Source organism: Priestia megaterium, assembly GCF_041941685.1.
Taxonomy (GTDB): domain Bacteria; phylum Bacillota; class Bacilli; order Bacillales; family Bacillaceae_H; genus Priestia; species Priestia megaterium_C.
Genome location: NZ_CP130961.1, coordinates 57,672 through 107,346 on the forward strand (window position 1 = coordinate 57,672; position 49,675 = coordinate 107,346).

Genomic DNA, 49,675 nt, shown 5'->3' on the forward strand with positions numbered 1-49,675 from the left:
GTTCTAGGAAGCCATAAATTATTTTGTTTATCTTGAAGGTTTTAATTATCATTAATACAGATTATGACGTGAACTAACAATGCAATCCGTATACATCTGAAAAATAGAAAAAACTACTGGTGTCGTCTGATCGATCAGTAGTTTTTCTCTTATACAAAATCATCTAATAGGAGCAAACTCTTATGGTGTCTAAAGTAACTTACTCAAACTATTGGATAATATACATGATGAAGAATCAATATAAAGACGAGCTGGTAAATCCACTATCTCTTGCTTGTCTTGTTCTCTTACAATATTAGAAGCTATCCTATTAATAGCTTCTGTCATTTCTTTTCAAAGCGTAGTAGAAGATAAAAAGCCACTACAATAGGAAAGCCTAAATTTCCAATAAGGTTAAGCCATTGGTATATTTTGATTATCTCCTTTTTGGTACCGTTATCTTATATAATATACATTCCAATCAAAAAAGTTTGGGTATGTCCAGATACCAAAAATTCGCTAAAACCAAAGATTTCTAAGGCTTTTATTTCTGATAACAACGAATATATTAACTGATGACGTACTAACATAATATTTTACAAAGTGAATATTATAGCATTCTGGGATCTTGTAAATGATTTTAATATTCCCATTGGCTTTAATACCGTTATCTAATGGGATTTTCAAATGAATAATAATCTATTCACCATGTTATTGTTGCATTTTGAAATATTCTACTCATTCTAGCTTTTTGCAGTTGTACGGGATCAATAGTTGGGATAATGTTAGGAAGTACAGGGGCCATGAGATTACCTACAAGATTACTGTGAGCTATATCACTCTTCCCCGTTACAGGGTTAATAAAAGGACCCGTAGGGTCTATAGCATTAAATTTAAATATATTATTAAAAGGTTGTTTATCAAGCTCAGTCAATAGAACATGTCCTGCTTCATGTGCAAATGTAAAAGGTGCATTTAAAGCTCTGTTGCTCAATGCAATAGAGCCAAAGAGCGTAAATTTAGGTATACCATCTTTAATTCTAAAATCCTCAATTATGACTCCTCCTGCACCTATAGGGCTAGTACTACCCGAAGAAAATGCAAAATCATTCCCACTCGTATAAACAACGTATATCCCAATTGGATTGCCAATCTTATGTTTAACTTTCTTAATTAAACCTTTAACAGGACCCTCCATTGCTGCTTGAAAACCTAAATTGGTCACGTCTATTATTGTTTTCACTTCAAATACAGGTTGTGGAATAAAATTTATATTACACATTCCTCCGCCATTCCATATCTGATTTGCCAAATTGATGTCTCGATTAAATCTTTTTTGCCTTCCATTGAAATCACTAGGCTTAGAGCCTGCGGTAAAGATACCATAAACATTAACTTGAAGGTTATTTTGGTATTCTTGATCGGGTCTAATTTTTAATATTTGATTAGACCAGGAAACTATATTTGTTTTTTTTTAGACTTTCTATTATTCAATTGATGCACTTCCTTTTATATCGTTAATATAAGCTATGAAACTATGGCTAATTTGCTTGTATGCTTATCCACTAACAGTGATAAAATAAAAATTTCCAAAGCTAAAATCCCGTGATATGACTTATATAATAAAAAAACTACTGAACTCTAATCAGTAATTTTTTCAATCATGATGGATAGAAGTTTAATTTACTATGTTTTTTGAAACCTCATATATACATTCAACAAAGGGCCCCATTACAAGATGATCTTAAATACGTTTACAATAGGGATATCTATATTAACTAAAAGGGGAGTAGTTAAAAACGCAATAGCCAAAATCGCTGTCACATATCCTAAATAAATGCAGTCATTCTAATCACAGTTTTCCAATGTTTAGGTGAATGATAAAAAATAAATTAGTAAGTGTGTTTATAGCTTTACCTTATGATGAATAGTAAAATTGTTAAACACTTAAAAATCAATAATTTAGTTCACTAGTACAGATAGGCTTTTATGCCCCACCTTACCGTTAATTAAGATTAATGATTATAAAATATGATGTTCTCTGGGTTAAAGGGGAGATAAAAAAATGGTAGACAAAACAAAAGATGTATTTTCCATTGAAATTAAAATAATAGACGGGAGAAATTACACAATTAAAGATAAACAATCTATATATGACATAGAGGAGCAATTAATCGGTAACAAGGAGTTACATTTAGGTAGATTCCTTTCGGTTGTACCTGACAAACCATCCTTAGATAAACAGAGAAAATTTGACCATATGTATTTTAATATTAACCATATTCTAAGTATTAAATATCTAAAAAAGTTTGATTGAAAGAGGTTAAGACTTTTTTGTAATTATACCTTTCATACCATTTTTCATAGGTCATAACACATGTATAAAAGGTACGTGTTTTATTGATCAATTCCAATTTCACCTACTGAAGGAACATTGAATTTTCATCGATAATGATATATCAAAACGTACATACTCTGGAAAAAGAATCCTTGGTAGACGTCTACTTCCCGAAGAGTTCTTTTGAATGGGATTCTAAAACTAAGTTTATATATCGTATACACTCTAAATTGAAAAAACTCCCTTAGACGGTAGGGAGTTTTTCTTTTAACTAACGAGACTCTAGATGTATTTCACTTTATTGATTGGACAATTCACCTGAAGTGAGTTAATGAATAGAGTTTATTTACTAGTTAATACAATCTTACCTTAATTCCTTTAGAAATACATTTCCCTCACATCAAAAGCCTCTTCAGTTAATCATCGAATAAGCCTTCCATGTCTGTAAAATTCATTATGGTAACTAAAACTTTATGTTCTACACATTTTAAATACAGAAAAACCTACTGTTTGAAAGTAGTTTCTTTCTGTCATATCATTTGTTTTTAATTTTAATCCTGGCTTTATAAAGACTACAAGTGATATATTTGTTCGAAAGAACTTGCAAGATAATCAAATCCCCGAGGACGTAATGTTTCAAATTGTTGATGAATTTTTAGTCTTTCCTCTGATCCGTCAGGAAGTTTGTAAAGTTCTGTAACAGGCTGTTCGTTATTTAAACATTCAATAATTCTAAAAAGCATTATTCGAAAAGCTTTTTTTAGTTCATTATATTCATTTGGAAAACGTTCATCTAGTGCATTATATTCAACTAATGTCTGATGCATATGCATAAATGATAGTTCTTTCCATTCAAGAGATAAGATAAGAACGTCTATATTTGGATGTTTTTTAACGAAACGATAATGATTACCCCATTGTTCTTTAAGTTTTTTCTTAGATATTGGATGCTCTTGATGATAAGCAACTGTAGAGGGATCTAAAACAAATTGCGCTCCGTTTTTATATAAACGATATCCAATTTCCCAATCTTCTGCCCCATAACCAACAAAGGTTTCATCGAAATATCCAGATTTGTTTAATTCTTCTTTCCTTACTGATACATTTCCACTTAAAAATGCGATATAAGGAAGTGTAAACCCCTTAAGCCTCTCCCCAAAATGTTTTAACCCACTATTAAGGAAATATCGGTTAGAAAATGATAAACTTTGAAAGCGTTCTGTATCAATATCTTCTATTGTTACAAGCGGATAAGGTTTCTTTGATTTATGTCTAGTGCGTTCGTAACTTTCGTATATTTCCATATACTTAGAATCTTTTCTCACTAGATCTTTTAGGTGTGCCAATTGATCTTCATTATAATCCGGCATAATAAAAGTATAGACTCCTTCATAATGCATGGCTCCCGTGACTACAAGGTTTGTTTCTTGTAAGTGATGTTTATAGTGGTTTTGAATAAAATGAGGAGTCACTAACATTTCTCCATCCAAAAAGATTAAAACATCTCCTTCAGAATGCTTAATTCCTATATTGCGTACAAAGGAACGTCCTTTATTTTTTTTCATACGTATATATTTAAATTTGAATGGGATGTCAATTTCTTTTAAAATATCACGAGTTTTATCAGAAGAAGCATCATCTACTAAGATAACCTCATAATCAGAGTCGGGAAACGTTTGTTTTGAGAGGCCGTAAAGGGAAAGGGAGATTTGATTGTATTTATTATAGGTAGGCATAATTATACTAACCTTAATTGGATGGTTATGATTATTTTTTATACTCATCTTATATAAGCTGTTGTCCAAATTATGGACTTGATTAATTTCACTTTTGGTTTCTCTTAATTTGTTTTGATTATTTTCTCCCTTTTTTCTATAATGTTTTCCCTTTTTATAATATTTTCCATTGTGAGGGTTGTAATAATGACCATAAAAATCTATTTTAATCATCCTTTCCTTTTTTTTTATAATATTCAATAGGTGGCAAAATGCCTGTACAATATGAAAAAAAGAGTTATGAATGCTTCAGAACTGAGTAAACAATAAAGTATTATTAATGAAATAATAATACTTTCATTAATCTTCTCTAAAAAATTATTGTTCCAGATCAAAATGTTGTAAAGTTTAAATCTATCTTTTATGTTTAGCAATTTCTATGTAGCTGGGGGAAAAGGCACTCAGTTATATAGAAATAAAAATTAATAACATCCATTATCCGAAAGAGCTACTACTATAAGTAAGCACTTCAATTCAATACTGAAGTGCTTACTTATAGTGTTATTTATCCAGTAATTTCCGATAAGCTTCATTATGTTAATTTACTGTAGTGCCCCATCAAGCTTATAAACAACATTTAAATTATTCCTAACATATCTCTTTCTTTTTTTGAAAAGACCTAAAGTTATGTGGCACTATTCCTTTCAAGGGTTCATAAATACTTTAAATAGTACATAAATGTACTATCCGTTCGTAAATAAAGCACCTAATAGTTACTTAGTTCAGTCCGCAAATTATTATATTAGAAAGCTTTTTTCTTATCTACTTTTATTTAGCAAACCCTATAGAAACTAATTTTATATATGACCTACCCTTTTAGCTTCTTCATCATTAGCAAAAAAATCTATAGAAAGCACTGTCTGGTAGAAAGAGGTTTTTGAGTTCATAATCTCGCATAACACACATCGAACACTCCGTAATAAAATAACTAGTTGTATTAGGATCATAAAATCCTGCCCGATGTAACCAAGCATGCATGATAGATCCTGTACTTATGCCGATATCGCTTACCTTAGATAGATCAACAATAAATGATAAAGGTACTTTTGTTCGATTTAAAGCTGTTAAAGCCATAACAAGGGAACCATTAGCAAGGGAACCAGCAAAAATTTTCGCTTTGGGAGCAAGACGCAAACCGTTGTCACGTATAAGTCGGGTAAATTGATCCATAGCTACATTCGTAGCCACTAACGCATTGGGAATACGTGGTCCAATATACCAAGTAGGTTGTAAATTCCGGATTGCATACACATTATTGCAAGCAGCTAAATCAGAAATACCGTTATTAGCTCCACCATTCCATTTTTGACTTAGATGATGGAACCAACTAAATAGTACAAGTGAAATGGCATCTTTAATATCTTGTTCTTGTGTTAGAGTAAATTGATTATCAAGGTCAAAGTAAATAAAGGCGGGTAAATTGGTAACTCCCGGAGGCGGAGGGACAGGTATTGCTATTTCTCTGAATGCGGTGGGATACTGTGGCGGAATAAAATTTGTTTTTAAAACATCCTGTAGAATAAGTTCCATACTGATGAGAATCGGTTGAATATTGATTGGCAAAGTGATGTTCTCCTTTCATAAAAGATATTTGTACTAGTAGAATATTCACTTAAATGAAAAAGGTTTGGACATGTGCAGATAGATGAAAAGCCATTGAAATTAAAGGTTCCAATGGCTAGATAATAGGGGCTTACAAAAAAAAGACTACACTGATCAAGAACGTTATATCAGAAGATGGGAAATGGGGAATTTTATTTTAAAAATTACCATTAAATATCATTTTAGGATTAAAAAGGAGATACCTTACGTAGTAGAAGTATTAAAAGATCAATATATGTATATAAGGAGACAAAAATGATTAAATCGACAATCCCCAGTAAATTATCATAACGAGCAACTTGTTGCATAAGGAAGTGGGAATCTTAAACATGTACAATCAGATCTAAAAATAGGGAGATATTCCCTAAAGGGAATATCTCCGTTTTTTTTAGATGTCCACTTTTTGGATCCTTAACCGCTTCATCGTTGTTAAGTAGCTTGCTCAAGTAGTTGGCTCCTATTCATTTTATCTTTAACCCACAGCCTTTGAGCCCGAATTAGATCCCAAGCTCCACAAACTAAATATAATCGTGATTAAACCAAGAATTACACTTGACCAAACCTCTCCATTTGTTAATGAATAGATGAATGGGAAAATTACAAACCAGACACCAGTAATTGTTGAAATCCAGTTTTGCCAAGAATTCCAACCAGGCTTGTCATAGCCCCACAATGATACAATAACTTGAATAATTCCAAAAATAATACTTGACCATAAAGCTCCTGATTGGTCTGAAAAACCAATAACCCAAGGTGCGATAATAAACCAGACCCCAATTAATGCATTTAAATTACCCCTTATTTTCATGGTTACACCTCCCAAAGGTTTATGAAATCTCTAAAGATTTCATTACTGAATTATATGCTTAAAAATTATTAACATTAACTAAAATGAGAATACATAGTGATTTATAAAAAAAGCAAAAACAATCCGTAGGAGGCAGATTGTTTTTTTTTCAAAGAGGAATCAGGAATGCAGTTCTTAACTGTATTTTATATTTCCCATTCCACTTTATAATTACCTTAAAATTACTATCTTTGTATATTAATATTTTTCTAATAGAAAAAATTGTAAAAATAATCATATATTTTTACTTTCTTTTATATTATTCCCTTATGTTCCATATAGAAGGGAAGGCTGAAAATGGAGGCTGAGATAAACTCTTTATGTACACCAATCCCTGGTCAAAAAAGCAGATCGAGTCGTAACTTTTCACTTTTTCATTTACCTACGAATAAAAAAGTTAGGGTTGTAGTTGAAAGGAAGTATAAGGAAGTATCAGGGTATATCATTTACTTTTGATATTATGAGTAATGATCTAAACAGTACAGATCATGTCATTTGGCATAATGTGGGAAATGGTTCAATTCTTAAAATGCCAGATCTGATTAGACAAAGTAAGGGATTGTACATTGCAACCCCTTCTATAAGTTCTACGGTAGGGTTCACAGATTTGGTTCGAGAAACATTTAGAGTAAAGTTTTATACATTAGAATAAGCATATAAGCTAACCAAAAGTTGGTTTAGGAAATTCGTGAAATAAGGGGAACAAAAAGGAAGAACACTGTGTCAGCTTTTTTCTTTTTTGTTTTCAAGCTAGTGAAGCAATATATGTATAGTAAATACGATGCTGTTAGATGTTTTTCATATAGATATTCCACCTAAAACAGGCCTATGATCATAAAGTAATTTATATTCTTAAAGTCATCTGTCTTTCTAAAAATACACCCTGCTAACTGAAGGAAAACTTAACTATAGGGAAAAAAATTCCGAAACGAATATTTACACTAATAAAAAATATACATGTTCAGATACAAATAAAAATGATTATAATCATTAGTTCTAATCTGCTCTATCCCTAATGGTGATAATTATGTAAAAGAACGTGCTCCTTAGTTGTATTAGTATGAGGTTAGGTAAGAGGTTTGATTGCATAATCCTATATTAATCATTGATTAATGAATTGTTTGTCTGCTTGTCCTAGGACACAGAAAATTTATAAATATTTTTATATAGGGAGAGTCACTGGCATCATTAGTTCCAACGGCTATGCTTCAGCTAACTTCATTATTTATTCCTCTCTCCATAAATTGGCTGATCTCAAGGGTTTATAAGAAGGAAAAATAAAATATAAAAAATTCTTTTATATTCATTTAAAACCTTATATTTTCCTTTTCACTACAAACCGGTACTAGAAGGAATAACTTCTCTACCCTTTTTCTATTATTAAAAATACAATAGAGACATACCTATGGTCGCACAATGGGTCGCTTGCATAGTTAACATAATCGCAGGTAAAAAAACTTAATGATATTAATGGATACGTTAAAATAACTTAGCCTACTCAAATTTTAAGGGTAGGCTTTTTATAATTGTTATAACTTTTTTGACTTAGAAGAGGACGGGGTTCCCTCGGGCACAAATGTAAAATAGCTAAGTTTTAATTATAATTTTTGAAGATAATAGCTAGTTAAATCAAGGGTTGAGCCTTGTACAATAAAGAGTTTGACCCCATTAGTTGCTTAGATAATGTATCTAACTTTTGAGATTTAGTTTCTAATCTCGATGGCCCTTTTTATCTAAACAAGCTTATCATGTACAAGTTTGGTGTTGATGTTAATATACAGCTAAAAATAGGTATTTTCCCTCCATACTTTGTCCATTCAATGTGTAATATTTTTCATATAATATATAGCAATGTGAATTTATTTTTCTTTTTTAAGGAGGGGTTTTGTATGAGCAGAGATCATAAGTGTGTATGTGATCAGTTAGAAAGATTACAACCAGGGACACAAGTTGATATATTTCTAAACGGAAATGTACTGGAAGACCTTATTTTTACTAACTTTAATTTAGATACTTTCTGTGCAACTTTTGTTGATGTGGAAACGGAGACAGGAACTATTATTGTTTTAGATTGTAGAGATATACAAGCACTTCGAATTGAGTAGCATTATAAGATAATAGTGTAACAGTGTAACTGCAGAAGAGCTTGTAAAAGAGCTCTTCTGTTAATTTAAAAGGACGCTCTATTCGGATATTATCCAAACTAAGAAAGGGAAACCTAAAATGTCAATTTTCGTTAACCGCTTTACCAACCCCAAAATATTTAATTCTAATTCTATAGCCGATGATCATAATCAGAAGGTATATCATATTGATCTGAATTCAAAATACAGTTCTAAAAGTGTATGCAGCCTTTTAGAAACTTTTCACCAAGGAAAAAAGGTAAAAAACCTTTTAGTAAATGGTACACAAATAAAAGTTCAGAATTTTGTAGGATTTAACCCTAAGACTGGTCTCGCTACATTTTGGGGAAAGAATGATGGTATTCTTTTAGTTGATTGTGAGCGTATTGACGCTATTACACTTTGAAATAATTTTTCACACTATAATGCCCTGTTCTGTGTCTTGTTAATCAGTGAAGATAACCCTTACTGTAATATTGTTTATAGGGAATTAATAACAGCTATTTTTATACTTCCATATCATTTATACAAATATAAGGTTACTTTACAAACGTCTATAGAATTTACAATACTCTTATGCATATTTTTTTCTGCAACAAAAAGGCTTCATAAAATAGAAGCCTTTTTAAAATTTTTACTCATATAATAATAAAAATTAAGAAAGTTTAGTCCTGTTAAGATATTCGAAACAGTTTAGTTTATAAGTTTCTATATAATTTGATATCAGAAATAAAATTAAATGTTTAGATAAAAACCCATTATAACGTAAGCAGATAGTACCTGATTTTCTAGCCAGTATATATTTTATTCATTTTGTATTTAAATAGTTGTTGTTATCAGGACCAATCAAGGCTAAAAAAGCGCCTATGTAATGCCCTGCTCAAGAGGTCATACTATAAGATATAAAAACACAATATGAAAAATAATGGAATTTATTAATGCTAATAGTTCAACATTGTCCTCTCAGCAAGATTACTTAGAACAAAAGGAGAAGATCAACAGGTATGCTGCTTGTTAGCAAAGTAAGAATTAACTTATAAGAGCTAATTGTTCTGATTGTAAAAGAATTCGTACGATTTCCTCAAATGCTCCACCAACCATATGCATTCGAAGCTGTTACACACGGATATCTTTATCAACGAACCAGAAAAAAAGAAAAGTGTTTAGTACATAGGATTATTAATGTGGAAAGCTTATTGAGTAAAAAGTATAGTTTATGGTATTTCAAACCACCTGGAGTTTGTTCTACAACATAGTATAACCCCTCTCAAGTCAGGAGGTATGATGAATATCATAGCTTTTATCAACCAACAGGTCAAATCCGTGAGAATGTTTATACTATATTTTAAAATAACAAATAAATTTTGATACTTGGCGCAAGCTCAACCTATATAAGAGAACGTGATACATCATACTAAATTTCCTATTCTAAGTAGAGAAAGATTACTGTACAGGAGCACTAGCCTTTTCTGTTTTTAGGCTGTATAAATTATTCACTTTTAGTTTATATAATAAGTTTTATCAGAAATAAAAAGCCATGTTCCTTAAACGAAGGCATGACTATTAAGGAGAATACTTCCAATAGGTATGCTATATATATGTATTTTAAGGATAGCTTGTAATAAATAATACCTCTATTTTTAAGTTTCATGGCCTGAAAAGGACAAGCATACAAGCAAATCTTTTTCTTTTTCATATTAATATATTATATTTTTAAAAAGGGAGGTGGAGTTTTGAACTTTAATAGCAATGCACTTATTGGAACTGAAACAATACAAAAAATCCTAAGCAAACAAATTTCCAATTCAGTAATTGTTGTTAAAAATTCTTGTAATGTTAATATTTCTATCACAAATACACAAACAGCAATAATTTTACAATCCTTATTGCAAGTTTTAACCTTTATTTTAACGTTAATAGGTTTAGATGCTAATTCAATAAGATTAATTACAGTCGAAGTTTTACTCCTTGCAAAAGTTATACAATCTAGCAATCATAAAATTATTATCGAAAATTCTAAAAATGTTCATGCTACTACAACTAATATTGATACAGTTATTTTTATACAAAGTTTTATATTAGTTTTGACTATTTTACTAATTATCTAGGACAATGTATAACTAAATAAAGGTCGACTTAAGAAAAGCTCATCATACAAAGATTCAAATGTTATCGAGCAAGCATTTAATTTCTTGTTAGCATGATAGATTTAAAATCCTCTTCAGTGATTAACTGAAGAGGATTTCAATGTGTAATGATTATATTATGAAAAGAATTAAGATAAAGATTATATTAACTACCAAATAAATCATATTCATTAGCTTACTTTAAGTAAATTGTCTATATGAATAAAATAACAATAATTAGAGTGAACTGATACGATGAAACATACATTCAAAAACCTTACGGCAAACAGAGCAACTACTGTACAAAAGCAGTAGTTGTTCTGTTTCTAATCTATATACACTATACATTTTTAGCAACATAATTATTATTCTCGATATTTATTTTTATAATAAATAATCAAATAGTACAAGCTTTTATTTGAAATTTACATATAATAAATCAAATGTAAATTTATAATTTATATTTAATTCATTGCAATAAGGGGGTATACAAAGGATGATTACAGACTTATTAAGAATCTTAGATCCTGGAACACCAGTTCCAACCTTAGTCGTAGGCGGTGCTACGCTTACTAATCTTGTATTTTCAAGCTTTAATGCTTCAACTAATTTAGCTTCTTTTGCAACTAGAACAGGTACTGGGACAAACGCTAGCACAAATATTGTCACAGTAAATGCTAATCAGATTCAAGCTATAACAACAGCTTAAATATATATCTTATTTAGAATTGGACATGCTTCATTTGACTATATATTTTATTAGATATATTTTTAAATCTCCATGTTTGCACAAACACTTACAACTAATTTAATATAATAAATTCTAAAAATTAACTTAATACTCGTATAATTACAAAAAACTACTGATGGAGGGACTGACCCCTGATTTCGAGACAGGGATCAAAACACCTTTTAAACAGCCAGTTGTCGGTATTGTACCGGTGACTGGTTGTTTAGTTTCGTTTGAATACGGATATGGTTATAATAAGTAATGTAGCTTTCGACAGTTTGTTCTACGATGGCAGTCGTAGTACATGTTAACTCGTCGAGGTAAAACGTTTCAGACTTTAGGCTGGAATGAAACGATTCAATGGAGGCATTATCTGCAGGTGTCCCTTTGCGGGACATACTCATGATGATGCCTCTTTCTTTGACTTTTCGTTGATACGCATATGATGTGTAAACCGAACCTTGGTCGCTATGCAACGTACATCCCTGAGGTAAAGAAGGGAGTTGACTTAATGTATCTAAAACAAACTCTACGTTTTGACAATCACTCACTGAATACGCAATGATTTCGCCATTAAATAAATCTTGAATACTTGAAAGGTACAACTGTTTAGGTCCAAAAGGCAAGTAGGTAATATCGGTAACCAGCTTTTGAAGAGGGCGCTCTGCTCGGAAATTACGGTTTAACACGTTTTCTGCAACCTGATAAGGTTGTCCTGTTTGTTTCCGTTTCTTCCTTTTAACTCGGCATTGCCAACCGTATTTCTGCATGACACGCTGCACTGTTTTATGGTTGATATGCATGGTTTGATTGAGTAACGCTGTAATTTTTCGATAGCCATATCGAAATTTATGTTTACGGCACTGTTCACCAACTTTTCCTTCTATCCATTTCTTTCTCTTTGTTTCTTCTCCTTGCTCATTTTTCTGCCAACGATAATAAGTTGATCGAGGAATACCCAGACACTGACAGATTTGAGAGATAGGCAGTTTCTCTTTTAATTCTTCTACTAAGTTCAATACAACTTCTGGTACCACTCCCTTTCCAACTCTTTGTACTTTTTTAAGACTTCAATCTGTTGTTTTAAATATCGATTTTCAGCTTCTAACTTTGATGGAGTATCTTGAGAATGAGCCCCTTTTCGAGGGGTGTATGTTTGCCCAACGGGCTGTGCCAGGCGATAGGATTCTCCATTTCTATGCCACCTCATCCATGTTTTGAGCTGTGTATAGTTGCGGATCTGTAAAGTTTCCATAACTTCTTTAATTGGTACTCCTGCCAATCTCATTTCAATTGCTTTTAATTTCACTTCTACTGGATAGCTAACTCTTCTTCCCATAGAAAAAACACCTCCAAGTTATTGTTAGGTACTACATACCCGTTTTTTACTTAAAGGTGTTTTTTTTATTTGTCTCACTCTATGGGGTCAGTCCCGGATTCAGTAGTTTTTTTCTGCTTTTAGGCTGTATACGACATACAAAGACAATTTACATAATCTGTTTAATAAGAATAGCATAGTCTATTCTTAGACCATTCCATTCTTATAGAGTTGCATTTAGTATTTAGAACAGTCACAATGATTGCAATCACAGTGACGATGGCATCTACAATTAGAACGGTGATCATGATGATTATTACATTCATTGTGGTGTTTACAGCTAGAACCATGGTGATGATCGCATTCATTGTGGTGTTTACAGCTAGAACCATGGTGATGATCACGTTCATTGTGGTGTTTACAGCTAGAACCATGGTGATGATCACGTTCATGACGACGTCTACATCTACAACAAAATACAAGACGATTCCAACAATTCATATATAATACCCCCTATATATAGAATAGAATATTATATTCACAATAAAAAAAATGGCTTGTATTAGTGTCACCTAGTCTAAAAAATAGGCTCTACAATATAAAATGGTTATTCTTAAAGAAAAAATCTTGATGGCTACAAGTAGAAAACAATATTTTTCTTTTTTATACATAAATGTTTACGAATTTGAACAAACTAATCAAGAGGATAAAAAGGATTTCCAATCTAGAATCTCATTAACCTACAGAAAAACTCCCTAAGGGAGTTTTTCTATTTTTAAATAGATTTTATAAGAAGGGAAAACCTTTAGATATTACTTAAACATAATGATTAAATATCCCTCGTAACTTCTCGTAAAAATAAGGAGTTGGTCCCTTATAATTGCTGCGGTTAATAATCTTAATATTTGTTCATATGAAATTTTTTTTAGTAACACAAACCAAGCAATTGGGTCATATGCTGATGAATGAAAAATGAAAGGTTGTGAATAAATGAACTATTATGTTTATGTTCCATATTATCCTCTGATGCATACCTATCAACCAGCTGATCATAAATGCAAAAATTCATATCCTGTAGACATATATTATACCCACCCTACTTATTTTGATTACCGTTTCTACGCTGTTCCGACTTATCATGAAACAGGATACCAAATGGGCAGAAGAATAGTTAGAAAAGAAAAAGGTGGTCCAGATTTTGAGACTTCATCCTATCGTGATTCCGACCTTGAAACTCCATCTTATCGTGATCCCGTTCTTGAGACTTCATCCTCTTATGATCCAGATTTTGAGGCCCCATCCTATCGTGATCCCGTTCTTGAGACTTCATCCTCTTATGATCCAGATTTTGAGGCCCCATCCTATCGTGATCCCGTTCTTGAGACTTCATCCTCTTATGATCCAGATTTTGAGGCCCCATCCTATCGTGATCCCGTTCTTGAGACTTCATCCTCTTATGATCCAGATTTTGAGGCCCCATCCTATCGTGATCCCGTTCTTGAGACTTCATCCTATCGTGATCCAGATTTTGAGACTTCATCTTATCATAATTCCGACCTTGAGACTTCATCTTCTCATGGTCCAGATTTTGAGGCTTCATCTTATCGTAATTCCGACCTTGAGACTTCATCCTCTCATGATCCAGACTTTGAGGCTTCATCTTATCGTAATTCCGACCTTGAGACTTCATCCTCTCATGATCCAGACTTTGAGACTTCATCTTATCGTAATTCCGACCTTGAGACTTCATCCTATCGTGATTCCGACCTTGAGACTTCATCCTCTCATGATTCCGACCTTGAGACTTCATCCTCTCATGATCCAGACTTTGAGACTTCATCCTCTCATGATCCAGACTTTGAGACTTCATCCTCTCATGATCCAGACTTTGAGACTTCATCCTATCGTGATCCAGACTTTGAGACTTCATCCTATCGTGATTCATTCCTAGACAATTTATACAAAGATGGTCCATATGGTGATATAACTGTAGCCTACCCCTTCAAAAACGATATAACCAATGGAACTAAATAAAAAACGTAAACGAAAAAGCAATTGCTGAAAAGAGGAATAAGTTATATAAAAGGGCCGTATCCTTTTTTATGTAATTAGTTTAGACAAAACTTATGATAATAACAAAAAACTAATTTTTTATTTATCATAAGTTTTAAATAACATATTATCATTATTAGATAAAGCTTTTAGCAACGAAGCATCAGCAAAAGATTACAATAAAACAACAGAAAAAAACTATCTCCATGACAAGATAGTTTTTTCTGTTTTGAGGATGTATATAATATACAAAATATCTTACATAAGCAGTTTAATGGGAAGTTCGTTCCCCAATGAAATTTATCTATCAGTTTGATTTGTATTTATTACGATTGGAAGGTATGATTTTTAACGGTCTCATCATGTCATGGTCTTCATGTTCTAAACGATGACAGTGCCATACGTAGTCTCCAGAAAATGGCTGAAATTTCATGATGATTCTTACGGTTTCTCCTGGACCTACTAGAACAGTATCTTTTAAACCAAAATCAGCTGGGAGAGGAGCTACCAAGTTTCCATTTTGATCATAACGATCAAGGACACGAAAATTAACCAGATGTACATGAATAGGATGAATTCCGGGGGTTAAATTCACTAACTCCCATATTTCAACAGAATTAAGTAAGGGTGTTTCTGTTGCTGAATCCATCCACTCCTTATCGTCAAATAAAAGCATAAGACGTCCAAATTCGTCTTGTGAGTCATTTAATGTCAATCGTCTTATCTTTTTCACTTTATTTAATGGAATACGGTCAATATGGCTCAAGAGAGATGGAAGTCTGCTCTGATCAGGACAAGATAAAAATTTAGTTACTTGGAATTCCATTATCTCGCCGGTTGGATTTTCTGATTCAAAACCATCTTGTAATATTACATTTTTCCCTTCCAATCCTGAAAAATCAATAACAATATCGATTCGTTCAGCTGGTGAAACATCCAAACTTTTCACTTTAATTGGACGGGAAAGAAGGCCACCATCAGTTCCAATTAAAGCAAAAGGGCGCAGGTTGCTTAATTGGAACTGATATGTTCGAGTATTGGAAGCGTTTAATAAACGGAATCTATATTTGCGAGGCTCTACTTTTAAAAATGGCCAGACTTTCCCGTTAACCGTAATGGTATCCCCTAAAAATGAAGGAACAATTGAAGGGTATGGTAAATTAGGAGATGGATTGTCTGGTTGTGCAGGATAAAAGAGCGAACCGTCTGGATTAAATGTTTTATCTTGGATAATTAGAGGTACCTCGTATTTACCCTTAGGAAGTGACAGGGATCTTTCTTGCTCATCTCGAATGAAGTAAAGTCCCGCAAGACCCGCATACACATTCAGACGAGTAACCCCAAGTGCATGGTCATGATACCAGAGAGCAGTTGCTCTTTCCCCATTCGTATAATGATAAATTTCTTTCATAAAGTGAGGACCTGTTTGTCGAAATCCTCTTGTAAACCATGCTTCGGGATGACCATCACTAGCTGGTTCTGAGGGGCTTCCATGCAGGTGTACAACAGTTCTTACTTCTGGATTATGACTAGCTCCGTGAATGGTTTTATCCACTGGTAAAAAATGTTTTTCAGGTAAGTTGTTTGCCCATCTCACATATATGGGTTGATTTTTTTCTACATTAAAAGTTGGACCTGGTACTAACCCATTATAGCCCCATACCTTGGTTTTAGGTAAATCCCTATGAAACTTGTGTAGTGTTTCAATCATGCATACATCATAAAACGGCCTACCTTTATACAGTCCCTTTGGTCTGATTATTGAAGGAATTGGAAGGATATCAACAAATTTTTTTAACTCCAAACATTTTTATCTCCTTTTATCTAACAGAATATATTAATGGACTATATTCTATTAAATAAATATTTTTTTGCTTGTATACTTGTCCATATTTATTAAATTAAAAACAATTATGTATGCATATACTATGCAATCTCAGTTACCATAATAAAAATTATAAGTAATCATAAAACAAAACCTTTCTTTTCTGTTTTTAGATGTATATTGTATATAACATTAGTTTACATATGAGTTTTCTCAGTATTAAAAGCCCCTTCAGTTCATTAAAGGGGCTTTTAATGCGTGATAAATAGATTTAGAAAAAAAGTAAGGTGAAGGTTAAATTAACTACCAAATAAATTATATTCATTAGCCCACTTTAAGTGAATTGTCCAGTCAATAAAAATGAACTAAAAACGGCCCATGAATTAATTCATGGGCTGTTTACCCTCCTAGCAAAGGATGAAAATAAAGATAGAGCAAGAGATCTGTCACGTGTAATATATGTTGCTGGCCATTACGGAGTAAATTGTCCGTATGAATAAAACAAAAATAATTTAAGAAACTACCGAGATGGATGAATCATTGTTTTGAGGTCATCTCCTTAAGAACAGAAAAAATCCCTTCCAACCAACGGGGATTTTTCTGTTTTTAAGCTATATATGTTTAGTTAACACAATATAATTTCCATAAATAGGTAATTCCATTTTAGATAAAAAGTTGTATTTTACTCTTTCGGGTATACTTGCCTAGTGGTAAGTACACTCAGAGCATCCTTAACTTTTCTTGCAAAGGAGAGTGGCTGATCAATAGACTCGAAATGCATAAACATGAGACGAGGTTGATCAAATAGCCAATGATTATGAACAGCTGTTACGATGATGCCATGTTCTCGAAGCTTAGTGATAAATGGATTGATTTCAGTCTGCAAAATAACAGTTTCTCCACTGCAAAGAGCCTGACCATCTCCTGTCATAGACTCGAATGTAAACATTTGAGGGATTAGTAAAAATGATCTTCCTCTTCTCCCAAGAACCTCAGGGTGAATGTTTGTACGAGATTTCATTACTGTACAAATTCCATTCTCAAATGTATGCATGGATCCCCCCAGAATGTTATTAAATCTGTCACAGAGATTAGATGAGTTACTATAATCAGAAGTTATGGCTCTACAATCAGGATAAACATTACGTGTAGTCAATACACTCAATGCATCTCTAACTTTTCTCGCAAAAGAAAGTGGTTGATCAATAGATTCAAAGTGCATATACATTAGACGTGGTTCATCAAATAACCAGTGGTTATGAACAGCAGTTACTATGATGCCATGCTCCCTAAGTTTACTCATGAATGGATTAATTTCATCTTGGAGAATTACTGTTTCCCCAAGACATAAAGCTCTCCCATTTCGATCAACGTCTTCAAAGGAAAAAGCTTGTGGTACAAACATGAAAGATTCTGCTCTTCTCCCTAATACTACAGGATGGAGATTGGTACGAGATCTAGTTGCAGTACATACGCTATTAATAACACTTGGCGTTGAGTCAAGTATTCTTGCAAACTCTCGACAGAGTTCAGATGGTTGATTGTCCATGTTCCTCATGAAAATGCCTCCTATAAATAACATATAATCTTGTTATAATATGTACTTACATAAATTAAGAAATGGGCAATAGTCTACTACCGTTCTCTTTAGATAACTTTTTCTGTTTTTAAGATGTATAAGGTATATAAATCTAGTTAACATAATGAGTGTCATCCGAGTTAAAAGTCATTGGAACTGATGATTCAAACGTTTTTTTCAATATCAGAACATGCCCAAACTCTTTTCATTTAGTTGCATATTTTACTAGTACAAGCACTATATAACTTTATGAAAGGATGAAAATTAATGCCCTTTAACTTTAGAAAAACTTTAATCGTTATGGAACTGATATTCCAAGATGTGTTAAAAACAAACTTTGTAATCCCTTTATATCCAACTACATTTAGAGAAACCATTATACCTATCCCTACGCCTTTAGGAGTTACAGATTTGCCACCTAACATTTATTTTGATCTTGATAATCGATTTAATGTAGAACAAGAACAAAGAATCAGAGATGCCATTAGTGAAACTATGTTGGTATGGGCTACTCATATGAATGAAAAATGGAATGGCGGAACAAACACTGGAGTTTCACAAATGGCAGCTTGTATAAACATATATGCAACACAGAATTTACGCCCTGCTTGGTATAGTGAATCACCTATTCAAAATGGACTAACAGCTACTAATATAGCTATGGATCAGTTTACTCAACTTATACGTGATAATGGATTTAGGCGTTCCCCACGAGCGAAAATCTTCGCTGCTCCACTTAACAATAATACTATTGTCTTTGCATTAACTGCTTTTACTCAGAATTTTGTACCTTTATCATTTATTGTTGATCCAACCTTAATTGATATTGCTACTCTAAATTTTATCACTGGTTCTATGATGCACTCTTGGCTACATTGCGCAGGATTCTTCGACCCTAATACAACTAGTTATTTCAACACGGAATGCTCAATGTGTGTCATGAGAGGATTTCGACCTAAAAATCCTGATATGCCTGATAACCTTTATTATCAGTTTTTCGATTAACTAAAAGTGTACGTATACCTTATACACTTTTAGTTAACATAATGAATTTTATTGGAAAGAAAACTTTTTTTATAAATTACCCTAAAGGCTTTCCATATAGGATTCAGATTATATTAGACAAGCACACAAGCACTTTCTTGATTAAAGAATAGTATATTAAGAGAAATGAGAAAGGAGGGATTATAGTGGGTAAATGCCATGAAAAAAAACATGAACACAAACACAACTGTGAATCTATCCTCCAGAAAGCCTTTGAAAAACTTTTAAAAGAAATCTTCGAAGATCATCATAAAGATTGCCATAAAGATCACCATAAAGACAAACACGATTGTGGATGTCATAGCTAAGATTAACATTATTATAAAAGACCCTTTAGTGGGGACAAGCAATAAAAGATTGATTTCTTGTCTTAAATACTAACCCATAATTTAAACGATTTACTCAGGATGCTGAAAGGTATCCCCAATTTAGAACCCTAAAGGAAAAGCTTCTGTTGCAACAGAGGCTTTTTCTCTTTTAGACTGTATACAATATATAAAACTAGTTAATATAATGTGCCTCACTTATACAAAATGTTTGTCCTATCTTAGGACAAGCATACAAACATTTTATTACTCAATGAATAAGATATATAGAAACTAATAATGGAGGTGATAAACATGTGTAAATATTATTGCAAGTCAAAAGATAAGAAGTATAAAGAGGACAAGCATAAGGAATATAAATGTAAAAAAAATAAAGAATACAAGTCTAAATGTAAAGACAAGAAACACGATGGTTATTCTTATTAATTAATTAATTTATTAGTGTAAGGTCTCTATTTCTTATAGGAAGTATAACAGGTTTTTAAGGAAACCTGTTATACTCATCAAAAAAGCCTGCCTCTTTTGCTTTAAAAAGGGCAGGCTTTTCTTTCTACAGCATCTATAAGAAGTAGACGCAAAAATAGTATAAATCTTAAATAACACCAGTACTTGTCCACACCCTTTTTTATTACTTTGCATAATATAAAAGTGAGCATCCTCCTGCTCTTCCAATAGATCGGTTCTTATATTACTACTGTTTGGTGAACAGTAGTTTTTTCTTTTTTAAGCTGTATATGTTACACACGTTTAGTTAACATAAACAAATTATCGGCATACACCTCAAATGTAACGCCTAATTTTCATTAGGACATTCACCTATACAACTTTTTTGTAATAGTCTAATAAAGCATCAAGGAGGCTATTGCATGATGAAGTTATTTAAAGATATTGAAAAAATTAATCAAACACATCTTTTAACCTGGCAAAATGACGCATTAAGAGCTTTTAGTACAAAAATGAAAGATAGAGAATATCTCTTTCCTTATATTCCAGCTACTCAATCTTTTTCACTTGGACATCTAAGATATGGGTTTGTAGGTCACCCTGAAAGTAATCAAACATCTATTGAATTAGCCGGTTTACTAAAAGAATTCACCATAAATTGTAAAGATTATGGAAAGTACACAACTTTAATTATATTCTTTGAAACCCCTCAGAATCTAATTACTAATAGCACTGTCGAAGATTTTGAATTATTGTTTTGGAATCAACTTAGTAATTTAAATAAATTGGATGAAAAAGATTGGCCCAGTCATATTCCTCAAAACCCCTCGGAGCATGAATCGGAATACTGTTTTCATGGAGAACAATATTTTATGTATTGTGCTACCCCAAAACATGAAGAAAGAAAAAGTAGATATTTCCCTTGTATGATGATGGCTATTACTCCACGTTGGGTTCTTCAAAAATTTAATAAGAACGAAAGATATGCTAAAAAGATTAAAGAACAAGTAAGGGAAAGGATTAAGAAATACGATAATATCTCTACTCATTCTGCTTTAAATAGTTATGGAAATATAGATAATCATGAGTGGAAACAATACTTTTTAAGAGATGACGATACTGAGTTACCTAAATGTCCGTTTTTAAGAAGCTTGATTGATAAAGAGGACTAAAGAAAAGTGTAGTAGGTTCTTTTATTAATTAATAAACATTATATAAATCAGATTAGGAAGAGCAAACTACTCAAGATGTCTAAAAGCATCGAGACTAACTTCTAATTATGTCACTGAAAAAACTACTGGTTCCTGATAAGTCAGTAGTTTCTTCTATTTTTAGACTATATAAATTAAGGAGGCACAAAAAACGGAGGATAGGGGGTTATGCATTCCATCATCCAAGTTATTCTCACTACACTATATGTTTTTGTTACCAATTAAGTAACTTGCCTATTAGAAGAATAAAGATTTATATCTTGAACAAACTACTCAAGACGCCATAATGCTTCAATCCTTTAGCTAAATAAATGTAGCAGAAAAAACTACCTCTTTTGACTGGGAAAAGGTAGGTTTTTCTGTTTTTAAGCTGTGTATGATATACAGCTTAAAAACATATTCTCAGGAGAAATAAAAAGCTAGCTCGCTTATTCAATAGAATCTCTTAATTTATTTCTTAGTTTGTCAATCCATGTTTCTTCTGGAAACTCTGCTAAGAATGAGTCAGCAAATGCTGCTATATCATTTCCTACTATATCTCGTACATTTAATCCATCACTGGCACTATTCTCGAACATCTCTAAAATATTCTTTAAAAGCTCCAACATGCCTGCGCCCTTAGCAAAGTTCCACATATAACTTTCAATTGCTTTCATAGCCTTTTTATATTCTTCAGGTAATTGATTTACTCTTTCTTTATATACACGATATTCTCGTTTTTCTCCAATCATCTTTTTAAACATTTTTTTGCTCCTTTATTTCATTCATTTTTTTTTCTAGAAATGACCAACGCTGCCAAAAATCATTTAATTCTTGTTCTCCCTTAGTATTTAGTGTGTAGAATTTTCTCGCGGGTCCAAGCTCAGATTTTTTTCTTCTCAATCTCCACGAGACCTTTTTTCTCTATTCGAACAAGAATCGTATATACAGTTCCTTCCACAATATCATCGAAGCCTAATTCATTTAGATATCTAGTTATTTCATACCCGTAGGTTTCTCCCGTTTGAATCTTTTGAAGTACTACTCCTTCAAGAACTCCCTTAAGCATTTCAGTTAGATCCTTCATATATCCTCCTTACAAGCTACTTAGTAATACTTATTACTACTATATAGTATTATTAAGTAGGTGATATGTTAAACATTTTTAAAATTTTTTTACAGTTAACTTGAATAAGCGAAATTTTTAAACAGAAAATTCCAAACCCAGGATAGATAAATTTTGATACTTTGAACAAACTACTCAAGATGCCTTTTGGTATCAAAACTAACTTCTAATTACGCAACAGAAAAAACCTACTCTTTTGACTGGGAAGAGATAGGTTTTCTGTTTTTTAAGCTGTATACGATATAAAATGTGAGTTAACATAATGAATTTTACAGGAAGTTATAAATTAGAAGAGGAGATCATATTTATAACCTCCTCTTTCCCTACATTAAAAATATTTTATTATTGAATCATCATTATTTTTTTAACACTGGTATCCATATTTCGCTTTTAAAAGTCGGTGATGTTACATCTTTATGTTCATTCCATAAAATTTCTGGTCCCTCTACCTGTTCATAATTTGAGGATGGAAACCATTCCGAATATATCCGTCCCCATACATCCTGCAATGTGTCAGGAAATGGCCCAACTGCTTCAAATACAGCCCATGTTAAAGCAGGTACTTCAAGTTGTATCAAATTATCAGGACATTCCTTAGTTGTTGCTACACCGATATAGTGATCAAGCTCCCCTTTTTCCTCCATTCGTTCTCCAGAAAAATTCATCGATGCACTAAGCAGTCCCAGTGGGTTAACATTAGAAAGTTTTTTTAATTTATTTATCGTTTCATCGCTTAAGCTTTCCCACATAGCAGCAATCTTTGGGTTAACTCCGTGAAAAATTATAGGCACTCTTTCTTTAATACCGACTATATGAAATGCCTGTTTTTCTTCAATTCGATAGTTCATTTCATTTCCTCCTTTAATTGATAGCTGAAAAGTCATTTGTGGATAAGCTTTAAGTGAATAACCATTCTTTTTGGCTTCTGAAGGAGTTAGACCATGTAAGTTTTGAAAAGCTCTTGTAAAAGAGTCTGGTGAGTTATATCCGTATTTGAACGCAATATCAATGACCTTCATCTTATTATCTTTAAGTTCGAATGCTGCAAGAGTAAGGCGTCTTCGGCGAATGTATTCTGACAAAGTAATACCTGCAAGAAAAGAAAACATTCTTTTAAAGTGATACTCAGAGCAAAGAGCTAACTTTGCTACTTCTCTAAAATCTATATCCTTTGTTAGGTTCTCTTCGATATAGGTTAAAGCTCTATTCATATTTCTAAGCAAATCCATTTATATGACCTCCCTTACCATCAGAATAGCAGAATTGAAATGGGTCTATCCGACATTTCATGCACAATTATGTAGGTTTTTCTCTCCATAAGTTCTTACGAACTTGAGCAAACTACCCGGGATGTTACCAAACATCGACACATGTAACTAAATTCTGCAACCGAAAAAACCCACCTCTTTTGACTGGGAAAAGATAGGTTTTTTCGTTTTTTTAAGATGAATATAGTATACAACTTTAGTTAAGTCGGGTAAGCGAGGGGCATCACTGCCCCTGACTCCCCTAAGAACCGTACGTGAGCCTTTCAACTCATACGGCTCAAGCCTCCCATTGCAGGTCCATTTACTGTCGTATCTTCATCACATACCGTATTGGTAAGTAAAACGTACGCCGACGCTCCAAATGGAGGTATACATAACAGTACGTTTCTTTCGTCAGAAGATGGCCACAACCTTATGTTCCTACGAGAGACCAACGAGAAGTTAGCTCCCTTTCGGGCCTATCATGGGTTTGTCCGTAAGGACGATAGTATCCATCTAGTTATACAGTTTCCTGCTTTCCTGTTCTCTTTCGAGATAACGGCATTCGCTTTCTCTCGTATCCTTTACCCTCTGTCACATCGTTTGACTTCACAGTCATCCTACTGTTTGCACAGATGACAAAGGGCTTACCAAGTTCCGCATCTTATAGATACGACGAGGTTAGGTGGGTTCTTTACTCCGGGCAAGATATGGGACGTGTCACAGCAGCATTATGAATCTGCTTTTCCTCTTGCCAATACCCAGGCAAATCTGTGCACTATCCTGAGCTAACACTGACGAAGCCTACAAACCTTCACTAATGTTCACCATACTCATCTTCCCCTAGCAGTGTTCCGAGTCGTGCACTGACTCTCTGTTTCCGCATTTCCGCATGCAACCCACGAGCCCGTTACCAGGCCCACAGTTTTGGACGGGGATAGTTTTTGCGTCTAAACCAGTGGCGTGGGCCACACTATATAAAAGCGACTTCTTGTCGCACCATAATCAATATTCTAGGAATGAAAAGGAAGCTTAAGAGTTACGTTAATAGTTCTTAAGCTTCTTTTTTCCAATGTCCAGGAATTACCTTACTTAAAAACGGAATATGGAACTTTAAAGAAATTAATACCATTGGCATAAGGTCCGTATTCATATTCACCAAATATAATCACAATGCCACCACTCGTGTAATAAAATTGGTCTTGAGTTAAGTTCACAGATTTAAAATCTTTAACCTCGAATCCAGCTCCTTTTTTATTACGCACAATCATTTGGTCACGAATATATTTATTCACCTTACCTAATTGAGTTTGATTTTTAATGACGTCTTTCAAACTAAGTTGCTTAGCTTTTAATAAATCATAATTGTAAGTACCAATCCAAGCATTACCGTGTGCACCACCAGAGTACTCATCATAGGTAATAGAAATACTTAAAATATTATCTTGATTGTAGGGTACAGAGTATTTCATATTTTGATAATAAGGGCCTGGTGACCAACCGTTTTCGCGGTCCTCTTTCTCCTGTTCTTTTAATTCTTTATTTGCTTGCTGAGTTTCTTTAGCAAGGTTTAAGAATTTTCTATTGAAACTAGCCTCAAATGGTTTATTAAAAAGACCAGATGCTTGTGGATAGCTAATATTACTTGCTAATGATTTTTTTGTAACGGTTATTCCAAAGGCTTGGATTTTGTCACTGGGTGCTCTCTCATACTTGATACTAGACGATTTTTGAGCATATAAATCTTTTGATACACCGTAAATTCCACCGTATTTTCCAGAATAAGAATAAACACGATATATTTGACCCTTTGATACTTTTTTAGCAGCTACTAATTTATTATTTTTAATGTTGTAAAGACTAGTATTCTTTAAAATTGTAACGCGCCCTATTTGTCCTTTAACGAGTTCTTGATTTCCCCACATTACTTTGGCTTCTGCCTGTGTATGTGGAACGAGTGGCGAGAATAATACAGCAAAAACTAAAATAAAGGCTATAACTTTTTTGAACCTTTTCATAAATGCCCCCCTGAAATATTTTGTAGGGTTTTAAAACTGATAATTTACAATTTCCAAAAAAACCCAATCAGAAGTATAACACAAATTAACAGTGAATAATGATTATTTATATTGTTTTCGTAGAAATAATTGTCAAGTTCCTTTATGTATAATCCATTGATTTACAGTTAATATAATGTACTTTATCAGCAATTGCTAAGTGTATACAGAAAAGGTAAATAAAAAAAGCTAGCATCTAGCTAGCCCTTTTTTAAACAAAATAGGTTTAATGATTAGCATCCTCCAACGAAGCCGCCAAAACAAGAAGCACCGATAATGATTAACAGGATAAACAGTACAATAATTAAAGCAAAACCACTGCCAAAACCACAGCCGCCTCCACCGTAACCATATCCGCCATAGCAGCAACCGCCACCATAACCTCCAAAGCCCATATTTTCACCCCCCTATATGCTTAATACTCTTAAGATATGTATAAAAAATTAAAATGTTAGCCCATACTCTGAACCAGTGAAATAACAGGATTTTTGTAGATATATATAAACCCTTTAGATTAGTTTACATAGAATGAATGAACCATCCGGTTTAAGCCCCGTAGATCAGTTACCTCCCTAACGGATTTGCAGTTGTTAAAAAAACAGAAAAACCCCCTGCCGCCTGGAAGTTTTTCTGTCTTTTAGATGTATATCATATATATGTTTAGTTAGTGTAATGGATTTTATTGGAATTCATTATCTGAAAAGGTTTTGAATATTATTAGAGAAGGCTCTAGGAATGCCACTTTGATAAAGCCATCTCTATTTTAAAAGAAAAAACAATCTGTCTTCCAATACAGATTGTTTTTTCTTTTTTTGATTTTGTGAATTATGAAGGTGAAAAATGAAGTTAAAAGGATTCTACGTGTGAGACGAAATTTATTCAAGTTACATTATATGCCTACATTTTTCTTTAGGTAACTTGCCTAAATTAATATTTTTCTATCATTTGAACAAACTACTCAAAATGTAATAAAGCATCAGCTAACATCTCTATTTTACGACTAGAAAAACTCCCCATAAGGTAGTTTTTTCGTTTTTTAAGCTGCGTATTTTATACATCTTTAGTAAACATAATCGTTATTCCCAGAAATGATAAGAGCCCCTGTTTTATTGAATAAGGGTTCTTCTTATTTAGTTATTACTATGAGTAGCTACCAAAGCCTCCGCCAAAACAACTACATCCAATAATGATAAGAAGAATAAATAATACAATTAATAAGGCAGCTCCAAATTCGCCGCAATTAGACGTATAAAGAATCCCTTCTCTATTAGATTTTTATCATTTTCATAGATAAAATAGTCCTCTTACTTTTAAGAAACTAGTCTATTATAAATAAATTTAAAATGACCAAACAGGCATATGTAAAAGCCTTTCAATTGATTTAAAAAGGCAGGCTTTTCTTTCTACAGTATTTATCTTAAAAAGAACTACTGCGTGGTGAACAGTGGTTCTTTCTTTTTTTGCTGTAGTGAATATACAGGTGTAGTTAAAATAATACAATTTATAGGTAATAGTCACCTTAATCTTTGATTAATAATACTAAGATTTATCTTGTAATAAAAATCCCTTGAATTATACAAACTCAAGAGATTTCTACATATAATTAATATCTTTATTTATAAAAAGGGGTGAATATATGAATCAAAATATACCTCAGTATGTTGCTTTAACTTTTGATGATGGACCGTCAGCTTACACAATCTCCATTTTAGATATTCTAAAAAGATATAATATATCCGCAACATTCTTTGTTGTTGGTTCAGAAGTGAAAAAATTCCCAGATATAATACAAAGAATTTATAGGGAAAAGCATATCATTGGCAATCATACTTGGAACCACCCTGATATAACAACCCTTTCAAGGAATGAATTGTGGAAGGAAATTAATTCGACAAATATTCAAATCAAGAAAATAATAGGACATTCTCCAGATCTATTTCGTCCTCCCTATAGTTCAATAAATGATAAAAATGCTGATGCTATTAAAAAATTTGGGATGACTTCTGTATTATGGAATGTAGATAGTAAAGATTGGCAGGAGAAATCCCCCTTAAGTATACAAAAGAATGTCATTTCAGGAATCAAGAAAAAGAGTCTCATTGTAATGCATGACGGGGATCAATACGGTAGTGGACCTAGAGACCAAATCGTTACTTCATTGCCTGAAATCATTACATATTTATTGAAAAATAATTATCGTTTTTTAACAGTTCCAGAGTTCCACCAAGTTGCATACAAAATTGAAAAATGGTCCTAAAAGGATGGTTAACTTTTTTATATTCGGCTCAACAGTAAGATAGTTTTTTCTTTTTTAGCTGTATATGATATATATTTTTAGTTAACATAATGAATTAAATCGGAAGCTACACTTAAATCATTTTCAATACCCATCAATAATTTTTAGTTCGATCCATGATAAGACCCTTCCATTTTTTGAGGGCACCCCATATTATAATAAAGGTCTTTATGAGTTCTACATGGAGTGCTTTCCTTGACGGGAAAGTGCCCTTTTATTTTGTTGTCTCCTTCTACTTTTTTGAATTCTTAAAGAATTCTTTCTCCAAAAGCTGAACAAGAGAATCTTTTTTGCTCATACCTTCTTCAATACATCTCTTAGCAAATTCTTTAAATAATTCTTCTGATATATCAGCATTTAAACGCTTAAATCCAGGCAGTGTTTTAAGCATATTAAGCTTCCTCCTAGAATGAGTGCGCACTCAAATAAGTGATAATTAAAGGATATAATTACCATAGACAATAACCAAAATTAAAATGGTTATTTAGTCATTAATTACCTATAACAGAAATCTTGAATATCATAGGGAGGATTAACAAATTAAAATCCGGGGGGCACGATGTGACCAAACTATTTGCTATCAGTGCAGGTATGTCCTTTTTTGCCGTTGCTAAAGCTGAGAATGAAAAAGAAGTACTTACTATTCTTGTTAACCGAGAATTAGAAGAACAAGAGGATTTTGGTATCAGAGCGCATATTGATGACTTTTCGATTGAAGGGCTGTGTGGTGATTTCTTCCATGATGAAAAGGGATCATTTATCGAAGGTCACATCTTAGACTACCCTCGCCATATAAGGAAAATGAGCACTAAAGAGCGTGATACCTATATCCAATCACATGTCGAAAAGAATGCTAGATTTTTTTGGAAAGACAATCCATTTTATGCGGAATTGTACTTGAGGGAATTCAAAAAGTATAAGGCAGCAGGGAAAGACCTAGGAAATACGTTCCGTCCTCATTTTTCGGATGAATTTTATTTCATTACGGCCAAATTAATTATTACTGAAACGGATTGGTACGGAGAAGATTTTCAAATCATTGAAATTGACTTAACTAACCGTAATTACCAGCTTATTTTCGAACTTACTTTAGAGGAATATTAGTTAAGTCGGGTAGGCAGGCACTCTCACGAGCGCCCGCCCCCCTAAGAACCGTACGTGACAGATTTCCCGTCATACGGCTCAAGCCTTCTTTTTATCCGAACAACTTATTTAATACATGGTACATGTACTAATTTAGCCAATTTACCTGTAGAAACCTCTAGGTTTCGCACTGTAACTTTCTCTCCATTTTGTAGAGTCTGCTTACACACTGCACAACGATATCCTTGTTTTCTTGCGAGTTTCATCCTATCGAATGTATTTTCACTATTAAAGACCTTACGGTCTCGTTTTTCCCAATACTCTCTTAGACTCGGATCATCTGGGCTGTTTTTATAAGCTACCATGACATGTCGTTCTATCTTAATCCAGGACATCTTTAACAGTTGAATGTTAGTAAATGGACATGTGAGAGTCCATCTATCATTTCCACCGTGGTTGGGTTTCCTAAAATAACGCTTTGTAATCCATTTCCACGACTTTTTTTGGTGTAAATGTTTAAGGTGTTTGACTAATTTAGAGAAAACATAATGGTCCATATAGCTAAACGTCTGTTTGGAAACGACATGTTTCCAATACTGCCCGTAGCCTCTAATAATAGGGTTTAAGACACGTATAATTTCGTCCTCTCATCATTGTGAACGTATCTTTTATCTTGTTTTTAGCTTTTTGAATACTGTCTTTGCTAGGTTTGATAAATAACTTCTTTCCTTGTCCTGTCTTGTATTGACGCAGCGAAAAGCCTAGAAAATCAAACCCGTCCTCAATGTGTGTAACTCTCGTTTTCTCTTGGCTAAAATTAATTCCTCGCTTTTGTAAGTACGGAGTGAGTTTCCCATACATGCTTTCAGCCTGTTCCTTTGTTTCCGTTACGATGACAAAGTCATCTGCATAGAGAACACGTCCTATCTTACATTTTGGGTCGATTGCGTATCCTCCATTTGGTTTGTATGTCTTTTTATAGACAATACCAATTTCTTCTTCCATACCGCATAAGGCGATATTAGCTAGAAGGGGAGACACCAAACCACCTTGAGGAGTTCCTTCTGTTGTCGTCTGAAGCATGTCATGTTCTATGTATCCCATTTCAAGCCACCTTTTAATGAGAGTGTTTCCTGGAAACATAGACGTCTGTTTCGTTATCCACTTATGATTAAGATGGTCAAAGCATCCTAGAAAGTCTCCCTCAAACACCCATTTTTTCTTGCTGTTGGTGTTAAGCTTATTAAAAAGATTGCTTATGGCATCATGTGTGCTTCGTTTAGGACGAAAACCGTAGGAAGTAGGCTCAAACTTAACCTCCCATTGAGGTTCGAGTGCGTTTTTTACTACATTTTGATAGACTCGATCTCGCATTGTGGGAATGCCCAAAGGTCTTAGCTTTCCGTTTTTCTTCGGAATAAACGTTCTTTTGGCTGGCTTTGGACGATGTCGAAAGACATTGTATTTCACTAGCTGTTGATAAAATTTTATACGTTCGTTTGGTTTTGAGGCCGTGTAGCCATCTACACCAGGTGTACGCTTACCGTTGTTTTGTTGTGTTACTCTGCGAATAGAAAGCAGTAGATTTGCTTTACTCCGGAGGAGTAAACGTTGAAGTTTCCTTACTTTCCTTCGTTGTTTTTGTTGTTCGGCACGATAAATTCTTTGTCGTAACTTCATTACATATTTTTGTATAATACTCCAATCAATAGAGTACCAATCTTTATGCGAGACGTGCGCCGACGCTCGTAGAGAGGTATTCATAACAGCACGCTCCTTTTCGTTAGAAGATAGCCACAAATTTATTTTCGTGTTGAAGACCCATGAGAAGTGGGCGCTCTTTCGAGCCTGTCATTGTCTATAAAGGCGACAGTATCCGTCCAGTTATACAGTGTTTTCTGTTTTCCTGTTCCTTTTCAGGGTAACGGCTTTCGCTTTTTCTCATATCCCATACCCTCTGTCACATCGTTTGACTTTGCAGTCATCCTACTGCTTGCGCAGATGACATAGGGCTTACCAAGTTCCACTTTCTACAGATGCAATAGGGGTAGGCAGGTTCTTTACTCCGGGCAAGATGCGGGACGCATCAGAGCAGCATTATGATTCTACTTTTCCTCTTACCAAAACCTAAGCGAAACTTATGCATTATCTTAAGCTAACGCTGACGAAGCTTACAAACCTTCACTTTCGTTTACCATGCCTATCTTCTCCTAGCAGTATTCTGGACCATGCATTTGTCCTCTGTTTCCGCATTTCCTCATGCAACCGACAGACTCGTTACCAAGAATGCCGTTTCGGATGGAGATCATCTTCGCGTCTAGATGAGTAGCGTTAGCTACACTGTAAGAAAGCGACTTCTTGTCGCACCATAATGTCTCATTTCGGAACACATCACCAAAAAGAACCTTCTTGGGTTCTAGATGGGGCCTTGTTTCTTCTTTATGCAGCTTTTTATACATATGCAATATCCCAACAGAGATAGCTTTTTTTAGAAAAAGATGTTAATATATAATTCCATAATGATGATGTTCTAAAGGCAACCTCTACTGACGACTGGAGGTTGCTTTTTATTTTGTTAATAAGCTCGCTCACCTTTACAACGATTTTTTGCTCCTCTTGTTTAGCAACTGCTACTTTATCTAAGGCAATGGGCAGCATTTCCTCCTTACTCTCTTTCTGATGTTCTCTACATGTTCTAAAAGTTTAAATTGAGCCCATGCCCATTTAATTTTTCGTTTACACCGTTATTATAATGCTCATTTTCAGTAGATATTTCTGTAGCGCATAGAGTTATAAAAACTTTATTATATGTTGGTATTAGGCCTTTCCTGGACGTTTCAAGAGTTATAACGTTTTTTTTATCTGTAACTCTTCTGAACTTTGAAACGCTTGTATCGGTGTAAGATCTGTTACCTTTGTCATCTTTATGGAATATAAAACTCCCAATTTCAAAAGTTCTAGCGTACCATACTTAATTACTGTTTGTCTTTGAATACTTAATTGTAACGCCACCTCTTCAGGAGAATAAAAAGCTTAGAGATTTTCTTGTATTCCTTTTTTATAACGGCATTACAAGATGAGTTATAAAATTTTTTGTAACTGGAATTATAATATTCTTTAAACGCTAATGCTTTTCCTCATTCAAAAAAGGGTAGGTCCTAGCGGGAACTTCGAGCACAAAGAATATGAAATAAAATGATTAATCAATTTACTAATCACAGGTAATTAAGAGCAATTAACAAGCATCACCTATTTTACTAGCCTGTCCTGTAAAACAAAATAGAAGAAGCTAACCTATCCAAAATCATTCGGTTAAGTTTATGGGTCAGTTTTTCTACACCACAACTGAAGGAGCTTGGACATGGTTAGATATAAAAACAGCCGTTGAAATGATTAATTCCAACGGCTGTTTCTTCTGATAAAACTCATTATGATGTTAATTTCGTACTTTTACCAGAAAAACAATGAAGCTAATGCAAGACCTGTAATTGCTCCCAGTGCTACAGCATAAGGTGCTCCAAACCCATAAAAACCCCCACCATAAAAACCATAGCCAATACCATTTCTACGTCTCATAGGCTGGATATAAACATGACTTGGAGTTACCCTTGTAATACGTCCAAGATGTGTTCGACCATAACGATCATTAATTCTTACGGTACGTCCACGGTGTCGATGACAAAGGTGATAATAGTTTCCGCCGCTCATTATTAGAACCCCCTTTTTATCTGATATGATATGAAAAGGAAGTCCTAAATGTCTGGACGAGTGTCTTGAAAATTAGGAAATACAACGAAATATACGAAATCCTAATAAATTTTGATACTTTTTAGTTAATCTTTCATGATCATCAAGTAAATCATAAACATTTGAAGGGATTTCATCAGATAAATCAAACTCTGTTCCAAAATCAATATTTTGCTCTTCATCTTCCCCTTCCACTTCCACTTTATATTCACGCCTACTTACCACAGTGGAAAAGCCTGCCTTTTTCCAATATTCGACCCATTCCAATTCATTAGGGATGGATTGAAAATGATAAAATTCCGAAACTAAACGTTCATCCCGTTCTGTCATTTGTGGTTCTTTTACCGTTTCAATAGCTAAGATAATTCCTCCCTTTTTTAGCACCCGTTTACATTCCTTTAATGAAGAGGAAAGATTTGTAAAGGCAGCAACAGATTCTAACAGAATGATATCAAATGACTCGTTATCAAATGAGAGATCCTCTATATCTTCAATTGTAGCCTTGCAGGGTAATTTTAACTGTTCAAATCTTTTATTTGCCTTTTGTACCATAGTTGCATTTATATCACATGCTGTTATTTCACATCCATATCTGCAATATAGGTATGCGGATGTTTGTCCTGTACCACAACCTATATCTAATATGGAGGTATCGCTATTTATTTCCTCTTTTTCTAACAACTGTTTTGTTAAATGTAAACCGCCAGGATGGGCCCCACCAACCCCTAGTAAGGCAAGCATATCCATATACTTCATATGAATCACCTCTTATTTTTGTATGTAACAAGGTATGAGAAAAAAAGTAAAAGGTAATAACTTAATAAAATATTTTTTAGATGTATAGAAATTTAGATTTGCCTTACTTGTATAAATCCGCAATGAATTAGTAAGCATAATTCCCAAGTATCTTAATAAAGCTAGCCTTTTTAATTCAGTGGTTATCTTTATTTAAAACTATTATTTTAGGCGATCATTCTTACTCCTTGTACATATTATAAAATTAACATAACTAAAAGGAGATCTTTAATTTAATGTATAGAAGAACACGTCGACCTATAAACCCTTTTTTTCCACATCAATTTCAGCGTCCGAATACAAAACAAAATAACCTAAGTCTATTGTCCTATTTTCGTACATCAGATGGAAATTTAGATTTTGACAAGATTGCTGGTACTGCGCAGCAAGCGAAGGGATTGTTTAATCAGTTCAGCCCCTTCATTACAAAATTTCTAAAAAAATAACGTTATAATTCCTTAAGAAATGTTGTGAGGTCCTTATATTTTATTCCCCCCTCTATAAACCCCTGATATTACCCAATTTATAGTGGGGGATCATTATGTCGGATATAGCTTTAAAAAGGAACTGCCCTGCCTCAAGTCGTATTTCCCTTAATAGATAAGGATCATATGAGCTCAGAAACTTATAAAAGCTTAATATGTGGGACAAAGGCCTATTTTACAAGAGCGATAAACCATATAACCACTCAGACATATACTAAAAATGTGCTGTACCCTATCCACTAATTATTTTCATCTAATATAAAAAATACAAAAGGGTGTTTATTATATGTCTGAATGTGGCGGATATGGATTTGGCGGATGGTAATCATTGCAAAACAGAGCCCAAGTGAGTCCCAAAGGCTCTGTTTTTTGTCCTTATGACGATTGAATATGTAAGCAGACTGAGAGCGGAAAACAGTCTGCAATACTGAAGGGGTACATATAATGGGTCTTAGGATAATTCAGTGTATGTTAAATTATAGAAAATGTTTATATGAGTTTTATTTGTTTATATCAACCTTTTACTTTCTTTGTAGCATCACTTTTATCATGACATTAGGTAACTTAATTAAAAAGTTTTAAAAGCCATACCAAGATAAGTATGACCCCTAGATAAAGATGATTAATATGTACTGACGTGGACGCCGGTATCCACTACTTATATATGTAAATCTTACAAAGGGGTTAACGATTTAAGGCGGAAAACAAAGTTCGTAAGCCCTATAGTAAAATAAGGCCCACGAACTTTACAGGTCATTTATATTCTTAGTACCCCCCACCAAAACAAGAACAACCTACAATAACTAATAAAATAAAAAGTACCACTAATAAAGCGAAGCTGCCTCCAAAGTTACCCATACTTTCACCACCTACAATATTCTTTCTTTATTATATGTACAAGTTGCAAAATTGCTCGCCTAATGTTTTATAGGAATAAAATGCAAAATAAGCAACACATAAATTCATAATATTAATAAGATAGTATATAAGTTTTTATCCCACAAAACTTTATGTAAACTTTCTAAAATTAGCTTGTTTACATCCTTCACTTTTTACGAAAAAAACACCCTTTTCATCAGCCATGAAAGGGTGTTTTTTTAATAGCAACTATGATTTTAGTGCTCTTGGTTTAATTAAGCTATCCATCTCCAAAAATAAGTATAATAAAGTAAAAGAGCCACTACATAATATATTGACTCTTTTGTTTTTGTGAAGTGTGATTTAAGATAGTTGTGTATAATTTTGTACATCTTGACTTGCTACGATCATTGAGTTTGCAACCTTTATACACTTATTAAAGTTTCTTATCTTTCGAACATGTATCATTTATTAAAAATGCTCTTTGAACTTATGCTTAGTACTAGCACTTTTTTTAAATCTTTTTTACAGGAATTAGTGAACAAGTATAGAATAACTCAATTATCCTTCTCTATTTCATAAAACGATGGTACTGTAATGGAATAGATTGCACAAGCGCTTCTTTATTCGTCTTAGTTCCCAAAAAGACGAGCAAAGAAGCCTTTTTTATTTTCTCTCCCTTTTTCCTGGGCCGCTGCTGTTTCAAGTAAATGTTGTTGCTGTTGTTTTTGTGATGAGCGAATGTATTCCATCATTTCTTTATCACAGCTCTCTATGTGTTTTTTCATTTGCTCGGCTTGCTTATCAAAGCTGGCTTGCAACTGTTCGAGTTGCCTATTTGTTTGCTCGCTATCTGCTCGTCTTTTTTCCTCTAACTCCCTTAAATCATTTTTAGAATCACTTAAGGCATTCCTATGCTCTTCAATTTAATCATTTCTTTTTGTCAAATTTTAAAATTTTCAGTATGAATAAGGAAGAGCATAAGGGTTTTCTGATATCACATAGCTTTGTTTTCACCTCAAAAAAAGTAGTACTACGAAAATTCCCAGTCTGTTGACCTAAAGCGTATTAAAAAACTTACTGTAGAGCTGGTATCGATATGGATGTTGATATGCTGTACATCTATGTTGACCTACTGTCTACTCAGATTCCCCTCGATTTTTATGAGGTTCTAATGAGTTTTTGAAATATTTCTTAATGATAATTTGTAAAGTTTTGAGGGGAAGTCTTGGTATTTTTTTATAGAAGTCGATCGCTTCTCTCATCGAAGAAATGTTTAATTTTTGTAGAAGGCTGCGTCTCTGGTTCTTAATTGTGCTCTCTTCTTTGAACAAAACATCTTGCATTTCTATAATGGAATACCCATCAATTGAAAGAGCAAAAAAAGCTGGTGTATATTCAGCCGTTGGACTATTTCACTTAGTCTTAACGATCCTAGCTTAGATTAAAGATTACGGGTAGGAATTCGGATAAATAGAAAACCTGCTATCGCTTCTGATAATGATTTCTCAGGTGAGGACTAAATTTCACCAATGCAGTAAATGTTTCTATTATTCTTAAGTTAGTAACTGGAGATAGAGTCGATATCTTTGATCAAAGCAGTGTAGATGGTACGAACTTAACGGATACTAATGGTGTAATTAGTACACATTTTTAAGGTGCTAGATTCTCTTCTTCAACAATATAAATAAGGAGATTTAATTACTAATGGGGACAATCTATATAAAAAACACTTTAGACTGGTTTTATTTTTTTAAAGTGTTTTTTATTTACAAATAAGCACCGTATACATTTTTAGTTAACATAATGGATTTTATAGAAAAAAGATAAAAAATAGTACAAATTTTATATAAAACCAGCGCTTGTCCAAACCTTTTTCATTGTTTTGCATACCATAAATTGAGCATTGCATTAACCTCCTTCTCTTTCATTAGAGGACATTCCATTGCTATGGAGTTGAAGAAAAAACTATGCTGGGGAAGAAGTAGTTTTTTCTTCTTTCTATACATAAATTCCTGATAACGAAGAAAGCTACTCAAGATACCTTAGGGCATCAATAATCATTAAGTAGATTATGTATCAAAAAAATTATCTACTCTCATGATAGTTTTTTTATTTTACATTATATACGTTGTTCATTCCCAGTAAACTACCTTCTAAAAAATAAAAATACTATTAAAATAATGAAATAGTACAAGCCCTTACTTGAAATTTACATATAATAAATCAAATGTAAATTCATAATTTATATTTAATTTATTGCAATAAGGGGGGATACAAAAGATGATTAGGGACTTATTAAGAATCTTAGATCCTGGAACACCAGTTCCAACCTTAGTCGTAGGCGGTGCTACGCTTACTAATCTTGTATTTTCAAGCTTTAATGCTACAACTAATTTAGCTTCTTTTGCTACTAGAACAGGTACTGGGACAAATGCTAGAACAAATATTGTCACAGTAAATGCTAATGAGATTCAGGCTATAACAACGGCTTAACTAAATGCCCTATTTTAATTTGGAAACAAAAGCCGTTGTAATCAATAATTACAAGGGCTTTTTCTGTATTTAACCATGTCCAAACCTTTTTCATTTGGTTACATACCCTACTAGTACAAGTATCTTCTATGAAAGGATAAAATAAAAATGTTTCATAGTGTAAAACGAACTCTAATCATAATGAAATTGATTCTGCAAGATGTATTACAAATAAACTCCTTAGTACCTCCCTATTCCAGCACATTCACAAAAATAGCCTTTCCTGTACCTGAACCACCTGGCGTATCCGACTTACCACTCTTCATTTATTTTGATATTGATAACCGTTTTACCTTAGCCCAACAACAATGGATTCGTGATGCTATTAACGGTGTACTATTTCAATGGTTTCAACATCTAACTGAAAAATGGAATGGAGGCTCTAATAATGGGATCTCCCAATTGGCAAATTGCACTAATTTATACGCCATCAGAAATTTACGACCAACTTGGTATCTAGGGTTACCCATTCATAATGGATTAGCCGCTACTAATATCGCCATGGATCAATTTACTCGACTCATCCGTGACAATGGATTTGGACTGGCTCCCCAGGCAAAAATTTTTTCAAATATTTCATTCCCTGCAAATTCTTCCACCATCTTTGCTTTAACTACTTTAGCACAAAGTCAAGTTCCCCTATCTCTTATCGTTAACCCAGCACAGCTTGATAGTTCAGGTTTGAATATTAAGTTTCTCACTGGATCTATGTTTCATGCCTGGCTCCACCGCGCCGGTTTCTATCATCCTAAAAAAAGTGGCCATTTTATTATCGAATGTCCAATGTGTATTATGAGAGGATTTCAAATTAAAGAAACTATCACTCCTGATAGTTTCTATATTCAATTCCTTGATTAAATTTAAGCTGTGTATGATATACAATCTTAGTTAACATAATAAACATATCTAAAGTAAATTATTTTGAAATCTTCTTCATATAGAATTCATATGCTAATGGACAAGTACACAAGCACTTTCTTGACTAAGGAATAGTATATTATGAGAAAAAAAGGAGTGACTAAAGTGAGTAAATACCATAAAAAAAACATGAACACAAAAACAACTGTCAGTCCATCCTACAAAAAGCCTTTGAAAAACTGTTAAAAGACATTTTCTAAGATGATCAAAAAAACACATCGTTGTGGATGTCATAACAAAGATTGAAATTATTATGAAGAACCTTCTGGATTGGACAAGTGATAAATAATCGATTTACGGACTCGCTTTTAAATTAATTTTTCACCCTAAATGTTACCCATAATTTGAGCAAACTATCCAAAAGCTCGTTAAATATCAGGTCATATAACCCAGTATAACAAGAGGAAAAGCTACTGTTTAGGCCAGTAGCTTTTTTTCTTCTAAACTCTTTCTGTATTCTACCACCAGTATCTGTTATGAAAGGAGAATAAACACAAGAATGAACGATGAAAAATTCAACTTTAACATAAGAACTCAGTTTAAATTTACAACAAATGATCGTACTTTAGGCTATATTTTAAATAGTATTGCTCAAAAAGGAATCAATATTAATGACTACTCTCAAACAAAAATTAATGTAAATGAAAATCTTATTAGACTTGTAGTTGGAGGTACTAGAGCAGAAATAATTGATGTTCTTCGTTTTGTAAGAAATATATTCAGAATGCTTGACATTAAGTTTAGTGAGAAAGACATTATTCAAATTGAAAGTATTGCATCTAATGATACTCGTCAAATTAATACTTTGTTTGGATCCTTGTAACATAAGTCAAATGTATTATATGAATGAATAAACTATAGATGATGCCGTGAGGCATCTACGAAAATCCTTACAGCAATAGAGCAGAAAAAAACGCTGATTAGCCTAGCCCCAGCGGTTTTTCTTGTTTTCATACTCTATACCATATACAATGATTTATTTTAATATAAATACAGCTATAGGAAGCCCTAAGACCAATGTTAAACTTAGTGTTGTTTAAAGGGAACACTCCCATAATACTGCATCTACTACAGCATCGTATCTATTCTGTTGTTGCAATTTTAAAGGAGATTTCCTCTGCTGCCTCTAAAGCTCTTCTTTTAGCAGTTTCTTTATAATATGATGACGCTAAAATGTAACCATAACGATGCCCCATTGATGTAGGTGGCTGTAAAATTGCTCCTTTTTTAGGCTTTATATAAACCTCTTCTATGCCTAGGTAGTTAGAACTGCGTTCTTTTCCCGTAACTTGAATTAGTTTTCCTTTAGACTCAACTGTTAAATAATGGGCGTATACATATTTATAATCCTTTTTAGTCAAGGAAGGTTCGTGTCCCATCATTAATTGCATAGTCTCTTGTACTAAGTTAATTCCATGTCCGATTTCAATCATACGATTCATAGCTCCACCCGATATTCTTGGATTTATCTCAATTAATTTCCAACCTTCAGTTGCTTTACGAAGCTCCAAATGACACGCTCCATTTTTCATCCCAAAGGCCTGTATAATGGAACTAACAGCATTAAAAAGACTATGAGATAAGCTACTATTGAATTTCCCTAACAAAGAATAACCAGTGACGATAAAACGCTCAAAAAGGGTAATTTCTTGTTCAATTACCGCAATAACATGAACCCTTTCATTATGAACTAACACCTCAACTAAGTACTGAGGGCCATCTACGTATTCCTCGAGTAAGATTTCCTCGTTAGGTAGCTTTTTTAAAAGGGTATGCATAGATGATATTAACTCACTCTTATCCTTCGCTAACAATACATCCTTTGATCCTGTTGATTTAGGGGACTTAACAATAAGGGGAAAATTTATCTCTTTAGTTTTAAGAAATGAAGATAATGATTCTGTTGGTTTATAAATTAAATAATTAAGTGAAATGGGTAATTCCTTTAGCACATTACGAGTCAATATCTTATCTTCCATATGATAGATTGCATCAGTGGATATATCACTCTGACAGAATTCCTCTGACAGACGTGCAGCCACATAAACAAAAGGGTCAATGAAACTAAAAATTCCTTTTATATTTTTTCTTGTTTTTTTTAATTTTTCGATTATCGTGACTAAATTATCATAATCATTTATATCAGTAAAGATCATCTCATGCACATCTGGAAATTCACTTCGATCTTTAAGAAATTTTTTTCTACAAGTTAACAAAACCGTAAAGAAATTAAGATTATTTGCTGCCTTAATTGCTTCCCGACTCGATCCTGATTTATTTGTTTCAATAAAGACAATAGTATCCATAAATATCCCTCATCCTATCCGATCAAAAATGTTCTCTCACTCTATGATATAAAAAAAGACAACCAAGGTTCGTCCAAATGTAAATAATATACTAATTTGATGAATATACCTAAACAAGTAAGAGTAGAAGAAAGGATGATTGCTATGGCATCAATCGGCATGCTTCATCATCGTAAGGACCCAATAAATGTTAGAAAAGCTTATGCTTTCGCTGCAGTAGCAAAAGTCGAAGGTATAGATTTTTTTTATTTCACTCCAGGGAAAGTTAATTTGGAAAAACGTACTATTTTAGGTAAAACATACGAAAAAGGAAAATGGATAGAGAAAAGATATCCTTATCCTGATGTTATTTATAATGCCAGCCCCCCTATAAGTGATAAAGCAGCAGATATAGTAGATGAATTAAGGAATATAATTCCATTTACCAGTCACTCCGTTGGGGATAAATTAACTGTTTATAACAAAGTGAATAAGGCTAAAAAATTTAATCAGTACCTTATTCCTACTTCAGAATTAACTAATTATAGAGTATTGCTAAATATGGCGGAAAACTACACAAAAATAATTGTAAAACCCTTATCCGGGCATCAAGGGGCTGGTATTTTCTATATAGAAAAGATAGGTGACAGTTATAAAGTTAGTAAAGATGAACAGGACTCCATATTTAGTGAAAATCAACTAGCAAAGTTTATCGATAGTCATATAAAACAGGACACTTACTTAGTACAAAAATTTATAACATGTAAGACAAAATTAGGGAATGTATATGATTTTAGATTACATGTACAAAAAGGCGGAAACGGCAATTGGTTAATTACGTCTATATATCCAAGGATAGGTAAAATGGGTAGTATAGCTTCAAACCTAGGCAACGGTGGCTATACTTGTATTCCGGATATCTTTTTAAAACAGGAATTTGGAGATAACTACTATAATGTCCAAAAGCATCTTGAACAATTTGCTTTAAGTTTTTCTAACCATTTTGAATCTCTATACCAGGATATACTATTTGACGAGTTAGGAATTGATGTAGGACTCGATGAAAAAGGAAGACTTTGGATTTTTGAGGTGAATTGGAGACCAGGCCCTCCTGTCATTATGAATGTTGAATTGGATGTAGTAAGGAATACTCTTCAATATGCCCAATATCTAGCCGATAAAAATAAAAAATATTAGCTGAAATTTATTTATATAGAAATATAAGCATTATTAATTAATATAGGACTTCAATTCAATAAATAATTTTTAATGATGTGAAAACACATGCCTCTGCATGGGGATAGTTTTTTTATTTTACTCTATAGATTTTATCTAGCCATACCAAGTCGAGTAAGTTAGGGGCAACATTGCCCCTGCCTCCCATAGCAAGTTTTTTTATCGTCTCCTCATCCTACCGTGTTGGTAGATAAAACGTACGCCCATACTCCAAATAGAGGTACACATAACAGCATCTTTCTTTCATCAGAGAATAGCCACAACCTTATGTACCTATAAGGGACCAGCAAGAGGTCAGCTTCATTTCAGATCTATCATGGGTTTGTCCATAAGGAAAATAGTATTCATGCAGTTTTATGCTTTTCTGTTCACTTTCCATATACCGGTGTTCACTTTCTCTTGTATTCTTTATACCCTGTCACGTCATTTGATTGTACAGTCTCCCTACTCATATAATAAGGGGGTTACTGAGTTCATCATCCTATAGATACAATCAGCTTAAGTAGATTCTTTACCCCAGGCAAGATACATGACGTATGACAGGAGTATTATGTATCTACCTTCTCTCTTGCCAATACGTAAACAAATCTGTGTCCTGTCCTGAGCTCGCATTTACGAAGCTTACAAACCTTCACTGTCATTCATCTTACTTATCTTCCCTAACAGTGCTCCAGACCGTGTATCGATTCTCTATTTCGGCGCTTTCTCATGTAACCCTCAAATCCGTTACCAAGCCAACGTTTTTTGACATGAATATTTTTTGCGTCTAAACTAGTGGCTTTTGCCCTAATATATAGTAGCAACTGCTTGTCGTACCTTAATTTTTGTTGCCTAAAATTATAAAAGAAGGAACATTCGCTTATAGAATGCTCCTTCTTTCTTAAATTTATTATAAAGTTCTTTAAAGAGCTTTATCCAATACATTTTTGAAACTCTTCTAAATTAAGCTGTTCCAGTTACCCTGCTGATACTAATAGCATCTAAACTGGTTGTATTAATATTATCCGAGCTATCTGTCCAAATTAGAAATCCATCTTGTACATGAATAAAAGTACCATTTCCATCAATTTGGTTTCCAAAAGAAAAAATTTGAATCCGATCTCCTCTTCTTAAACCATTAAAATCGAAATCATTTGAAGATGCTCCTTCTAAAGGCGTAATGTTATCACTTGAGTTAACATTGCCTTCAAAGGTATGGCCATTAGACATGAAATCACCTCCTAAAAAAGATAAGGAATAATATATACTATGAAAAAAATTAAGTTTAGTACAAGCCAAAAGCTTATTTATAGTTATGAAAATGACCCATTTAATCCTGTTCGCTTTTCTTGGATACCATAAAATATGCAGTACAAACGCCCCTCCAATCTTAGGGTATGGAATTTAAATTTCAATCTATGAAAAACCATTTAAATCTGAAAATATTATAAATATATTCTGTCTTGTCCAATCAATTTAGAATGCTCCCCTATATAATATAAAAAAGCATAGGAGTGATTAGTATGAATTTACAAACTCTGCGAGGCTCTTATAATTTAGTAGCAGGCTTAGGGAGTTGGTGTGGTCCAGCACTTTATTCTGAACGTCATAATTTAAGAAGGCATTCATTCCCACTTGATTGGGTTCAAACCCCTTTTCTTTCTGATGTAAATAAATTACTAAAAAATAAATTTCAAGGTTTTATGGAATTAGAAAATGTGATTGAAAAAGATATATTAGCTAATTATATAGACGACAATGGATATCCTATTTTTAAATTTGGAACTCATGAATCAGTAAGAGCTCATTATATTACAGATACCCAATATAACATCGACTCTGTTCATGACTTCCCAATAATCCCGAACCAAGAATGGTTTCTACAATATCCTTCCTATAAAGTAAGATTAAATCATCGCATCCAAACATTCCTTAATCAAATTGCACAAAGTCAACGCACCTTGTTTATACGACACGAATGGATGCCAACAAATTATCAAGATATAGTCATACTAAAATCTATATTAGCTGAAATGACTAATGGTAACTTTAATATTCTGTTAATAGAAACCGTTGATGATGACTTACAGGGCGTGAAGGATATGAATTTTGGAACAGCTGAAGATGGTATTTGTTGGGTTCAGGTTTCTCGCGAAAATGGTACTAATCCTTCCATTTGGAATATTCTATTAGAAGGAATAACTTTAATAGATTAAACTTTTATAAAGTATAATAATTTAGACAGGAATTCGTCCCACAAATCATAGTGAGCTTAATTTCATTTTTAAGTACCTAATGTGTATCATAAGAGGATTTCAACTCAAGTTACCATAATGGTCTTTCTAGGTAGTCATAAAAACCATATATGATTAGTAAAGTAAACCCTACGTAAGACTCACCGCCCTATAGATTCTTAAATCTAAGGGGTTTCACCTTATAACCACATGTTCTTTTTAATTTCTTTGAAAATAAAAGAGTACAACTAAAGAATAAGCCAGTAGACCTGGTATAGAAGGAAAAGGTGTATTTCAATATGTATTGTGTATAAGAGGATTTGAAGGTAAACAAAAATTAAAACCAGCTCCTCCCTATATTCATAGTACTCCACCTTAGGACTTGGGAGGAAATCATGCATTGACAAGTACAACAGCTGCCTAAATGAAGTACCTAACTTTTTGGTTTCAGTTCATTTTGGTATGCTGATGTATTTTTTTGCAGCTCTTTTATAATCTTTAACAAAAAAGAACCCTTGTTCACCAAGACAAGGATTCTCAGGAAGAATAGATTTTTTGACTAAACAATTTTTATACATCCCTGATATAACGGATTTTTCCCAGGATCCAGGTGGAAGGAAGATGTATAAAAAGTCTGTCCTTTATATATATGCTGCGTTCTAGTCTAAAGCAATCTCCTTTACAAAAACTTATTAATGTTTACATCATATAAATATCTCCATTTAATAAAGGTCAAGCATACAAGCAAAAAAAAGAAAGCATGACTCTTGTTGTATTCAGCTTTGTTCTTGTTCATTCTCATATCCAAAGTCCCCACCTAAGTCTTGCCCTGCTTACGGTAACTTTTTCAATAATACTATTCTGGTAACGGTACTAACTGGAACTGCATTTCCTTTTAATATGGAAGGACCGATTGCTGGAGGAGTCTCCCTGTTAAATCCCACCACTATCTTTATTGAAAATGGAGGAGATTATAGAGTGAATTTTGTAATAACCGATAACACAGTTGTTTTTGGTCCAAACCCAGGTGCATTTCCTCACCTTCCTACTGTTGCATTATTCCACTCGAACAAGCTAACTTTGGACTTGAAATTACTCAAGCAGAAGGCCGAGGTTGCAAACCAATTGTTGGAGATACTATTCTATCTATTCTAGACAACTCGATACTTGAATTAAGAAATATAACTATACAAGGTCCCGTTACAACGATAATCACCTGTGATAGTGTTGGAAACAACGTTCAATTAAGCCTTTTTAAACTAAGTTAAGCAAGCCCCCTAATTCTTCTATCTCTTAGAAAGCAATCCCGCCTAGCCGAGGTTGCTTTTTTACATACTCAAATCATGCTAAGTAAAAAGAGATAGAGGGGTATCTTCCGGATTTATTGAAGTAAAATTGTGTCGTAGGGAGATACAAGATGCACACATTAGGAACGGAGACCAACTATGGATATCAAGCAGAATACAGCAAATGCTCAAGAAATGACCAGACGGCTAAACACAACTTCCAGCAATATTAGAAAATGGTGTATCAAATTAGAAAAGCATGGTTATAAGTTTGATTAATAACAGATAGAAACGTTACTATTCTATTATTCAATACATTTAAAGTATGCTATTTAAGAAGAAAACTTCCTTTAGATATAGCTGCACTGACTATTACAAAGAGATTTAATAGAAACTGTTCCGCATTAGTCACACATTAGGAACGCCTAAAAGTTGATCCGCCTTTGGGCGGCCATATAATCCCAGGATTTAATGTTCTCTAATAAAAAACTAACATATTTTCCATAGAAAAAAGAGCTTAGGGTAGTCTACAATTAAGCTCTTTTTCAGTTCCTGACTCTACAAGCTACTGGACTCTTACTGGCGTAGTCTGTAGGGTGGCTATATTATTTTGGATTGTTAAGTTTAGGTCATAATAGCCTCTATCAACAGACTTACATGCATAATCACCTGAACATCCTGTCACATATAATGGCGTATTAGAAAAGTTAGGGTTAATAGGAACTGAGTTTGAAAAAAGTTTATGTGCATGATGAGTAAAAATAGCCAAGATTCTATTTCTCACATTGGCAGGTATTGCATTGAAAAACATATCTGTTTCTCCCTGTGTCATAAGATGGTCGTCATGTATTTCATTAGTTATTCCAGGAACTCTCAACGGCCAATGGAAATCGATAATATAATAATAATTAGGATCTAAACTTCGTAGTAGATTTAAGCTATCCTGGCTCCATCTTCGATTAGCGTTATCTAGCCAGAGATGCCGTACCAGTCCCTGCGTTCCTGGAATACCGACATATCCAGTTAAATAGGGATTGATATACCTTCTAAATAAATCTGTAGTAGAATCCTCCCAGTTTCCTATAGATGATCTATAGGGGATATTTGTTCCTAAAACATTATTTATTATACTTGCAAATTGTTGGTAACGTCTTGTAGCTTCTGCTGTTGAAACTCCTCCAGCATGTACATCATCTCCCCCAAAAATAACATACCTTTTGTTACCACTATTCACCACGTTCTGTAAAAGATTATTAAACATACTTTGGCTATTTACAAATCCTACATGGCTATCACCCACAACAGCCAAATTGACGGTAAGAGCCGATGGAAGTCCCGGTCGATTTTGGGGATTAAAGCAATAATTGTCCACGTGACTTTTATTTTTCTTAACTATTTTTATCACCCTTTCTTTATGACTTACTTCATATCTTATTCAATAAATGAAAGGCTGCTTGTACACTTAAAAAATGTTCTTTTATCATTTTCTTTCCCCTTTATTTTTGAACCAATGTGTCTTAAAAGGGACCCGCACAATTCCTATGGGAGGCAGGGGCATCACTGCTCCTAACTTACCCTCCTTAATTGGATATAGTATACAACTAAAAAACAGAAAAACCCCTTGTGCAGTCGGGGTTTTTTCTGCGCTAAACCTAATTAAGCAAAGTGATAGATACCTCAGGGCACCTTGTGTAGTTTACTCAAGATCAAAAGTTTATTCTCTTCTTTTAGTATCCATTTGTAATCACCTAATAGGACTAAAAATAATATTAACTCTGTAATTGATGCTTATTGTAATTTCAGCACCCATAAGTAAAGTATCTCCTCAGCTCAGGAAGCAGTCTAATTATTTCATATTATCTTCGAAATTAATTTTTTTCACTTTTTTATCTTTATTTTTTTTGCCACATTTTCTAACAACCACACCATCTTGATTGGCATTTTGTCCACCTGTTTGGGCAATCTGACCACCTTGATTAGCGTTTTGTCCTCCATTACCACTAATTTGTCCTCCAGTTTCGGCATGGTTGTAAATGTTGATATTAATACAAACTTTCCCTTTTTTGCATTTTTTTGTTTTTTGTTTATTATTTAACTGTTTACTATATTCACCATCGTATTTTTTTATTGTAATCACCTTCTTTTTTATTTATCTTTATAATTTATTCATTGATAGCAAAGGTGATTGTATGCTTGTCTTATTGAATTAGACTATTTTTTAACAGTACTTAAAGAAAATTAATTTTAAAATATTGATATCTAGAATAATAATTATGTTAACTCTTTACCTACTTACAAACTCCTAGGATTCTATACTAAGCAAGAAGATAAGAAGCAAAATTATGCTTCTAAAAAATTAAAAAATAAAGGATTAACGGAATTTTGCCGAACCTCCCGTCTACGTTCAGCACTAAATAAACCTCTTAATGTCCCAAAAAAGTAGGCTTCAAAGACAGTTTTTATTCGTTTTCTTTTGTAAGCGAAAAGAGTTTCCCTAAAACCTTGCACAGCAATAGAAACTAAGTCTTCTATAGGCTTTTCTAAGCCACTAATTTTATAAGCTAGCAGGACTTTTCCCCATAAGCTATAAATATCATCTGCATTCCCAAAGAATGGAGCTACTGCTTGTTTGAACGGTTTCGGAATAAAAGATGGTACATAATCCTGTGAAAGTTTAATACTTGTATCTTCTTTACGTATGTATTTATTTAAATCTTTTAAAGATAAATTATAGGTAGAAGAATTTTTAGAGAGCTCTTTCTTACTCTCACAAGGGATTACGTCTTTTTCTGCTTTAACATCTGTTTCAACATTCTTAGCCAAATTGAGTTGTAAATAGTTCACCCAATATTTGAAATAAGGATGATTTACAAACAGATGTACAGGACTGCCTTTTCCATTATTACGAGGACAACGTCGATAAACTGTAACAATTTGTCCTTGCTTTCGAAGCTCACTTAGGTGACGATCAATTGTTCCTTTTGACTTTTCGTATGTTTTACCTAAATATGTATTACCAGGAAAGCAAAATCCTTTCTCCGCAGCAAACCAACAAAGCCGGTCTAAAGCTTTTCTAGTTCCTTCGTGGAGACGATAAAATTTTTCTCCATAAAGGTTAATAATTTCCTTAAGTAATTTTCGTTTCAATGATTGATGTTGAGAACGGTTTTCTATGAAACTCTGATAACTTTTCATATAATCAAATTCTTTTGCCGTAAGCATCCGCGTAGTAGACATCAGTCTATCCTCTCCTTTTCAGGAACAAAAAAAGACATCGCATCCCATAAAATAGGAAAACGATGTCGGATTTTTTGACAGACTACGCCCTTGAAATAAATCTAATTATCCTATAAAATAAAGGCGTAATTAAATTTATGTATTAAGACTTCGACAGGTGTTTTCCCTAGGCCTTTTAGGGTTAACGGTGTAAGGGTGTTGGCGCACCACTTGCACACGTTGGAGTCTTTTTATATTCCGGACTGTTTTGTTGACTCTATTATAACGTCTATTAATCTTGTAATTCAATAAAAATTCACCAAGTCCTCAGTAAAATAATATAACCTCCCTTCACTTATGATTAAAATCACTTCAATTGGATACGCTGTTAAAGTAACTACTCTTAGATTAAGATTTTCTCTCTAAACAATAATAATCTTAAAATATAAAACACACTACGGTTGTTTTCCTGTTTTATATATTGTTTTATATATTTGTTTTATTGTTTTATTGTTTTAGGCCCTCTGTAGATCCTTATATTACAGCATTTATAAGCATAAACTATCACTAATTTTGCGCGAACTATCACTAATTTTGCGCGAACTATCACTAATTTTGCGTAAAACTATCACTAATTTTGCGTAAAACTATCACTAATTTTGCGCGAACTATCACTAATTTTGCGTATTTATCCCTATACGTTTATAAATATCACCAATTTTGCGTGATAAATGCAGATCCGGCTTAAGTATCACCAATTTTGCGTGATAAATGTAGACATGCTTTAAGTATCACCAATTTTGCGCACCAAAATTAAGATATAAGGTAATAAACTGAGGTTGAGTTATGTTTTTAGGGTTAAAATTCCTCCTGAACTATCACTAATTTTGCGTGATATTTAAATTGAAAGGACAGGCTGCTCTTAAACATGCAATTTACACAGTATCACTTTTATGATATTTTAGTGATAGTTTAGAAAAATATGGGGGATTTT

40 protein-coding genes and 3 pseudogenes are annotated in these 49,675 nt (G+C 33.3%); 18 read left to right on the plus strand and 25 right to left on the minus strand.

The window, feature by feature from the left end; translation table 11 throughout:
- Positions 1 to 682: 682 nt before the first annotated feature.
- Complete coding sequence (locus Q5794_RS28910) at positions 683 to 1,291, minus strand: hypothetical protein (RefSeq protein ID WP_251034022.1); 609 nt, start codon at positions 1,289 to 1,291, stop codon at positions 683 to 685.
- Positions 1,292 to 2,044: 753 nt separating this feature from the next.
- Here Q5794_RS28910 and Q5794_RS28915 point away from each other — a divergent pair.
- On the plus strand, positions 2,045 to 2,296 hold the full coding sequence (locus Q5794_RS28915) for a hypothetical protein (RefSeq protein WP_214986330.1): 252 nt from the start codon (positions 2,045 to 2,047) through the stop codon (positions 2,294 to 2,296).
- 593 nt (positions 2,297 to 2,889) lie between these two features.
- Here the strand turns inward: Q5794_RS28915 and Q5794_RS28920 are convergent.
- From Q5794_RS28920 to Q5794_RS28930, 3 genes are all read right to left on the minus strand, one after another.
- Positions 2,890 to 4,266 carry a glycosyltransferase gene (locus tag Q5794_RS28920; protein WP_374989416.1) on the minus strand — a complete coding sequence of 459 codons (1,377 nt, stop codon included), beginning with the start codon at positions 4,264 to 4,266 and terminating at the stop codon, positions 2,890 to 2,892.
- A 657-nt stretch (positions 4,267 to 4,923) separates the two neighbouring features.
- Positions 4,924 to 5,655: a hypothetical protein gene (locus Q5794_RS28925; RefSeq protein ID WP_374989417.1), complete on the minus strand. Its 732-nt coding sequence runs from the start codon at positions 5,653 to 5,655 to the stop codon at positions 4,924 to 4,926.
- A 511-nt stretch (positions 5,656 to 6,166) separates the two neighbouring features.
- The gene (locus tag Q5794_RS28930; protein ID WP_016766747.1) at positions 6,167 to 6,502 is read right to left on the minus strand and encodes an SPW repeat protein; all 336 of its coding nucleotides are present in this window, start codon (positions 6,500 to 6,502) and stop codon (positions 6,167 to 6,169) included.
- Positions 6,503 to 8,430: 1,928 nt separating this feature from the next.
- Here Q5794_RS28930 and Q5794_RS28935 point away from each other — a divergent pair.
- The 5 genes and pseudogenes from Q5794_RS28935 (at position 8,431) to Q5794_RS28955 (ending at position 11,499) form a co-directional block, all read left to right on the plus strand.
- Positions 8,431 to 8,646, plus strand: a complete 216-nt coding sequence (locus Q5794_RS28935; protein ID WP_055991493.1) for a hypothetical protein — start codon at positions 8,431 to 8,433, stop codon at positions 8,644 to 8,646.
- Between the two features lie 118 nt (positions 8,647 to 8,764).
- Entirely contained in the window at positions 8,765 to 9,070 is a 306-nt protein-coding gene (locus Q5794_RS28940) for a hypothetical protein (protein ID WP_061860052.1), read from the plus strand.
- A 548-nt stretch (positions 9,071 to 9,618) separates the two neighbouring features.
- Positions 9,619 to 10,013: pseudogene (locus Q5794_RS28945) on the plus strand (cell wall hydrolase).
- A gap of 384 nt (positions 10,014 to 10,397) precedes the next feature.
- Entirely contained in the window at positions 10,398 to 10,772 is a 375-nt protein-coding gene (locus tag Q5794_RS28950) for a spore coat protein (RefSeq protein ID WP_214986322.1), read from the plus strand.
- Between the two features lie 514 nt (positions 10,773 to 11,286).
- Positions 11,287 to 11,499 carry a hypothetical protein gene (locus tag Q5794_RS28955; protein WP_061860054.1) on the plus strand — a complete coding sequence of 71 codons (213 nt, stop codon included), beginning with the start codon at positions 11,287 to 11,289 and terminating at the stop codon, positions 11,497 to 11,499.
- A gap of 203 nt (positions 11,500 to 11,702) precedes the next feature.
- On the opposite strand, the gene Q5794_RS28960 is transcribed toward Q5794_RS28955, so the two are convergent.
- A protein-coding gene (locus tag Q5794_RS28960) for an IS3 family transposase (RefSeq protein ID WP_328261356.1) occupies positions 11,703 to 12,859 on the minus strand; the annotation gives its coding sequence in 2 pieces (ribosomal slippage) (positions 11,703 to 12,589 and positions 12,589 to 12,859; 1,158 coding nt in all).
- A 237-nt stretch (positions 12,860 to 13,096) separates the two neighbouring features.
- On the opposite strand from Q5794_RS28960, the gene Q5794_RS28965 reads away from it, so the two are divergent.
- Complete coding sequence (locus Q5794_RS28965; RefSeq protein WP_214986320.1) at positions 13,097 to 13,345, plus strand: hypothetical protein; 249 nt, start codon at positions 13,097 to 13,099, stop codon at positions 13,343 to 13,345.
- A gap of 483 nt (positions 13,346 to 13,828) precedes the next feature.
- Entirely contained in the window at positions 13,829 to 14,872 is a 1,044-nt protein-coding gene (locus Q5794_RS28970) for a pentapeptide repeat-containing protein (protein ID WP_374989418.1), read from the plus strand.
- 325 nt (positions 14,873 to 15,197) lie between these two features.
- On the opposite strand, the gene Q5794_RS28975 is transcribed toward Q5794_RS28970, so the two are convergent.
- Both Q5794_RS28975 and Q5794_RS28980 read right to left on the minus strand, forming a co-directional pair.
- A complete protein-coding gene (locus tag Q5794_RS28975) occupies positions 15,198 to 16,694 on the minus strand; it encodes a multicopper oxidase family protein (protein ID WP_374989419.1) in 1,497 nt (498 codons plus the stop codon).
- A gap of 703 nt (positions 16,695 to 17,397) precedes the next feature.
- Positions 17,398 to 18,273 (minus strand): DUF1259 domain-containing protein, encoded by an 876-nt coding sequence (locus tag Q5794_RS28980; RefSeq protein ID WP_061860058.1) that lies wholly within the window; start codon positions 18,271 to 18,273, stop codon positions 17,398 to 17,400.
- 288 nt (positions 18,274 to 18,561) lie between these two features.
- Here Q5794_RS28980 and Q5794_RS28985 point away from each other — a divergent pair, with 288 nt between their 5' ends.
- Positions 18,562 to 19,299, plus strand: coding sequence for a hypothetical protein (locus tag Q5794_RS28985; RefSeq protein WP_214987221.1), 738 nt, complete (start codon positions 18,562 to 18,564; stop codon positions 19,297 to 19,299).
- Between the two features lie 1,234 nt (positions 19,300 to 20,533).
- A complete protein-coding gene (locus Q5794_RS28990; protein ID WP_374989461.1) occupies positions 20,534 to 21,280 on the plus strand; it encodes a YqcI/YcgG family protein in 747 nt (248 codons plus the stop codon).
- A 467-nt stretch (positions 21,281 to 21,747) separates the two neighbouring features.
- Here the strand turns inward: Q5794_RS28990 and Q5794_RS28995 are convergent, their stop codons facing one another.
- The 6 genes and pseudogenes from Q5794_RS28995 to yjcZ form a co-directional block, all read right to left on the minus strand.
- Positions 21,748 to 22,062, minus strand: a complete 315-nt coding sequence (locus Q5794_RS28995) for a DUF1048 domain-containing protein (protein WP_214988556.1) — start codon at positions 22,060 to 22,062, stop codon at positions 21,748 to 21,750.
- Positions 22,055 to 22,385 (minus strand): annotated as a pseudogene (locus Q5794_RS29000) (PadR family transcriptional regulator). The gene Q5794_RS28995 and the pseudogene Q5794_RS29000 overlap by 8 nt, the downstream one beginning before the upstream one ends.
- Before the next feature lie 395 nt (positions 22,386 to 22,780).
- Entirely contained in the window at positions 22,781 to 23,653 is an 873-nt protein-coding gene (locus Q5794_RS29005) for a GyrI-like domain-containing protein (RefSeq protein WP_374989420.1), read from the minus strand.
- 1,106 nt (positions 23,654 to 24,759) lie between these two features.
- Positions 24,760 to 25,689 carry a DUF3298 and DUF4163 domain-containing protein gene (locus tag Q5794_RS29010; protein ID WP_374989421.1) on the minus strand — a complete coding sequence of 310 codons (930 nt, stop codon included), beginning with the start codon at positions 25,687 to 25,689 and terminating at the stop codon, positions 24,760 to 24,762.
- A gap of 272 nt (positions 25,690 to 25,961) precedes the next feature.
- Positions 25,962 to 26,123: a YjcZ family sporulation protein gene (locus Q5794_RS29015; protein WP_029319866.1), complete on the minus strand. Its 162-nt coding sequence runs from the start codon at positions 26,121 to 26,123 to the stop codon at positions 25,962 to 25,964.
- Between the two features lie 745 nt (positions 26,124 to 26,868).
- Positions 26,869 to 26,985: a sporulation protein YjcZ gene (yjcZ, locus tag Q5794_RS29020; protein WP_074684461.1), complete on the minus strand. Its 117-nt coding sequence runs from the start codon at positions 26,983 to 26,985 to the stop codon at positions 26,869 to 26,871.
- Positions 26,986 to 27,364: 379 nt separating this feature from the next.
- Here yjcZ and Q5794_RS29025 point away from each other — a divergent pair, with 379 nt between their 5' ends.
- On the plus strand, positions 27,365 to 27,985 hold the full coding sequence (locus Q5794_RS29025) for a polysaccharide deacetylase family protein (protein WP_098278596.1): 621 nt from the start codon (positions 27,365 to 27,367) through the stop codon (positions 27,983 to 27,985).
- Between the two features lie 271 nt (positions 27,986 to 28,256).
- Here Q5794_RS29025 and Q5794_RS29030 read toward each other — a convergent pair whose 3' ends face one another.
- The gene (locus tag Q5794_RS29030; protein WP_374989422.1) at positions 28,257 to 28,415 is read right to left on the minus strand and encodes a hypothetical protein; all 159 of its coding nucleotides are present in this window, start codon (positions 28,413 to 28,415) and stop codon (positions 28,257 to 28,259) included.
- A 170-nt stretch (positions 28,416 to 28,585) separates the two neighbouring features.
- On the opposite strand from Q5794_RS29030, the gene Q5794_RS29035 reads away from it, so the two are divergent.
- Positions 28,586 to 29,128 (plus strand): hypothetical protein, encoded by a 543-nt coding sequence (locus Q5794_RS29035; protein ID WP_214988563.1) that lies wholly within the window; start codon positions 28,586 to 28,588, stop codon positions 29,126 to 29,128.
- Positions 29,129 to 29,232: 104 nt separating this feature from the next.
- On the opposite strand, the pseudogene ltrA reads toward Q5794_RS29035, so the two are convergent.
- The 4 genes and pseudogenes from ltrA to Q5794_RS29055 all read right to left on the minus strand — a co-directional run bounded on the left by ltrA (position 29,233) and on the right by Q5794_RS29055 (position 33,610).
- Positions 29,233 to 30,871 (minus strand): annotated as a pseudogene (gene ltrA / locus Q5794_RS29040) (group II intron reverse transcriptase/maturase).
- A 687-nt stretch (positions 30,872 to 31,558) separates the two neighbouring features.
- Positions 31,559 to 31,765: a hypothetical protein gene (locus Q5794_RS29045; RefSeq protein WP_074684405.1), complete on the minus strand. Its 207-nt coding sequence runs from the start codon at positions 31,763 to 31,765 to the stop codon at positions 31,559 to 31,561.
- A gap of 792 nt (positions 31,766 to 32,557) precedes the next feature.
- Positions 32,558 to 32,815: a hypothetical protein gene (locus Q5794_RS29050; protein ID WP_214988565.1), complete on the minus strand. Its 258-nt coding sequence runs from the start codon at positions 32,813 to 32,815 to the stop codon at positions 32,558 to 32,560.
- Positions 32,816 to 32,887: 72 nt separating this feature from the next.
- Positions 32,888 to 33,610, minus strand: coding sequence for a class I SAM-dependent methyltransferase (locus tag Q5794_RS29055; protein WP_374989423.1), 723 nt, complete (start codon positions 33,608 to 33,610; stop codon positions 32,888 to 32,890).
- 275 nt (positions 33,611 to 33,885) lie between these two features.
- Between Q5794_RS29055 and Q5794_RS29060 the strand changes: the two genes are divergently transcribed.
- Entirely contained in the window at positions 33,886 to 34,095 is a 210-nt protein-coding gene (locus Q5794_RS29060; RefSeq protein ID WP_214988568.1) for a YppG family protein, read from the plus strand.
- A gap of 804 nt (positions 34,096 to 34,899) precedes the next feature.
- On the opposite strand, the gene Q5794_RS29065 is transcribed toward Q5794_RS29060, so the two are convergent.
- Entirely contained in the window at positions 34,900 to 34,992 is a 93-nt protein-coding gene (locus Q5794_RS29065; RefSeq protein ID WP_074684410.1) for a YjcZ family sporulation protein, read from the minus strand.
- Between the two features lie 632 nt (positions 34,993 to 35,624).
- The gene (locus Q5794_RS29070) at positions 35,625 to 35,780 is read right to left on the minus strand and encodes a hypothetical protein (RefSeq protein ID WP_374989424.1); all 156 of its coding nucleotides are present in this window, start codon (positions 35,778 to 35,780) and stop codon (positions 35,625 to 35,627) included.
- Positions 35,781 to 37,275: 1,495 nt separating this feature from the next.
- On the opposite strand from Q5794_RS29070, the gene Q5794_RS29075 reads away from it, so the two are divergent.
- From Q5794_RS29075 to Q5794_RS29085, 3 genes are all read left to right on the plus strand, one after another.
- Complete coding sequence (locus tag Q5794_RS29075; RefSeq protein ID WP_271995927.1) at positions 37,276 to 37,488, plus strand: hypothetical protein; 213 nt, start codon at positions 37,276 to 37,278, stop codon at positions 37,486 to 37,488.
- 147 nt (positions 37,489 to 37,635) lie between these two features.
- Positions 37,636 to 38,385: a hypothetical protein gene (locus Q5794_RS29080; RefSeq protein ID WP_047933830.1), complete on the plus strand. Its 750-nt coding sequence runs from the start codon at positions 37,636 to 37,638 to the stop codon at positions 38,383 to 38,385.
- A gap of 559 nt (positions 38,386 to 38,944) precedes the next feature.
- Complete coding sequence (locus Q5794_RS29085) at positions 38,945 to 39,268, plus strand: hypothetical protein (protein WP_374989425.1); 324 nt, start codon at positions 38,945 to 38,947, stop codon at positions 39,266 to 39,268.
- Positions 39,269 to 39,527: 259 nt separating this feature from the next.
- Here Q5794_RS29085 and Q5794_RS29090 read toward each other — a convergent pair whose 3' ends face one another.
- A complete protein-coding gene (locus tag Q5794_RS29090) occupies positions 39,528 to 40,751 on the minus strand; it encodes an ATP-grasp domain-containing protein (RefSeq protein WP_374989426.1) in 1,224 nt (407 codons plus the stop codon).
- Positions 40,752 to 40,895: 144 nt separating this feature from the next.
- Here Q5794_RS29090 and Q5794_RS29095 point away from each other — a divergent pair, with 144 nt between their 5' ends.
- Positions 40,896 to 41,927: a YheC/YheD family protein gene (locus Q5794_RS29095; RefSeq protein ID WP_374989427.1), complete on the plus strand. Its 1,032-nt coding sequence runs from the start codon at positions 40,896 to 40,898 to the stop codon at positions 41,925 to 41,927.
- A gap of 981 nt (positions 41,928 to 42,908) precedes the next feature.
- Here the strand turns inward: Q5794_RS29095 and Q5794_RS29100 are convergent.
- Positions 42,909 to 43,175: a hypothetical protein gene (locus Q5794_RS29100; RefSeq protein ID WP_225519293.1), complete on the minus strand. Its 267-nt coding sequence runs from the start codon at positions 43,173 to 43,175 to the stop codon at positions 42,909 to 42,911.
- Between the two features lie 293 nt (positions 43,176 to 43,468).
- On the opposite strand from Q5794_RS29100, the gene Q5794_RS29105 reads away from it, so the two are divergent.
- Entirely contained in the window at positions 43,469 to 44,161 is a 693-nt protein-coding gene (locus tag Q5794_RS29105; protein WP_214986410.1) for a DUF1796 family putative cysteine peptidase, read from the plus strand.
- 1,869 nt (positions 44,162 to 46,030) lie between these two features.
- Here Q5794_RS29105 and Q5794_RS29110 read toward each other — a convergent pair.
- The 3 genes from Q5794_RS29110 to Q5794_RS29120 form a co-directional block, all read right to left on the minus strand.
- On the minus strand, positions 46,031 to 46,870 hold the full coding sequence (locus Q5794_RS29110; RefSeq protein WP_374989428.1) for a hypothetical protein: 840 nt from the start codon (positions 46,868 to 46,870) through the stop codon (positions 46,031 to 46,033).
- Between the two features lie 441 nt (positions 46,871 to 47,311).
- Positions 47,312 to 47,602: a hypothetical protein gene (locus Q5794_RS29115; protein ID WP_374989429.1), complete on the minus strand. Its 291-nt coding sequence runs from the start codon at positions 47,600 to 47,602 to the stop codon at positions 47,312 to 47,314.
- A gap of 203 nt (positions 47,603 to 47,805) precedes the next feature.
- Complete coding sequence (locus Q5794_RS29120) at positions 47,806 to 48,660, minus strand: transcriptional regulator (protein WP_374989430.1); 855 nt, start codon at positions 48,658 to 48,660, stop codon at positions 47,806 to 47,808.
- Positions 48,661 to 49,675: the final 1,015 nt, after the last annotated feature.

Bases quoted from the DNA above. Each gene is read 5' to 3' on its own strand.
- Q5794_RS28915 (WP_214986330.1), top strand. From the start codon at position 2,045: ATGGTAGACAAAACAAAAGATGTATTTTCCATTGAAATTAAAATAATA.
- Q5794_RS28920 (WP_374989416.1), bottom strand. From the start codon at position 4,266: ATGATTAAAATAGATTTTTATGGTCATTATTACAACCCTCACAATGGA.
- Q5794_RS28930 (WP_016766747.1), bottom strand. From the start codon at position 6,502: ATGAAAATAAGGGGTAATTTAAATGCATTAATTGGGGTCTGGTTTATT.
- Q5794_RS28935 (WP_055991493.1), top strand. From the start codon at position 8,431: ATGAGCAGAGATCATAAGTGTGTATGTGATCAGTTAGAAAGATTACAA.
- Q5794_RS28940 (WP_061860052.1), top strand. From the start codon at position 8,765: ATGTCAATTTTCGTTAACCGCTTTACCAACCCCAAAATATTTAATTCT.
- Q5794_RS28955 (WP_061860054.1), top strand. From the start codon at position 11,287: ATGATTACAGACTTATTAAGAATCTTAGATCCTGGAACACCAGTTCCA.
- Q5794_RS28965 (WP_214986320.1), top strand. From the start codon at position 13,097: ATGATTGCAATCACAGTGACGATGGCATCTACAATTAGAACGGTGATC.
- Q5794_RS28970 (WP_374989418.1), top strand. From the start codon at position 13,829: ATGAACTATTATGTTTATGTTCCATATTATCCTCTGATGCATACCTAT.
- Q5794_RS28980 (WP_061860058.1), bottom strand. From the start codon at position 18,273: ATGAGGAACATGGACAATCAACCATCTGAACTCTGTCGAGAGTTTGCA.
- Q5794_RS28985 (WP_214987221.1), top strand. From the start codon at position 18,562: ATGCCCTTTAACTTTAGAAAAACTTTAATCGTTATGGAACTGATATTC.
- Q5794_RS28990 (WP_374989461.1), top strand. From the start codon at position 20,534: ATGAAGTTATTTAAAGATATTGAAAAAATTAATCAAACACATCTTTTA.
- Q5794_RS28995 (WP_214988556.1), bottom strand. From the start codon at position 22,062: ATGTTTAAAAAGATGATTGGAGAAAAACGAGAATATCGTGTATATAAA.
- Q5794_RS29005 (WP_374989420.1), bottom strand. From the start codon at position 23,653: ATGGATTTGCTTAGAAATATGAATAGAGCTTTAACCTATATCGAAGAG.
- Q5794_RS29010 (WP_374989421.1), bottom strand. From the start codon at position 25,689: ATGAAAAGGTTCAAAAAAGTTATAGCCTTTATTTTAGTTTTTGCTGTA.
- Q5794_RS29015 (WP_029319866.1), bottom strand. From the start codon at position 26,123: ATGGGCTTTGGAGGTTATGGTGGCGGTTGCTGCTATGGCGGATATGGT.
- Q5794_RS29025 (WP_098278596.1), top strand. From the start codon at position 27,365: ATGAATCAAAATATACCTCAGTATGTTGCTTTAACTTTTGATGATGGA.
- Q5794_RS29030 (WP_374989422.1), bottom strand. From the start codon at position 28,415: ATGCTTAAAACACTGCCTGGATTTAAGCGTTTAAATGCTGATATATCA.
- Q5794_RS29045 (WP_074684405.1), bottom strand. From the start codon at position 31,765: ATGCTGCCCATTGCCTTAGATAAAGTAGCAGTTGCTAAACAAGAGGAG.
- Q5794_RS29050 (WP_214988565.1), bottom strand. From the start codon at position 32,815: ATGAGCGGCGGAAACTATTATCACCTTTGTCATCGACACCGTGGACGT.
- Q5794_RS29055 (WP_374989423.1), bottom strand. From the start codon at position 33,610: ATGAAGTATATGGATATGCTTGCCTTACTAGGGGTTGGTGGGGCCCAT.
- Q5794_RS29060 (WP_214988568.1), top strand. From the start codon at position 33,886: ATGTATAGAAGAACACGTCGACCTATAAACCCTTTTTTTCCACATCAA.
- Q5794_RS29065 (WP_074684410.1), bottom strand. From the start codon at position 34,992: ATGGGTAACTTTGGAGGCAGCTTCGCTTTATTAGTGGTACTTTTTATT.
- Q5794_RS29070 (WP_374989424.1), bottom strand. From the start codon at position 35,780: ATGAAAAAACACATAGAGAGCTGTGATAAAGAAATGATGGAATACATT.
- Q5794_RS29075 (WP_271995927.1), top strand. From the start codon at position 37,276: ATGATTAGGGACTTATTAAGAATCTTAGATCCTGGAACACCAGTTCCA.
- Q5794_RS29080 (WP_047933830.1), top strand. From the start codon at position 37,636: ATGTTTCATAGTGTAAAACGAACTCTAATCATAATGAAATTGATTCTG.
- Q5794_RS29085 (WP_374989425.1), top strand. From the start codon at position 38,945: ATGAACGATGAAAAATTCAACTTTAACATAAGAACTCAGTTTAAATTT.
- Q5794_RS29090 (WP_374989426.1), bottom strand. From the start codon at position 40,751: ATGGATACTATTGTCTTTATTGAAACAAATAAATCAGGATCGAGTCGG.
- Q5794_RS29095 (WP_374989427.1), top strand. From the start codon at position 40,896: ATGGCATCAATCGGCATGCTTCATCATCGTAAGGACCCAATAAATGTT.
- Q5794_RS29100 (WP_225519293.1), bottom strand. From the start codon at position 43,175: ATGTCTAATGGCCATACCTTTGAAGGCAATGTTAACTCAAGTGATAAC.
- Q5794_RS29105 (WP_214986410.1), top strand. From the start codon at position 43,469: ATGAATTTACAAACTCTGCGAGGCTCTTATAATTTAGTAGCAGGCTTA.
- Q5794_RS29120 (WP_374989430.1), bottom strand. From the start codon at position 48,660: ATGAAAAGTTATCAGAGTTTCATAGAAAACCGTTCTCAACATCAATCA.